Origin of the sequence: Acidovorax sp. SUPP1855 (assembly GCF_030158955.1) — a bacterium.
GTDB lineage: Bacteria > Pseudomonadota > Gammaproteobacteria > Burkholderiales > Burkholderiaceae_C > Paracidovorax.
In genome coordinates this window covers 1-56,067 of sequence record NZ_BQXI01000016.1, presented here as the reverse complement: position 1 = coordinate 56,067, position 56,067 = coordinate 1, and the positions used below count along the sequence as shown (strand labels likewise).

The following is a 56,067-nucleotide window of genomic DNA, read 5'->3' as shown; positions in this document are numbered from 1 at the left end:
GGTGCCTGAAAGCGCACGGCGTCGGAGGCCACGCGCTCCAGCGTGGGCCACTGGCAAAACAGATCGGCCAGGGCAGGCGTCTGGGCCTGCACGTCCACCAGAATCTCGCCCTCGATGCGAAAAGGCGGCACGGCAGCGCAATCCTGCACGGCTGCCGCCACGCCCGCCCGGATGGCCGCGCAGGACTGCGCCGGCGACAGGCTGATGCCGCTCGTCTGGCCCGTCGCCCGCTTGGTCTGCACGAAACGGGCACGGGGAAACAGCGGCTGGGTTTCCGCGATGAACACGTCGTCACCCGATCCCATGATCACCGGTGCCCCATAGGCGCCTGCCAGAGCGCCATAGATCCCCGCCTCGCCCAGTTCCTGGCCGTTGAAGGCGATGCGCGCGAAGGCGAAGCTGTTGATGGTGTGGGCCAGAATGCCGCGCCCCTGGGCTCGGGAGTGATAGCCGATGAGGCACACGCCGTCCATGCCCAGTTCCACGCCCGCCACCATGCTCAAGTAGCGGGGCTTGCCCTGGATGGCCTGCGCCCGCTCGTCCAGCAGATCCGGCGGCATGTTCCGGAAACCGCCGTGCGAATCGTTCACGTAGACCTCGGAGGCTCCGGCATCGAAGGCGCCTGCGATCGCCGCGTTGGCCTCAGCCGCCATCAGGCGCCGTGCGCGCTCGTATTCGGGATTGCCGGGCCACACCTGCTCGGGGTGGTAGACGCCCGCGACGCCTTCGATATCGACGGAAATGAGAATTTTCATGGAGGGGTCTTCAAGAAATCGATGCGGGCAGGCAGGGCAGCAACCCGCGCAATGCGGGGCGATGGTGCCCATTCCGGCCGGTGACGGGCGTGGCATGCCAAAGGGCATGGACGATGGCCTGCTCCACGCTGTCGGCCGCCGCTTGGAACAGGCCGTCCAGCAAGGTTTCATGCAGCATCGGAGTGGTGGGCATGGGCTGGTCCGCCAGATGCGGCACGGTGTAGGCCGTGGAGAACGCCAGGGCGATGTCGCCGCTGCCATGGCCGTAGACCGAGCCGGTGCGGGCCAGTCCTGCGCCCGCGCGCAGTGCCAGGCGGTTCAGTTGGCGGGCATCCAGCGGCGCATCGGTGGCGAGCACCATGATGATGGAGCCGCGTTCGGTCTCCGCAGACTGCGCGCGCGCTCTGTCGTCCAGCAGGGTGGCCACTTCGGCACCGATGGCTTTGCCGCCCCACACCAGGTTCGGAAGCAGCCCGTAGTTGGCCAGCACCAGTGCGCCGACCGTGCAGATGCCCCCCTGGCGCAGCGGCACCCGGCGCGACGCCGTACCGATGCCGCCTTTCAGTTGGAAACTCGACATGCCCCGCCCCGCACCCACCGAACCCTGTGCCACGCGCGCACCGGCGGTGCCGCACGCCGCCAGGTAGTCGCCCCCGTCCAGGGCCATGCGCTGGATGTCGTTCAAAAAACCGTCATTGCACTCCAGCACCAGCGGATTGACCGTGGGCAGCGCCCTGCCCGTCTCCGGATTGGCCTCGATGCATTGGCGGATCTGCGCCTGGGCCATGGCACTGACGGAGAAAGTGTTGGTCAACGCGATCGGCGTCTCCAGCTGCCCCAATTCCGCAAGTTGCACCAAGCCCACGCTCTTGCCGAAGCCATTGATCACCGCCGCACCGGCCGGCACCTTGTGGCGATAGGGATCCAGCCCATGCGGATGGATCACGGTGACGCCGGTCTGCACCGGACCGTTGTCGCGCGTCGCATGCCCAACAGTCACGCCCGCCACGTCGGTGATGGCATCGAGCGGTCCGGCCAGCAGGCTGCCGATGCGTGGCGGCACCAGCGCCGCCGTGGCGCCTGTCGAAGGCGATCTCATGACTGCCGGTCGATCTTCGGGTCGAGGGCATCGCGCAGGCCGTCCCCCAGCAGATTAAAGGCGAGCACGGTCAGGAAAATGGCCAGGCTGGGGAACAGCGCCACGTGCGGTGCGTTCACCATGTCCGCACGGGCCTCGTTGAGCATGGCGCCCCACTCCGGCGTGGGCGGCTGCGCGCCCATGCCCAGGAACGACAGGCTGGCCGCCGTGATGATCGAGGTGCCCACGCGCATCGTGAAGTACACGACGATCGAAGAGATCGTGCCCGGCAGGATGTGCCGCACGATGATGGTCCAGTCCGACGCACCGATGCTGCGCGCCGATTCGATGTAGGTCATCTGCTTGAGCACCAGCGTGTTGCCGCGCACCAGCCGCGCGAAGGCCGGCACGCTGAACACCGCCACGGCCACGATGACGTTCGTCATGTTGCTGCCCAGGATGGCTACCACGCCGAGCGCCAGCAAGATGCCGGGGAAGGCGAACAGCACGTCAGAGATGCGCATCACCACGCGGTCCCACCATCCCTCGTAGTACCCGGCCAGCAGGCCGAGGGTCGTGCCGATCAGGCAGCCGATGAGCACCGACAGGAATCCCGCCGCCAGCGAGATTCGCGCGCCCATCAGGATGCGGCTGAAGATGTCGCGCCCCAGCGGGTCCACGCCGAACCAGTGGACGGCCGACGGCAGTTCGTTCAGCCTTTCGTAATCGAAAAAGCCTTCGGGGTCGTAAGGCACCAGGACCGGTGCCAGCACGGCCACCAGCACCAGCAGCAGCACGAAAGCCAGCGCCACCATGGCCACGCGCTGCTTCTTGAACTTGCGCCAGAACTCTCGCCAGGGCGTGCGGACCGCGCCGGAACTGGCGGCGGCAGGCGCCACCGAGGCGGCCGCCAGTTGCGCGGCATCGGGGGGCGTGGGGATGGAAGGCGTGGTCATACCGTCTCTTCGTGTTCGTGGAATGGGATGCAGGCCGCCGTGGTCACTTGTAGCGGATGGTGGGATTGATGAAGCCGTAGAGCATGTCCACCACGAGATTGATGAGGATGAACTCCAGCGAGAACAGCAGCACCAGCGTCTGGATCACGGGGTAGTCCCGCATGGTCACGGCATCCACCAGCAGGCGACCCAGGCCCGGCCAGTTGAAGACGGCCTCCACCACGATGGAGCCGCCCAGCAGGAAGCCGAACTGCAGCCCCATCATGGTGATGACGGGAATGAGCGCATTGCGCAGGCAATGCTTCAGGATCACGAGGCGCTCGTTGAGCCCCTTGGCGCGCGCCGTGCGCACGAAGTCTTCCTGCACCACCTCGACGAACGACGCACGGGTGAAGCGCGCCATCACCGCGGCGACGGCCGCCCCCAGCGTGATGGACGGCAGGATGTAGTGCTGCCAGCTTGTCGCACCCACCGTGGGCAACCAGCCCAGGTTGACCGAGAACACCTGCATCAGCACCATGCCCAGCGCGAACGCGGGAAACGAGATGCCCGACACCGCCAGCGTCATGCCCAGCCGGTCGGGCCATTGATTGCAATACACGGCCGAGATGATGCCGATGCCCATGCCGAAGATCACCGCCCAGACCATGCTGGTGACCGTGAGCGCCAGCGTGGGCATGAAGCGCTCGCCGATCTCGTCCGCCACCGTGCGGCCGGTGCGGATGGACTTGCCGAAGTCGCCCTGAACCATGCGCGTGAAGAAGTGCACGAACTGCTCGGGCAGCGGCCTGTCCAGGCCCAGGTCGTGGCGCACCACCGCGACGGCGGCCTCGTCGGCGTCCTGGCCCGCCGCCAGGCGCGCGGGGTCGCCGGGCAGCATGTGGACGAACAGGAACACCAGCACAGCCACGATCAGCAGCGTGGGCAAGAGTCCCAGCAGTCGTGTGAGAAAGTAGTTCAGCATGGGTGCGGCGCTGCGGTCGCAGCGATGTGTTTTTTGATGAAAACAGGAGCAGCCCGCGCGCGCCAGATCAGCGCGCGGAGCGGTCTTGTCCTGTTATTTCAGATCGATCTCGTCGCTGTTGATGTTGCCGTCGGGCATCACATGCACACCGGACAGGCGCTTGGCGTGGGCGTACAGCACGTCCTCCGTCACCAGCGGGATGCGCGGCAGGTCCTTGGCGAGCTGCTCCTGCGCGGTCTTGTAGAGCGCTTCGCGCTCGGCGCCGTTGGTGGTCAGCAGCGCCTTGGCGATGGACTCGTCCACCACGGGGTTGCTATAGAAGGCGTAGTTCGCCAGCTTCGGCGCCCACGACTCCGTGGAGAACAGGGGGCGCAACGCCCAGTCGGCCTCGCCAGTGGAGGAAGACCAGCCGATGTAGTACAGGCGCACCTTGGCGGTCTTGGGGTCGGGCCATGAATCCACCTGCTCGGCGCGCTGGCCGGGCTCCAGCGCCTGCACCGACACCTTGATGCCGACCTGCTGCAACTGCTGCTGGATGAACTGGATCACCTTCTGACTGGTGGTGTTGTTGTAGCCGCTCCACAGCACGGATTCGAAACCGTTGGGGTAGCCCGCTTCCTTCAGCAGTTCCTTGGCCTTGGCCACGTTGTAGGGAATGGGCTGCATCTTCACCGCGTATTCCACACCCTGCGGCACGAAGCCCTGGGCCGGGAAGGCATGGCCGTTGAAGGCCACCTTGGCCAGCGCTTCCTTGTTGATGGCGTAGCCGATGGCTTCGCGCACCTTGGGGTTGTCATACGGCTTTTGCAGCATGTTGAAGGTGAGGAAGCGCTGGATGATCGACGGCGCGGACACGACCGTGACCTTGTCGCTCTTCTTGAGCGTGGCGATCTGCTCATAGGGCAGCGTGAAGGCGAAGTCGGCCTCGCCCGTCTGCAGCATGGCGGCGCGGGTGTTGTTCTCGATCACAGGCTTCCAGGTGACCTGATCGACCTTGGGATAGCCCTTCTTCCAGTAGCCCGCGAACTTCTTGCCCACGATGGCCTCGGTCTGCTTCCATTCGACGAACTCGAACGGGCCGGTGCCCACGGGGTGGAAGGCGATGTCCTTGCTGCCCCACTTGGCCAGCGCGGCGGGCGAGATCATCGCGGCCGAGGCGTGGGCCAGCGCATTGATGAAGGGGCCGAAGGGCTCCTTGAGCGTGATGCGCAGCGTGGTCGGGTTCACGGCCTCGACCTTGGCGACGCGGTTGAACTGGTTGGCGCGCAGCAGGCGGTTCTCGGGGTTCATCACGCGGTCGAGGGTGGCCTTGGCCGCGGCGGCGTTGAAATCGGTGCCGTCGTGGAACTTGACGCCCGAGCGCAGCTTGAAGGTATAGACGAGGCCGTCGTTCGACACTTCGTAGCTCTCGGCCAGCACGTTCTTGACCTTCATGTCCTTGTCGAACGCGAACAGGCCCTCGTAGAAACTCTTGGTCACGGCCGTGGTGATGGTCGTGTTGGTGTTGTAGGGGTCGAGCGTCTCGGGCTGCTGGTAGATGGCCAGCACGGCGTTGCCGGCGGCCAGTGCGGAGCCGGACATGGCCAGGGCCAGCAGGCTGAAGGCGATGCGGCGGGTGGAAGCTTTCTTCATGGGTGAACTCCGGTGTGGAAAAGATCAGGGGTTTTCAAAATGGGTAGCTGCTTTCGCTTGTCAGGCAAGCGCTGAAGGTCGATCTGAGTTGGAAACATCACTCCCCTTGCGGCGCCACGAAATGGCCGGGTCCCACCTGCACCATCGGCAGCACCACGGGCTCGTCGCCCACCGCGCGGATGGGGCTGGGAATGTCCCCCTCCAGCAGCGTGCGCCTGAGGTGCCGGCGCGCCGGGTCGGCGACGGGCACGGCGGACATGAGCTTTTTGGTATAGGCGTGCTGCGGGTTCTCGAAGATCGCGCGGCGCGGTCCGATCTCCACGATCTGGCCGAGGAACATCACCGCCACGCGGTGGCTGATGCGCTCGACGACGGCCATGTCGTGCGAGATGAAAAGAAACGCCACCCCCAGTTCGCGCTGCAGGTCCAGCATCAGGTTGACGATCTGCGCCTGGATGGACACATCCAATGCCGACACGGATTCGTCCGCCACCACCACCTTGGGGTTGAGGGCCAGCGCCCGTGCGATAGCGATGCGCTGGCGCTGGCCGCCCGAGAACTCGTGCGGGTAGCGCTGCGCGTAGTCGCGCGGCAGCCCCACCTTTTCCAGCAGCCAGTCCACGCGCTCCTGCGCCTGCCGGCCGCTGGCCACCTTGTGCACCAGCAGCGGCTCCATGATCGAAAAGCCCACGGTCAGGCGCGGGTCGAGGGAGGCGAATGGGTCCTGGAAAATGAACTGGATGTCGCGGCGCAGCGCCTGGACCTCGCTCGTGGGCAGGTCCAGGATGTTGCGTCCGCCGAACTCGATGGCACCGCTCTGGCTGTCCACCAGCCGCAGCAGCGAGCGGCCCGTGGTGGACTTGCCGCAGCCGGACTCGCCCACCAGCGCCAGCGTCTCGCCCGGATAGAGGTCGAAGCTCACCTTCTCCACCGCGTGCACGCGACGCTTGACGCGGTTGAACAGCCCGGAGCGCAGGTCAAAACGCGTCACCAGGTCTTTCACGCGCAGGATGGGCTGGGCCCCTGCGGGGCGCGTATCCACCGGGGTGGATTGCAGGACCGGCGCCGTGGCAGCATCGCCGGAAGGTCGCAGCAGTTCGAAATGCCGCGGCAGGTCGGTGCCCTGCATGGCGCCCAGCTTGGGCACGGCCGACAGCAGCGCCTGCGTGTAGGCATGCTGCGGGGCGGCGAAGATCTGGGCGGAAGGGCCCTCTTCCACCTTGTCGCCGCGGTACATGACCAGCACGCGGTCGGCCACCTCGGCCACCACGCCCATGTCGTGGGTGATGAAGATCACGCCCATGCGCATTTCGTCCTGCAGTTGGCGGATCAGCTGCAGGATCTGCGCCTGGATGGTCACGTCCAGCGCGGTGGTGGGCTCGTCGGCGATCAGCAGCTGCGGCTTGCACGACAGCGCCATGGCGATCATCACGCGCTGGCGCATGCCGCCGGACAGCTGGTGCGGAAACCGGTCGAGCACGTTGCGCGCCTCGGGGATGCGCACCAGCTCCAGCATGCGCAGCGCCTCGGCGCGCGCCGCCGCCCGGTCCTTGCCCTGGTGGTAGCGAATGGACTCCGCGATCTGCTCGCCCGCCGTGAAGACGGGGTTCAGCGAGGTCATGGGCTCCTGGAAGATCATGGCCACGTCGGCGCCGCGCACTGACTGCAGCGTGGCGTTGCTGGCGCGGCGCATGTCCAGCACCTGGCCGCTGCTGCGGCGCAGCGCGATGGAGCCGCCCACGATCTTTCCGCCGCCATGCTCGACCAGCCGCATCAGCGCCAGCGAAGTGACGGACTTGCCCGAGCCCGACTCGCCCACGATGGCCAGCGTTTCGCCCCGGTCCACGTGGAAGGACAGGTTGCGCACGGCGTCCACCGTGCGCTCGGAATTGGCAAAGCGGACCGTCATATCGTCCACGGCCAGCACGCGCTGCTCTGCAAGGGCCAGGGAGGTCGTCGCGCTCGAAGGGGTTGGGGTCATGGCAAGACAGGGATAGGAAATTCGGTCAGGCGATCAGGCAGCCAGTCGGTCGGTCGGTCGATGCATTGGCCCGTGGGCTTCATGCATCCGGCGTGCGGAAGATGAAGGACTCGGCCGCGTGGCCGACGCGGGCCAGCCCGCGGTACATGCCCTCGGTGTTGAACGGCAGGCACACGTTGCCGTGGCGGTCCACCGCAATCAGGCCCCCGGTGCCGCCCACGGCAGGCAGCGCGCCATGCACCACGGCATCGACAGCCGCCTCCAGCGAGGCGCCGCCGTAGGCCATGCGCGCACAGATGTCGTGCGCCGCGCTCACGCGGATGAAGGCTTCGCCATGGCCCGTGCACGACACGGCGGCCGTGCGGTCGTCCGCATAGGTGCCCGCGCCGATGAGCGGGCTGTCGCCCACGCGGCCGGGGCGCTTGTTGGTCATGCCGCCCGTGGAGGTGGCCGCTGCGAGGTGGCCCTGGGCATCCAGCGCCACCGCGCCCACGGTGCCCATCTTGCGGTCTTCGTCCAGCGCGCGGCCCGACAGGCAGGCCAGTGCGGCGGCCCCGTCGTGGTCCAGCACCGCGCCCGACTGGCGGGCCTGCGCGGCCAGCAACTGGGCGCGCCGGGCTTCGGTCGAAAAGTAGTGGGGCTCGACCATGGCCAGCCCCGCATCGCGCGCCAGGCGCTCGGCGCCCTCACCCGCCATGAGGACATGCTGGCCCTGGCGCAGCACCGCGCGGGCCGCCAGGATGGGGTTGCGCACGTGGCGCACGCCGGCCACCGCGCCGGCCACCAGCGTGGCGCCCTCCATCAGCGCGGCATCCAGTTCATGGGTCGCGTCGGCGGTGAACACCGCGCCATGCCCGGCGTTGAAAAGTGGGCAATCTTCCAGCAATTGCACGGCCGTGCACACCGCCTCGGCGGCGGACCCGCCCTGCTCCAGCACCGCCTGTCCGGCGCGCAGCACGTCCTGCAGCACACCGTGGTAAGCCCGCTCCTGCCGGGCGTCGATCTGCGCGCGGCTCAGCGTGCCGGCACCGCCGTGGATGGCGATCACCGGAACGGGACGGCCGGAAGGAGACGAAAAAACGGTCATGGAAGAAGCGGCGAAACCGGTCAGCGAAGTGGATGGGAACGAATCAATCGGCCAGGCGAAAGGCGATCGGGGAGCGATGGATGCGGCGGCCGTTCAGGCGCGGCCACTGCCCTTGGCAGCGGGCTTCCTGGCGGTGGTGTCGGCCGAGCGTGGCGCCAGCCGCGTGCGCGAGCTGTCGTGCAGCCAGGGCAGCACCGCCTCGGTCATGCGTGCCGCGGTCTTCACCGACTCCTTCGCCTGGTGCGCCACGGCGCTGGTGAGCGCCTCGATCATGGCCAGCGCCGACGATTCGGAATTGGCCGCGTATTGGTTTTCGGTCTGCGCGAACAGGCAGCCGTGGGCGAAGGGCACCAGGGGCGACTGCAGCCCGTCGGTCAATGCCAGCACGCGCACGCCGCGCTCGAAGGCGCCCTGCGCCAGCACGACGGTGTCGGTCAGGTAGCGGGGGTAGCTGATGGCGATGAAAAGGTCTTCCTCGCCCATGCGAGGCAGCAGCCGCGCGCCGTAGGACGCACCCGCCACCCCGGCCAGCAGGTGCACGCCGTCGCAATGCGCATCCAGCCCGCGCTGCAGCAGCCCGGCGAGCCAGCCACTGGCGCCGAAGCCGGCGAGATAGATGCGCCGCGCTCCCACGATGGCCTGCACCGCAGCCTCGCACGCTGCCGGGTCCAGGGCCTCACGCGTGGCGGCGATGTTGCGCTGGCTTTCCTCCAGCGCGGCGGCGAACACGTCGCCAATGCTGCTGGGCTTTTCCAGCTTGATGCGCATCTTCTCGATGGGCGCCAGCATGGCTTCGAAACCGCGCACCAGCTCGGCCCGCAGCATGGGGTAGCCGTCCAGGCCGATGGCCCGGGCGAAGCGGTTGGCCGTTGCGATGGAAACGCCCACTGCCGCCGCGAGTTCGTCGATGGGCATGGTGGCCGCCTGCAGCGGGTGGGCCAGCACGTAGTCCGCCATCTGCTGGTGCGACCGGGTGAGCGTGGGGCGCACCCGGCCGATGCGGATGGCGATCGTCGGGGCTTCGGTGCTCGGGTCGGGAACAGCGGACATGGGACAGGTGTCGGGTGGAAAAGCGTTCAACCGCTTTTGATAAAAAATTTACAACACCGTCATATTAAAGAAAAAATTCAATCATTCAAAGAATTTTTACAAGCGCATGACGGGCCCGTGCACGGCGACCCTCCCGTTGTCTCGGCGCACAGCGCTGCGCACAAAGCAAAAAGCCCTGCGCGCTGCGCAGGGCTTCGATGGCTGAAGGGCCCTCAGCGGGCGGCCCGAGGGGCGAGGAACGATCAGTCCGCCTCGATCCTGGAGGCCTTCACCACTTGTGCCCAGTTGGCCAGATCGGCCTTCACCCGCTCGGCGAGCGGTTGCGGTCCCTGGTAGTCGGCGGTGGCACCCTGCTCCAGGGCCTTTTGCTGGAATGCGGGGTTTTGCACCACGGTGCGCACATCGGCCACCAGCTTGTCCACCACCGCCTTGGGCACATGGGCCGGGGCGAACAGCGCGAACCACGACGTGGCATCCACCTTGGGGTAGCCCGCCTCGGCGGTGGTGGGCACGTCCGGCAGGCTGGCCAGGCGCTGCTTTCCGGTGACCGCCAGCACGCGCAGCTTGCCGGCCTGGATGTGGGGCATGAACGGTGGCGCGGTGCCGAACGTCAGGTCCACCTGACCGCCCAGCAGGTCCTGCAGCGCCGGGCCGGTGCCTTTGTACGGCACGTGCACCATCTTCACGCCGCCCTGCTGCTCCAGCATGGCACCGGTGACGTGCTGCAGCGAGCCGTTGCCGGACGAGGCGTAGTTGAGCTTGCCGGGATGCGCCTTGGCGTAGGCGATCAGATCGGCCAGCGTCTTCACGGGCAGGCCGTCGCGCACGACGATGATCTGCGGCGCCGACAGCACGTTCGCGATGGGTTGGAAATCGCCCGGCTCCCATTGCTTTTGCCGGGTGAGCAGCGGTGAGATCACGTGATAGCCCGAGTACTGCATGAGCAGCGTGTACCCATCGGGCTCGGCCCGTTTGACGGCGCCGGCGGCGATGTTGCCGTTGCCGCCGCCCTTGTTGTCCACCACCACCGACTGGCCCAGCACCGGGCCCAGGGCCTGCGCGAGCATGCGCGCGGACAGGTCCGTGGTGCCGCCCGCGGCGGTGGGCACCACCAGGGTCACCGGCTTGTTCGGATAGCCGCCCTGCGCCCAGGCGGTGCCGGCGAAGGCTGCAGCCAGTGCGACGGCCACCGTTGCCAGGCGGCGGGATGCGCAGGGGGTGGTCGAGGTGACCGTTGTCGCTGTCGCTGTCGTTTTCGCTCTCGTTCTCATGTCATGTCTCCTTGGTTTTTTGAAATTCAAAAGAAAGACGGCCCTGCGGCGGCGGGTCGCGCCCCGCCCTCGGTCCGCACGGGCCGGTCGGCCTGCCGTCAATCCAGCTTGGCCCCGGTGTCCTTCACCGCCCGGCCCCAGCGCGCGAGGTCGTCCCGCACCAACGCCGCCAGCTGGGCCGAGTTGCCCTTGTAGGGCTCGCAACCCACGGCTGCGAGCCGCTCGGCCACGTCTTTCTGCTCCAGCGCCTTGGCCACCTCGGCCTGCAGCCGCGCGACCACGGCGGGCGGGGTGCCGGCCGGCGCGAAAAGCCCGTACCACGGTGTCTGGCCGAAACCCGCCAGCGTCTCGCCGATGGTGGGCACGTCCGGCAAGGCCGCCACGCGCCGCGTGTTCACCACGCCCAGCACCTTGAGCTTGCCGGCCTTGATGAAGGCAATGGAGGACGGCAGGCTCTGCACCGACAGCGGCACCTGCCCACCCACCACGTCCGTGGCCGCTGCGGCGGAGCCCTTGTAGGGAACGTGCTGCAGCGTGATGCCCGCAGTCTTTTGCAGCATCTCGCCGATCAGGTGGTTGAGCGTGCCGTTGCCCGCCGAGGCGATGGCGTACTGGCCCGGGTGCGCCTTGGCCAGCGCCACCAGCTCGGCCACGTTGGACGCTGGAAACGCCGGGTTCGCCACCAGCACGTAGCCCGCCGTGGCCAGCGGCGCCACCGGCTCGAAATCCTTCACCGGATCGAACCCGGTGTGCTGGTAGAGCCAGGGGTTGATGACCTGCGCGCTGTCCGCAGTCAGCAGCAGGGTGTAGCCGTCCGGCCGGGCCTTGGCCGCCGCGGCCGTGCCCACGTTGCCGCCCGCACCGGGGCGGTTGTCCACTACCACCGGCTGGCCCAGCTGTTCCGACAGCTTTTGCGCCACCACGCGGGCGATCGCGTCGTTGGCGCCACCGGCCTGCTGCGGCACCACGAGGGTGATCGCGCGCTGGGGGTAGCCCGCCTGCGCCAGGGCCGTGCCCGCCATGCCGCACAGCAGCGTGCCCAGCGCCGCGCGGCGCGAGAGTGAATGCGTGTCCATCCTTGTTGTCTCCTTGGGTTTTTGTCGATGCATCGCGCCGCGCCGGCCCGCGGGCCTTCCCGCAGGAAAGCCGCTGCCGCCCGGCGTTCAGGCGGCTTCGCGCGCCCGTGCCCGTTCGCGGATCGCCTCGAAGCCGTCCGGCACCGGGTGCAGGTCCAGCCGGTGCCCCGCCTTCACGATCTGGCTGGGAATGTCGTGGCCGATCAGCCCGGGCAACCGGGCCGCCGCAGCGATCAGCTGCGAAAGATCCACGCCCGAGTCGTAGCCCATCCATTGCAGCGCGTGCGCGATCTCCTCGCTGCACACGTTGCCCGACGCACCCGGCGCATAGGGGCAGCCACCCAGGCCGCCGAGCGACGCGTCGAAACGGTCCGCCCCCGCATCGATGGCGGCGAGCACGTTCGCCAACCCCATGCCGCGCGTGTTGTGAAAGTGCAGCGTGAAATCCACCCCCGGCCAGCGCGCCCGGGCGGCAGCGGTGAGATGCGCCACCTGGGTCGGATACGCCATGCCGGTCGTGTCGCACAGGGTGATGCCGCGCACGCCCAGGTCGGCGAAGCGCTGCACCCAGCCGAACACCTGCGCCTGCGCCACATCGCCTTCCATGGGGCAGCCGAACACGCACGACAGCGACACGTTCACCGCCACGCCAGCGGCCTGGGCGGTGGCCACCACCTGCGACAGCGCCGCGAACGATTGCGCGCGCGCCATGCGCAGGTTGGCCAGGTTGTGCGTCTCGCTGGCCGACATGACCAGGTTCAGCTCGTCGGTGTGCGCCTCGATGGCGCGCTCGGCGCCGCGCACGTTGGGCACCAGCGCGCTGTACACCGTGCCGGGGCGCCGCACGATCTCGCGCATCACGATCTCGGCATCGCGCAGCGCCGGTATCGCCGTGGGCGAGACGAACGCCGTCACCTCGATCTTCGACAGGCCCGCCGCCGACAGCGCATCGACCAGAGCGATCTTGTCTGCCGTGGGCACGAAGGCCTGCTCCATCTGCAGGCCGTCGCGCGTTCCCACTTCATGCAGGTGGATGCGGCGGCCGTTGCCGCTCCACACGCCGGCCCGGGCTTCGCGCGTGTCATCCGCCCCGTTCGACGGGTTCCGAGTCTCGGTCATTGGATCACCCCCTTGCTGCGCAGCAGCGCGATCTGTTCGGCGGTCAGGCCCGCCTCGGCCAGCACCGCATCGGTGTCGTCGCCCAGGTGCGGCGCACTGGAGCGGATCGTTCCCGGCGTGCCCGACAGCTTGGGCACGATGCCCGGCACCTCGACCACATAGCCGTCGCGCGTGGTCTGCGGCAGCAGCATGTCGCGGGCGCGGTAGTGCGGGTCTTCGGCGATGTCCTGCGCCGTGTAAACCTTGCCGGCGGGCACGCGGGCAGCGCCCAGGCCCTCCAGCACCGCCTGCACGGTGCGCCCGGCCGTCCATTCGCCGATGGCCGCGTCGATCTCCGCCACCCGGGCCACCCGCCCGGCATTGCTGCCCAGGTCGGGCGCCGCCGCCAGATCGGGCCGGCCGATGGCCTCCATCAGCCGCTTGAAGATGCTGTCGCCATTGCCCGCCACCAGCACCCAGCCATCGGTGCACGGATACGCGTTGGACGGCGCGATGCCCGGCAGCGCGCTGCCCGCTGCGTCGCGCACGGCACCGAAGGCGCTGTACTCGGGAATGAGGCTCTCCATCACGTTGAATACGGCTTCGTGCAGCGCCACGTCGATCACCTGGCCTTTCCCGCCGTTCACCTTGCGGTGGTAGAGCGCCGTCAGCACACCCACGGCGCCGTGCAGCGCCGCCAGCGTGTCGCCGATGGAGACGCCCACGCGCACCGGCACGCGGCCGGGCTCGCCCGTCAGGTGGCGCAGGCCACCCATCGCCTCGCCGATCATTCCGAAGCCCGGCAGGTCGCGGTAGGGGCCGGTCTGCCCATAGCCCGAGATGCGCAGGATCACCAGCCCGGGGTTGAGCGCATGCAGCGCCTCGGGCGACATGCCCCAGTCCTCCAGCGTGCCGGGGCGAAAGTTCTCGATCAGCACATCGGCCTCGGCGATGAGCCGGCGCGCGATGTCCTGTCCTTCCGGCTGGCGCAGGTCCAGCGCCAGCGAACGCTTGTTGCGCGACTGCACCTGCCACCACACCGAGGTGCCTTCCTTGATCAGCCGCCAGTTGCGCAGCGGATCGCCCGCGCCGGGCGCCTCGATCTTCACCACATCGGCCCCGAACTCGCCCAGCGTCTTGCCGCAAAACGGCCCGGCGATCAACTGGCCCATCTCGATCACCCGCACCCCGGCCAGGGCGGCGGGGGCTGCTGTCGTATCCATCGTCGTAGTCATTCCTGTCGCGTCCCTTCGTTCGAATGGCGCGGATCATGCCGCGCCCCCCGCCCGCCGCAAAACCCCGATGCGCGACGCCGCCATCGCAAACCGGCATGGCCGGCTGCCCGGCGGCAGTACCATCGGCGCCCATGAAGCTCGACCCGGTTTCCCTGCGCCTGTTCGTGGCGGTAATGGAAGAAAACGCCATCGCCCGCGCCGCGGCGCGCGAGCACATCGCCCCGTCGGCCGCCAGTCGGCGCCTGGCCGAGCTGGAGGGCACCCTGCAGGTGGAGCTTTTCAGCCGCAGCAACCGGGGTACCGAGCCCACCGACGCGGCCTATGCACTGCTGAACATGGCGCGCGGCGTGCTCAACGAACTCGATGGCATCGCCCTGCAGATGCGCGACTTTCGCGCCGGGGTGCGGGGCCACGTGCGCGTGGTGGCCAACATCTCGGCCATCACCCAGTTCCTGCCAGCCGAGCTGCCGGCCTTCATGGCCGCGCACCCGCAGGTCCAGGTGCGGCTGCAGGAGCAGATCAGCAGCGCCATCGCCCATTCGGTGGCCGAGAACGCCGCGGACGTGGGCATCCTCAACCACGGCAGCTACGGAGAGCGCGTCGCCCTGCTGCCCTACCGCACCGACGAACTGGTGCTGATCGCCCCCGCCGGCCATCCGCTGGCCCGGCGGCGCTCGGTGCGGCTGGCCGATGCGCTGCCGTTCGACTTCGTGGGCGTGCACCCGGGCAGCGCCATCAACAACCAGCTCACCCGCGCGGCGGCCGAAGCCGGCCTGCCGCTCAAGCTGCGCATCCAGGTGACCAGCTACGACGCGCTGTGCCTCATGGTGTCCGCGGGCCTGGGCGTGGGCGTGCTGCCCCGCGGCAGCGCCCAGTTGTACCGCGCCACCCTGGCCCTGCGGCCCATCACCCTGGCCGAGCCGTGGGCGCACCGGCAGCTGTCGCTGTGCGTTCGGTCCGGGGAGCCGCTGTCGCGCGTGGCGCAGTTGCTGGTGGAGCATCTGCGGGCGCCGGCCGGGGGCGGCGCATGAGCCCTGCGCACCCCGTGGCCTCCCCCCTGCGCTGGGACCTGTTTTGCCAGGTCATCGACAACTACGGCGACATCGGCGTGTGCTGGCGCCTCGCCGCCGACCTGGCCGCACGCGGCCACGCCGTGCGCCTGTGGACGGACGACGCCACCGCACTGGGCTGGATGGCCCCTGCCGGCGCACCGGGCGTGCAGGTCTTGCCCTGGCCTGCGCAGGCCCCGCCCGACGGCGCGGGCGACGTGGTCATCGAGGCGTTCGGCTGCGAGATTGCTCCTGATTTCATAGCATCCATGGCATATTCCACTAGGGCATCAGGCCAAAAACGCCTTTGGATCAACTTGGAGTACCTCAGCGCCGAAAGCTATGTGGAGCGCAGCCACCGCCTGCCCTCCCTGCTGATGTCCGGCCCCGGCGCGGGCTGCACGCGCTGGTTCTTCTACCCCGGGTTCACCCGCCGCACGGGCGGGCTGTTGCGCGAACCGGGGTTGATGGACCGCCAGGCCGCCTTCGACCGCGCTGGCTGGCGTGCCCGCCACGGCGTGGCGGCCGGGGCCTTCGCCGTTTCGCTGTTTTGCTACGAGCCACCCGCCTTGCCTCCGCTGCTCGACCGGTTGCGGCAGCATGCCGGCGCCCATTTGCTCGTCACCCCCGGCCGCGCAACGGCAGCCGTCCAGGCGCTGGAAAATCAGGACCCAAATGGCTTACAGCGCAATCAAGACGCCGGCAGTCTGCTATCGATTTCATACCTCGCTCCCTGCCCCCAGCCGGCGTTCGACGAGATGCTGTGGGCCTGCGATTTCAACTGCGTGCGCGGCGAGGACTCGCTGGTGCGCGCCCTGTGGGCCGGCCAGCCCTTCGTGTGGCACATCTATCCCCAGGACGACCAGGCCCACCATGCCAAGCTGCACGCGTTCCTCGACTGGCTCCAGGCGCCGCCGTCGCTGCGGCGTTTCCACGCGCTGTGGAACGGACTCGAACAGGACAGCCCCCTACCCGCCCTGGACGCCGCCACGCTGCAGGAATGGCGCGCGACCGTGCAGGCGGCGCGCGCACGGCTGCTCGCGCAGGACGATCTGTTGACCCAACTGCTGGGGTTCGTGGCCGAAAAAAGCTAAAATCCACGGTTTTGCGCCAACCCAAGGCGGCACTTTCTGACGAAGTGGCCGGCCGGCGCATCCCGCCGCGGAACATGCGCTGGCGCTCGGACCTTGCGCTGCACCTCTCAGGCAGCGCCCGCAGCGCCCCGGCGCGTAGAGCGGCTTCAACCCCAGCCCAGCAATCTGCTATGAAAATCGCTCAAGAAATCCGCGCCGGCAATGTGATCATGCACGGCAAGGACCCGATGGTCGTCCTGAAGACCGAATACGCACGCGGCGGCCGCGGCGCCGCCACGGTCCGCATGAAGCTCAAGAGCCTGATCGGCAACTTCGGCACCGAAAACGTGTTCAAGGCCGACGACAAGATCGACAACGTCATCCTGGACAAGAAGGAGTGCACCTACTCCTACTTCGCCGACCCGATGTACGTCTGCATGGACACCGAGTTCAACCAGTACGAAGTCGAAGCCGAGAACATGGGCGACGCACTGAACTACCTGGAAGACGGCATGACCGTCGAAGTGGTGTTCTACGACGGCAAGGCCATCTCGGTCGAACTGCCCACCAGCGTGGAACGCGAAGTCACCTGGACGGAACCCGCCGTCAAGGGCGACACGTCCGGCAAGGTGCTCAAGCCCGCCAAGATCGCCACCGGCTTCGAAGTGCCCGTGCCCCTGTTCGTGAGCCAGGGCGACAAGATCGAAATCGACACCCGCACGGGCGAGTACCGCAAGCGCGTCTGATCGATCCGGATCGACTTTCGATCCCCAAAGGGCACCCGCTTCGGCCGGTGCCCTTTTTCATTTCCGGTGGGCCAGTCCATGTCATGTGTGCTCGATCAGCATGACCACCGTCGTCTGGGGTTCCAGCGCTTCGAACACATGCGTTTCATCCGCCGAGTAGCTGGCATAGTCCCCCGGGCCGAGTTCCACCAGATGGCCGACCGGCCCCAGCCGGGCGCGTCCGCTGCACAGGACGACGTGCTCCACCGTGCCCGGCAAGTGGCGCTCGGAAGTCCTGGGTGCGCCGGGCTGGACCACTAGGCGATAGAGATCGCGCTGCACGCCGGCAGGGCACACCGCCAGCAGGGTCGCCGCGTAATTTGCCTGCTCCGAAGCCAGCGCCACCCCCTCATGGGCCCGAATGACCTGTACATGGGTTCTGGGCTGGGCGATCAATTGCGTCACTTGCACATTCAGCGCCGTGGCGAGCGCCCAGAGCGTTTCCAGGCTCGGATTGCCGACGCCCGCCTCCAGTTGGGAGAGCGTCGATTTGGCGATGGCCGCCCGTTTGGCGAGTTCGGACACGGACAGGCCGAGGCGCTCGCGCTCGCGGCGCACGGCCGCGGCCAACAGGCGGATGGGTGAAGGACTGGTGGTCAAGAGATGGTCATCCTATCTCGTCAAAAAGAACAATCGTTCGACTTGACGAACGAATGAAGCAAGTTCATCATACCGCTCGTTCGTTCTTTTTAAAGAACGACCCGCATCATTCCGACCCCTTGTCCAGGCGACTGGGCAATCCACACAGGCAACGATTCATGCATCCGAAAACGGCAGGGACGCTGGAGATGACCACCGCCATGGTCATCGCCGGCACGGTGGGCTGGCTGGTGCTGCAGACCGGAATGCTTGCCGGCGCAGTGGTCTTCTGGCGCTGCGCGTTCGGTGCCGTGGCGCTGCTGATGCTCTGTCTCCTTCCGGGCCAGCCGGAGCGATGGAACATCGGCCGCAGGCAAGCCGGCATGGCCGCACTCGGCGGCATCGCCCTGGCGGCCAGCTGGGACCTGCTCTTTGCCGCCTACTCGCACGCATCCATCGCGATTGCCACCGTGACCTACCACACCCAGCCCTTCATGCTCGTGGCGCTGGGCGCGCTGTTCTTCGGAGAAAAGCTGACCGCGTCGCAGGCAGGATGGCTGGGCATCGCGTTCGGCGGCCTCGTGCTCATCGTCGTCGGCGGTGGACAGTGGGGCGCGCCGCCCTCCGGCTATCTGGAAGGCGTCGGACTGGCACTGGCCGCCGCGTTCTTCTACGCCATGGCGGCCGCGATCACCAAAAAGCTGAGCGGCGTGCCGCCCCGCCTGATCGTCCTGATCCAGCTCATCGTCGGCACCCTGCTTTTGCTGCCGTTCGCCCAGGCCCCGACGGGCGGATCGACGCTACCCACCTGGGGTTTGCTGCTGGCGATCGGATTCATTCACACGGGCCTGATGTCCACGCTCCTGTACAGCGCCATACAGAAGTTATCGACGTCGATGGTGGGCGTTCTGTCGTTCATCTATCCCATCGTGGCCATCGGGGTGGACGCGTGGGCCTTCGGCCATCGGCTGAGCCCCACGCAGGTCGGTGGGGCCGTCGCCATCCTCATGGCCGTGGCAGGGATGAACTTTGGATGGCGCATGGCTGGACGCCCCCCAGCGCCGCGATAGCCACGCGCACAAAACGTGCGCTGCCGCGCTTCAGCCCATTTCAGGAGGATTCACGCAATCTTCAGAGCGCTGCAAGGGGAGTCTTTCCAGAATGGAGTCACCGGAAGGCCGACAGGCCCGCACCCCTTGCCAGCATTCAGGCCCGCCATGGCACAGGGGCTTGGGGTGGGCAACTGCAAGGCCTTCCGGCAATGATTTCCTTACATAACATCCAGGGAGCCCGCATGCATTCGATCCGCTTTTTTTCGTCCACCGCCCCCTTCGCGCTGTCCGCCATGGCCGCGCTGCTCATGGCACCGGGCCTCAGCCGAACTGCCCACGCCGTGGAATGCCGCGCCATCGCGACCGTGCAGCACAGCGCCGTCTCGGCCAACAACAACGCCGATGGCGGCCACCTCAACCAGCACGTCTTCGGCGCGACGCCGCCCAAGGGCTCCAGCCAGAAGGACAAGACGCTGTTCTCCAGCGTGGGGGAATACAGCGGCTTCTGGAACAACTACCAGGACCCGAAAAAATACAAGGGCACGGCCGTCGACTGCTCCGGCACGCATGCACGGCAGAAGGTGACGGTCTACAGCGTGCTGAAAAAAGACCTGATCGGCGGCTTCAACTGCACCGCTGCCAACGCCAACGGCGAATGCACCACCAAGACGAAATCGCAGTTCTCCAACATCCAGCTCGACTTCGAAGTGGTCGGCGGCAAATGGATCCTGCTGACGGCCTATCCCACCAACTGAGCCGACCAATCAAGCAGGGGGCCGCAGCGGCAGCTTCTGGCGGAAGCGGCCTCTCTCAGCCGAACACCGCCGTCACCAGCCAGAGGTTCGCCAGCGAGATCACGGCGAACAGCCCCCAGGCCGCCAGCCGGAGGGTCCGTCCGGTGGCAAAGCGGCCCATCACCTCGGGGCTGCTGCTGAACCGGATCAGCGGCCACATCGCGAAGGGCAGCTGAAAGCTCAGCACCACCTGGCTGAGCACCAGCATCTTGCCCACACCCGCATCGCCCAGCCACCACACGCCCACGAAAGCCGGCACCAGCGCCAGGCCCCGCGTGATGAGGCGCCGCTGCCAGCAGGGAATCTTGAGATCCAGGAATCCTTCCATCACGATCTGCCCGGCGATGGTGCCCGTGAAGGTCGAACTCTGGCCCGAGGCCAGCAGCGCGATGCCGAAGAGCGCGGCCGCGAGGGCGCTGCCCACCAGGGGTTCGATGAGGTGGTAGGCGTCGGCGATGTCGGCCACGTCGCGGTGGCCGCTATGGTGGAAGGCACTGGCGGCCAGCACCATGATGGCCGCGTTCACCAGCAGCGCAAGCGACAGCGACACCACGGCATCCCAGGTGCAGAAACGAATGGCCTCGCGCCGCGCCGCATCGGTGTCGGCCACCAGCCGGGTCTGCACGATGGACGAGTGCAGGTACAGGTTGTGCGGCATGACCGTGGCGCCCACGATGCCGATGGCCAGGTACAGCGCCCCGGGCTGCTGCAGGCGTTCCAGGCTGGGCACGAAGCCCATCGCCACCTGCGACCAGATCGGCTGCGAGAACGCCAGCTCCACCGCAAAGCACGCGGCGATGGTGGCCACCAGCGCCAGCACGATGGCCTCCACCCGCCGAAAACCCGCGCCCTGCAAGCCCAGCACCAGCAAGGTGTCAAAGGCCGTGATGGCGATGCCCACCGGAATCGACACACCGAACAGCAGGTGCAGCGCCAGCGCGCTGCCCAGCACCTCGGCCAAGTCGCAGGCCACGATCGCCAGTTCCGCCCCCAGCCAGAGACACCGGTTCACGGCGGGGGAATAGCGCTCGCGGCACAACTGGGCCAGGTCCCGGCGCGCCACCAGCCCCAGGCGCACGCACAGGGTCTGCAGCAGCATGGCGGCGAGGCTTGCCAGCAGCACGACGAAGAGCAGCCCGTAGCCGAAGCGCGAGCCGGCCTCGATGTCCGTCGCCCAATTGCCGGGGTCCATGTAGCCCACCGAGACCAGCAGGCCCGGCCCTGCATAGCGCAGCAGCTTTTTGGAAAACGGGAGGCCGGGGTCCACCTGGACGCTGCCCTTGACTTCGGACGGGCAGAAAGGCGCGGTGGCGGTGCGCGGCAAGGGGAACATGGGCATGGGAGGTCGATGATACGTAGCCCGGCCCCGCAGCAGGCACGCGCGGCATGGCGCCGCGCCTACTGCGCAGATAGACGGCGTGGGGTTGCCATGGCGGCGCGCTCGGGCTATGCGGCGAGCGATCAATCGCCGCCATGGCACGGCGCGATGGGCGGTATCTGCCGTCAGGCCTGCGCCCGCCGCGGCGACCCGCCCGCGCGGGCTCCGCGCCGCCTCCGGTCAGATCGGCAGTGCGACCAGATCGTGTCCCTGCGTGCCGACGATGCGGGCCCGGGTGAACTCGCCCACCTTCATCGTCTTGCTGATCTTCTCGGGCGGCAGCAGGTGCACCACGCCGTCGATCTCGGGCGCATCGGCATAGGTGCGGCCGGTGCCGCCCTTTCTGCCCAGCGCGGGGGCGGAGTCGACCAGCACCTGCATGGTGGCGCCCACGCGGCTGCGCAGCTTGGCGGCGGACACTTCCTCGGCCACGGCCATGAAGCGCGCGCGGCGCTCTTCGCGCAGCTCGATGGGCAGCATGCCGGGCAGTTCATTGGCCACCGCGCCGTTCACGTCGCTGTAGGCAAAGCAGCCTGCACGATCGATCTGCGCCTCGCGCACGAAGTCCAGGAGGTGCTGGAACTCTTCTTCGGTCTCGCCCGGAAAGCCGGCGATGAAGGTGCTGCGGATGACGATTTCGGGGCAGGCCTCACGCCAACGCAGGATGCGCTCCAGATTGCGCTCGCCGCTGGCGGGGCGCTTCATGCGCTTGAGCACGTCCGGGTGGCTGTGCTGGAACGGCACGTCCAGGTACGGCAGCACCTTGCCCGTGGCCATGAGGGGGATGACCTCATCGACGCTCGGGTAGGGGTACACGTAGTGCAGGCGCACCCAGGCGCCGTAGGGCTCGGCGATCTCGCCCAGGGTCTGCACCAGCTCCAGCATGCGGGTCTTGACGGGCTTGCCGTCCCAGAAACCCGTGCGGTACTTCACGTCGACGCCGAACGCCGAGGTGTCCTGGCTGATGACCAGCAGTTCCTTGACGCCGCCTTCGAACAAAGCCTTGGCCTCGCTCAGCACATCGCCGATGGGACGCGAGACGAGGTCGCCGCGCATGGAGGGGATGATGCAGAAGGTGCAGCGGTGGTTGCAGCCCTCGCTGATCTTGAGGTATGCGTAGTGCTTGGGCGTGAGCTTGATGCCCGCCACGCCGAAGCTGCCCGGCACCAGGTCAATGAACGGGTCGTGCGGCTTGGGCAGGTTGAGGTGGACGGCATCCATCACCTCCTGCGTGGCATGGGGGCCGGTGACGGCCAGCACGCTGGGGTGCATTTGCCGCACCAGGTTCCCGCCACCGTCGCCGGACCGTGCACCCAGGCAGCCGGTGACGATGACCTTGCCGTTCTCGGCCAGCGCCTCGCCGATGGTGTCCAGGCTTTCTTTGACGGCATCGTCGATGAAGCCACAGGTGTTGACGATGACGAGATCGGCACCTTCGAAAGTCTTGGAGGTCTGGTAGCCCTCGGCACTGAGCTGCGTGAGGATCAGTTCGGAGTCGGTCAGGGCTTTGGGGCAGCCAAGACTGACGAAGCCTACCTTGGGGACCTTCATCGTCTCTGGCGTCGCGATTTCATCGTAAGTATCTGATTTCATTTGGGTTTCGCAGGACGGCCCGGCGGGCAAGATAACCGGACATTGTAAATGAGGCCAGGAATTGACCTCAGCTGCGCTGCATCTCCACCCTTGAAATCATGGGTTCCGAGGCTCTGTCTGGCATCGACTCGGCCATCAAGGCACCGGGCATGCTGTGTTCCAAAGCCCCCGCTTCTCACCACGGGCGCCGTGATCACGCGCTGGCGCCACTCTTCACGGCAGGCGCAGGGAGTGTGTCGAGTGGCATGCCGGTGTGACCGGGGCTCAAAGTGCCTGGGGCAGGTAGACTGGGCGCGGCGCTGTCAGGCCCTGCCTCACCTGCTGGGTGAGCGCATCGGCCAATACCTCATCGGCGCCGGCCTCCAGTCCGTCGAGCGCACGCTGCACGATCTCCTCGGCGCTGCTTTTCGGGACCTCGAAACCCTTGGTGAGGTCGGTGTCCACATACGCCATGTGCAGGCCCAGCACCTGGGTCTTCTGCCCGGCCAGCTCATGGCGCAGTGCGTTGGTCAACGACCACGCCGCCGACTTGCTGGCCGAGTAAGCGGCCAGCTCGCCACCATTGACCCAAGACGCCACCGACAGAACGTTGAGCAGTGCGCCACCGCCATTCGCCTGGAGCACGGGCGCAAATGCCTTGCTCATGTTCAGCACACCAAAGAAGTTCGTCTCGAACAAGCGGCGCGCCACCGCGTCGCTGTCCTGATCCAGAAAACCACCCGGCTGGGCAATGCCCGCGTTGTTGATCACCAGGTTCACGTCGGCGGCCTGCTGTGCCGCAGCAGCGACCTCCTCGGGCTTGGTGACGTCGAGCCGCAGGGCCTGCACGCCGGGCAAGGTGACGGTAGCAGCATCACGCGCGGCGGCGTAAACCTTGCGAGCACCTCGCGCAAGCAGTTCGCGCGCGAAGGCAAGGCCGATGCCGCGGTTGGCGCCCGTGACGAGGACGACGGAGTTTTCAATGTGCATGGGGAGCTCCAAAGGGTTGGATTGAGATTTCAAATGACGATCGTCATATTCACGGACGTGCGATGTGGTTCGATGGAACGGTTCATCGAACCTTGATGACCATCTTGCCTTTGGCTCGGCCGCTTTCGACGTATGCCAGGGCATCGTTGGTGGATTCGAAGGGGAAGACCTGGTCGATCACCGGACTGATGGCGCCCGACTCGATCAGCGGCGTGATCTGCCGCAACTGGCTTCCGCTGGCCTTCATGAACAGGAATGCGTAGGCGACATCGAGGCGCCGGGCTTGCCTGCGGGCGCCAGAGCTGAGGACGCCCATCACCTGCTTCACCCACCATGGGGCTTGGATGCCTTCGGCGAAACGCGGGTCCGGTGGCCCCGAGATGGAAACGAGGGTTCCACCCGGCTTGAGCACGCCCAGGGACTTCGCCAAGGCCTTGCCATCCTGGCTGTTCAGCACCACGTCGTAACCACTCAGGTGGTCTTCAAAGGCTTCGTTCTTGTAGTCGATGACGACATCCGCGCCCAGGCGCTTCACCAGAGCGACGTTGCCGGTGCTGGTGGTGGTGGCAACCGTCGCGCCCAGGTACTTGGCCAATTGGATGGCAAACGTGCCCACGCCCCCGGAGCCTGCCTGGATGAAAACCTTCTGCCCCTTCTTGAGCTTTGCCTTTTCGACCAGCGCCTGCCAAGCCGTCAAGCCCACCAGGGGGATGGACGCAGCCTCCTCCATGGTGAGGTTCCTGGGCTTCATCGCCACCGAGTCTTCCTTCACGGCCACGAATTCGGCGAACGTGCCGATGCGCAAGTCATCGGGCCTGGCGTACACCTCGTCGCCCACCTTGAACTGGTGGACACGCGGTCCGACACGCGCCACCACGCCGGCCACATCGTGGCCCAGGACGAAGGGGGTGCGATACGGCAGGATGAGCTTGAACTCGCCATTGCGGATCTTGGCATCCAGCAGGTTCACGGCGGTCGCATGAACCTGGATCAGCACCTCGTCGTCACGCAAGTCCGGCTCAGGCACATCGGCCGCACGCAAGCGCTCTTTTTTTCCGTAGCGGTCCAGGACGAAAGCTTTCATGGGGTTTCCTTTTTCCAGGCAGTGCAAATGACGAACCCGGCAGCATTGGCTGACAGGCCTTTTGAAATGATGACCATCATATTTATGAGCAAAAAAAGTCCGGTGGGCTCACGCACCGGACGGGGCCAGGCTCTTCAACGCGGCGCTGCACAGCGAGTCCGACAACGCCGCATCATCGACGGCACGGGCCAGCACCAACGTGCCCACCATGGTGGCCACGGTCACCAACGCGCGCTCGTGGGCCCCAGGCTGTCCCCAATCGGGCGACTGACGGGCCACCAGATCGATCATCTCCTTAATGCGGAGCGTGGCCGCGCGACGCACTTCGGGCGATTGGCGCGGCATCTCGGAGCCCAGGGCGGAAACCGGGCAGCCTGTCTCGATAGCCACCAGATGCTCTTTGGACAGATAGATCTGCATCAGCGCTTGCAAGGACTGCTCTGGCGGCACGGCTGCGACGATGCGCGCAGCGGCGGCGTTGGCTTCGGCTCCGGCACGGTCTGCCGCTTCGGCCAGCATGGCTTCGCGGGACTCGAAATGGGCATAGAACGCACCGTGCGTCAAACCCGCCTCTTTCATGATGTCGGCCACGCCGGTGCCGTCATAGCCGCTGCGCCGGATGGCGCGCGCAGCGGCCTGCACGATGCGCTCGTGCGAGGCCTCTTTGGCAGCGGTCCGGGCATTGGTCTTTTCTTTTCGCATGACGACCATCATACTTTGATTTGCCGGTTGTGCACTGGCAGGTGAAAAGCGGCCGGATGCACGCGCTCAGCAGGCCGTGCCGACAGGAGCGGAAGTTTCTCGCTGTGCATAGAACTGAAGCAGGACTTCCACGGGATGCCGCAAACGCCGGTCGTCCATCCGCCTGGCCTGGCTGCGGCAGGAATAGCCGGTGGCCAGGAACTCCGTCTCTCGCGCCGGCTCGGCGTTCAATATCGGACCCCACGATTGGGAGTAGATGAGGCGCGAGGTCTGCACGTTCCGGCTTTCGTGTCCGTAGGTTCCCGACATGCCGCAGCAGCCACTGGCCCGCGGACTGAGCTTCAAACCGGCACGGGCGAAGACCTGGGGCCACAGCGCTGCGGCGGCAGGGGCAGTCGTTTTTTCGGTGCAGTGGTTCAGTAGCTGAAAGTCCCCCGAAGGAGATCCGGACGCCCGCACGGGCAGGGCTTGCAGCAGCCATTCCTGCGCAAGCAGCACGCCCGGCGGCTTTTGCAAAGACGGCAGCTTCGCGTATTCCTGGCGGTACACAAGCGTCATGGCAGGATCGAGGCCGACCAGCGGCACGCCATGCGATGCCAGAGCGCCAAGCATCTCCGCATTTTTGGACGCCGTTCGATCGAAGGCCTGCAGAAAGCCCAGCACATGAAGCGGCTTGCCGTTGGGCATGAAAGGGGCCAGCCAGACCGTGTACCCCAGCCGGGACGCCAGCTCGATGAACGCGGAAAACACGGGCGTCTCGAAGTAGCGCGTGAAAGCGTCCTGCACCAGGATCACGGACTGGGCGCGTTGCGCGTCCGTCAGCGCGGCCAGCAACGATGGCGTGGCCCGGCGCACGCCCCAGCGGTTCAACGTGGCCTGGAAGTCGAAGCGGCTCAACAACGGGCTGTCCACCATGCCTGCATGGCGCTCCAGCATCCGGCGCACCAGCGCATTGGACATGGCACCGTTGTAGAGCCGTGGAATGCGTGCCAGATAGGGAACGCTGAATTCGAGCGAGCCGATGAGGTAGTCCTTCAACGGCCTTCCATACCGCGTGTGATACAGCGCCAGAAAGCGCGCACGGAAGTCCGGAACGTTGACCTTGACAGGGCATTGCCCCGCGCACGACTTGCACGCCAGGCAACCTGACATCGCCTCGTACACCTCGTGGGAAAAGTCGTTGGAACGGTCCATTCCATTAGCAGCGCACTCGCGGCTATTGCGCCAGCGCCTGGCCAATCCGGAAAGGAATGAGGGTTGCCGCGCAGCCACCGCCAGAACATCCACCCCCGCCTGGCCCTGCAAGCGAAGCCACTCGCGCAGCAGCGAGGCACGCCCTTTCGGGGAGTGCCTGCGTTCGCGCGTGGCCTTCCATGACGGGCACATCGCGTCGTCCGGATCGAAGTTGTAGCAAGCGCCATTGCCGTTGCAATGGACGGCGCTGGCATAGCTCTGCCACACCCGCTCGTCGATCTGACGATCGGCGTCGGCACGCAACGGCACCTCATCGATGCGCAGCAGCCGGGCACTCTGGCCTGCGGGCGTGGCGATCTTTCCCGGATTGAGCTGATTGTGCGGATCGAATGCCACCTTGAGCGACTGCAGTGCGGCATACAGGGGGCCGAAATACTTCGGCGCGTATTCGGACCGGACTCCCTTGCCGTGCTCGCCCCAGAGCACGCCACCGTATTTCAGGGTCAGCCCGGCGACCTCGTCGGAAATGCTACGGATCAACGCCGCATGGGCGGGGTCCTTCAGATCCAGGGCGGGCCGGACGTGCAGCACACCCGCATCCACGTGGCCGAACATGCCGTAGCTCAGCCCATGCCGGTCCAGCAATGCCCTGAACTCTTCGATGTAGTCGGCGAGCTTCTCTGGCGGCACGGCCGTGTCTTCGACGAAGGGCTGGGGCCGGGCCTCGCCCTGCACGTTGCCCAGCAGGCCGACGGCACGCTTGCGCATCGCATACACCTTCTCGACGGCCGCGCGGCCCGATGCGATGGTGTGGCCGATGCGGCTCACGGTGGGGTTGCAGGCAAGGTGCCCGGTGAAGGCCGCCACGCGGGTGCGCACCTCGTCCTCCGAGTCCCCGCAGAATTCGACCAGGTTGATGCCACGCGTCGGCGCCGGGTCGGCCTGGGCAGGGAAGTATTCCGCCACGTCCTGCCAGACGATGTCCTCCATCGCCAGCATCAAGACCCGCGAATCGACCGTCTCGATCGACAACGGGCGGTGCTCCATCAACACCCTTGCATCGCGCAGCGCGTCCATGAAGCTAGCGTAACGCACATTGACCAGCATGGAATGGCGGGGGATGGGCAGCAGGCCGATTTCCGCCTCGACGACGAAGCCCAGCGAGCCCTCCGCCCCACACAAAACGCTGTTGAGGTTGAAGCGACCGCCGGGCTCTTTCAGGTGCGCCAGGTCATAGCCGGTCAGGCAGCGATTGAGCTTGGGAAAGCGCGCCTCGATCAGCTCGGCATGCTCCGTGGCGATCCGGTGCGCGCAGCGCCAGACATCGCCCACCAGGCCGCTTTCCTTCAATTGCAAAGGCAGCTCCTCGGCATCGACCGACCGGCTGGCAAACCGCACGCCCCCCAGCAGGACCATGTCCAGCAGTTGCACGTGGTCGCGGGTCTTGCCGTAAGTGCAACTGCCCTGGCCGCTGGCGTCGGTGTTGATCATGCCGCCGATCGTGGCGCGGTTGGACGTGGACAGCTCGGGGGCAAAGAACAATCCATGCGCTTTCAGCGCCGCATTCAACTGGTCCTTGACGACGCCGGCCTGCACCCGGGCCACCCTGCGCACGGGATCGATCCACAGGATCTGGTTGAGATGCCGGGAAAGATCCACGGCGATGCCATCGGTCAGGGATTGCCCGTTGGTGCCCGTGCCGCCGCCCCGCGGAGAAACCACCACCCGCCGGTGCTCCGGCCTGGCGAGCAGCTTCGAGAGTGTTTCGACGTCCGCGGCATCCCGCGGGAAGACCACGGCCTGGGGCAGCCGCTGATAGATCGAGTTGTCTGTCGCCAGAACGGTGCGGTCCGCGTATTGCGATGTGATTTCGCCCCGGAAACCCTCGGCGGCCAATGCATGAAGAAAACGCGGGTAGTCGCCGTCCAGCGGCGCCGGGGCTGGAATGATTGCAATCAATTTCAGGGTCCTGCGATGACGAAAAGAGCGCCCTGCGCCGCGTGGCCCCGTCAAGGGTCGAACGCGGTGCATCGAAAGGGCGGGGGGCGATGGCCTCGGCAGGCTGGGCGCGGCCGGGCCTCACGCCAACCACCTTACGGCTCAGTCGGCTTTGAGCCGTCCCTGCTTGACCATTCGCGTGGCCAGGGCGACCTCGGCACTCACCAGCCGTTGCAGCGCGGCACCGCCCTCCCCCACCGGCTCGCTGCCCAGATCCCGGATCACGTTGGTGAACTCCGGCTGGGCCACCGATTTGGTCATCCATTCATGCAGGCTGGCAACGTTGGCGGCAGGCGTCGCCTTGGGCGCGAAGACCCCGACGAAGGTGGTCGCATCGAACACCGGCAAGCCCAGTTGGGCCTGCGTCGGCACGCTCGCGAGCAGCCCGCCCGCCTGCGGACCCAGCACCATCAGTGCGCGGAGCGCGCCACCCTTGATGTGCGGGGTGGAGCTGGTGATCTGATCGATCACCGCGTCGATCTGGCCCCCCATCAGGTCCACCAACGCCGGCCCCGATCCTTTGTAGGGCACTGCATTGACCTGGGCCTGGGCGGAATCCTCGAACTGGAGCAACGCCAGGTGGTTGGGAGAGCCCGGCCCCGCGTGGCCGACCGTCACGCCCTGGCTCGTGGACTTCACGGCCTTGATGAAATCGGCCGCGGTCTTGAACCGCGGGTCGTTGGCACGCACGACCACGACGACCGGTGTGCGGCTGAGCACCGCCACCGGCACCAGACTGTCGGCCTTGTACGGCGTTTTGATGATTTCCGGAAGGGTGCCCAACTGCCCGGGCGTTGCCACCAGCAAGGTGTGCCCGTCGGCCTCGGCCCGCGCCACCGTGCTCGTTCCGACGGCGCCCCCGCCGCCCGCACGGTTGTCCACGATCACGGACTGCCCTACCCACTTGGTCAGCGGCACGCCCAGCGAGCGCGCGACGATGTCCACATTCCCTCCGGGCGCGAAGGGCACCACCAGCGTGATCGGCTTCCAGGGAAAGCGGTTCTGGGCCCCGGCCGGGAAGGCCATGGAACATGCCGCGAGCGATGCGGCGCCTTGCAAAAAGCCTCTGCGGCTGGATGGTGCATTGAACATGCCATGTCTCCTTTTTAGAAAAATCAGTCTTCCCAATAAAGCCGGGTCGGGTTGTCGACCAGCGCCTTGCGCCTGATTTCCTCGGGAAACCAGTGGGTGATGAGGCTCGCCAGTTCCGCGCTGGCGATGGACGTGGCGTCGATGCCGGGGTGGGGCCAGTCCGATCCCCAGACGATGCGGTGGGGATTGGCCTGCACCAGGCTGTGCGCCAGCGGCAGCACGGCAGGGTCCACGCCGGACGCTGCCGCAGAGATCCGGTAGGCGCCCGAGAACTTGACCCAGGCGCACCCTTCCCGCATCAGGCTCCGCAGGCTCCGGATGCCCCGGCTGTCGATGTCGCTGCAGTCCGAGGGGTGGCCGAAGTGGTCCACCACCACGGTCGTGCCACTCTCGGCGAGGCCCTGGACGAGGCGGATGTCTTCATCGATGTCGACGAGCAGCTGGATGTGCCAACCCAGCCCTTTCACCCGATCGGCAATCGACTGCACGCTGGCGATCGAAACGCCCCCGCTGAACAGCGCATTGCATCGAGCCCCCCGCACGCCCAGCCGGTGAAGTTCCTCCATCTCGGTGTCTGGCGTGTCCTCGAAGATCACGGCCACGCCGCGCATGCTGCCCGCGGCCGCGTCGCCCAATGTCCGCTTCAAGAGCGAGTGGTCGCGCCCATACACGCTGGGCTGCACCAGAACGCACCGGTCCATTCCCAAAGGGCGGTAGGCAGACCAGTACTGCTCGATCGTGGCAGGTGGCGGGGTGTAGGCGCGCTCGGCGATGAACGGAAATTCGCCGGGGGATCCGAAGACGTGAAGGTGCGTGTCGCACGCCCCTTGCGGAAAGACTCTTTCTGTTTCACCAGGCGGCGCCTGATGGGTCGCGCCGTGGCGGTCTGTGATGGGCATGGATTCCAAACGGTCGGGTTGAACTGCTGACCGGATTGTTTTTGCCGCAGGGGTGGTTAGTCAAATTCATTACCATCATCATCAAGATGAACGATATTCAACCCCTTACCCATCAGGACCGCGCGGTCGTCAACCTGCGCAAAATCGATCTCAACCTGCTAGTGATGTTCGAGGCGCTGGTGGAGGAGCGCAGCGTGGCCAAGGCGGCGGCCCGGCTCAACCTGACCTCTTCCGCCGTCAGCCACGCACTGCGGCGCCTGCGCGAGCAGTTCAATGACCCGCTGATGCTGCGCACGGCAGAGGGCATGGTTCCCACCCCGGAAGCCGTTCGCCTGGCGACGCGTTTCCGCAAGGCTTTCAGCGAAATCGAGAACGCCATCGGCGTGGCCGGCGCGTTCGATCCCGGCACGGCGCGCAGAACGTTTCTTCTGCGCGTGTCCGACTACGTGGGGGTCCTCTTGCTACCGCGCCTGTGCACCGAGCTGTGTTCCGTGGCTCCCGGCATCAGCCTGTCGGTGCAGTCATTCGAGATGCGCCAGCCGTCGGACCGCGTCGAGTACGAAGGGGTGGAAATCAGGCTCTCGGTGTCGCGGGGGCACTCCGTTCTTTCGGCCTCGCGGCGCATCCTGGATGACCGCTGGATGGTGCTGATGCGAAAGGGCCACCCTGCCGCCTCCACCCCGCTCACGCTGGAAAAGTACCTCGAACTGGGGCACCTCAAGGTGTCAGGGGTGGGCAGCAACATCCTGGACGAACTGCTGGCCGAACGCGGTCTGGCACGCAGGGTCATGGTGCAGGTGCCCACGTGGCAGGGCATGGTGCCGGTGATCGAATCCACCGACCTGATCGCAGCGATGCCGGCGCACTGGATGGACAGCGTGCTTTCCGGATCGAATTGCGTTGCCTTCCCCATGCCGTTGCCGGAGCTGGCGCTGTCCATCGACGCCGTCTGGCATCCGCGCAACGACCACGATCCGGGGCACAAGTGGTTCCGGGAACTGATCCATCGGATCTTTCAGGACGCCCACCGGAAATCCCACGTGCAGGACTGACGGCGCGCCACTGCGCTGGGCGAAGTCCGTCCATGGCCGACGCGGCCACACGGGCCCAGGGCTACGGCTCCCAGGCCCTCCCCCGGGCTCTGGGGCCCGCCTTCAGCGCTTGATGCCGAAGGCGCCGAGCATCTGCTCGGTCTGCTTTTGCATCTGCTCCTGCATCTGCGTGAAGATGGCCTGCGACTGGTCCACGTAGCTGCCCATGATGCCCTTGAACATGGGCGACTGCAGGTTCATGAACTGCGACCACATCTCGGGCGTGATGCCCTTGGACTGTTCGGCCATCTTGGCCTGGATGTCGGTGAACACCTGTACGTTCTTTTCCAGGTAGGCACCCATGAAGCCCTGCATGGCGTGGCCGTAGAAACGGATGATGTTGGCCAGCACGGCCTCGGTGAACATGGGCGCGCCGCCGGCTTCCTCTTCCAGAATGATCTGCAGCAGGATGCTGCGCGTGAGGTCTTCGCTGGTCTTGGCATCGCGCACCACCACCTGCTCGCCCGCCATCACGAGCTGCTTGACCTCGGCCAGGGTGATGTAGGTGGAGGTGGAGGTGTCGTACAGCCGGCGGTTGGGGTACTTCTTGATGATCCTCTGCTGTGCGGTCGAGGGGGTTGGGGGGGACGTGGTTTCTGGCACAGCGGGCTCCTGGGGTGCGAGGCACCCATGATTTTGATGGTTTGCAGCGCAACCGATTTTAGGGAGCGCAGCAGCGCGCCCCTTCGCAGGATTACCCTGATGCGGCTTTGCCCCCTTGATCCACGTCAATGCGGGGCGGCGCAGATCGCATAAGATTCGCCGCTGCATCGTTTGCACCCCATCCTTGGAGGCCCCGTGTCCCCCCTTCGCCCTGCCCTGTTAGCGGTCCTGCTCCTGGCGGCCCAGGCACACGCGCAAACCGACGAAGAATGGCTCACGATCCAGGGCTTTCCGGAAGACAAGACCGGCGACCTGGTGCAGATCAACCCCACGCAGATTCCCTGGCAGAACCAGTTCACCATGGAAGTGCGCGTGTCGCGCAGCACCCAGCGCTCCAGCTACCGCAAGCACCCCTACCGCTCGTTCAAGGGCGTGGCCGTGATCGACTGCGGCACGCAAAAGGGGTGGTACCTGGCCCTGAACTACTACGCCGAGCCCGTGTGGCAAGGCCCCGTGACCGCGCGCGAGGAGTTCAAGGAAGACGAGGCGCCGGTGTCCTTCGCCGGCATCCCCGGCGAGCCGGCGCGCAAGCTGATCACCGCCTCCTGCAAGAAGCGCTGAGCCGGCACGGCCGCCCCCGCTCAGGCCAGCCCGAACGCCGTGCGCAGCGCCTGCGCCGCATCCGCATGCGCCTGGCGGGCTTCCGGGATCGCGCGGCCCATCTTGATGAACTCGTGCGTCACGCCGCGGTAGATCTCCAGATCGACCGCCACGCCGGCGGCACGCAGCTTGTCGGCGTACGCCACGCCCTCGTCCACCAGCGGATCGCATTCGGCCAGCCCGATCCAGGCCGGCGCCACGCCGTCGACGTCGGGCGCGTTCAGCGGAGCGAAGCGCCAGTCGTCGCGGTCCGCCGGCCCGCGCACGTAGTGGCCGAAGAACCAGGTGATGGCGGGCTCCTCCAGCACCAGGCCGTGGGCGAACGCGGCGTGCGAGGGCGTGTCCTGGTGGGCGGTGCAGCCGGGATAGAACAGCAACTGCAGCGCGAGCGGCAGGCCGGCATCGCGCGCCAGGATGGCATTGACGGCGGACAGCGTGCCGCCCGCGCTGTCGCCCCCGACGGCGATGCGCGCCGGGTCGGCACCCAGCGCTTGGGCCTGGGCCGCGAGCCAGGCCAGCGCATCCCACGCATCGTTGGAGGCCGTGGGAAACCGGTGCTCCGGTGCCAGCCGGTAGTCCAGCGACACCACCATGCAGCCCGCCAGGCGCGAAAGCTCCCGGCACAGCACGTCGTGCGTGGTCACGCTGCCGATGGTGAAACCGCCACCGTGCAGGTACAGCAGCACCGGCAGCGGCGCACCGCGCGTGGGGGCGTACAGGCGGGCCGGCAAGGCATGGCCGTCGCGCGCGGGAATGTTCAGGTCTTCCACGCGTTCGAGGGCGGCCTTGGGCACTTCGAGCACGCCGGCGCCGGCCTCGTAGGCGGCGCGGGCCTCGGCCGGGGGCAGCGTGTGCAGGGGCGGCCGGCCGGCGCGCTCCATGCGGTCGATGACGCTGCGCATCTGCGGGGTGAGCCGGGCGGTAGATGGGGCGGAAGGTGTCACGGTCGCGGGCCACCCCGTGGGATGGCGGAAAAAGGGCCAAAAGGACAAGGGCCCGATCATCCCGCAACTTGGCCGTGAGCAGGCGGGGCCGGGTTATTCGCCCCCGGCCGGCGTTCCCGGCCCTCGCTCAACGGCAGCGCATCAACGGAACGTCACGCGCACCGGCGCTGCGCCCGGCAGCCCGTCGAACGTGGCCGTGACCTCCAGCCCCGGCCGCGGCGGCAGCAGCGCGGAGAACGACCCCAGGCTCACGAGATCGCCCGGCTGCAGGGTGATGTCCTCCTTGGCCAGCGCCTCGGCCAGCCAGACGACGGCGTTGAGCGGGTGGCCCAGGATGTCGCTGCCCCTGCCGCCGCCCAGCCGAGCGCCCTGGCCATCGGTGAGCGTCACCGCCATGTTCTGGAGCGCGTCCACCATCGCATAGCGCTCCGCGCGCAGGCGCGGCACGGCGATGGGGGCGCCAGCCACGCCCAGCCGCGCCCCGACGTTGATGGCTGCCACGCCGGCCCCGTTGAGTTGGGGCGGCGCCTGCACCAGCAGGTCGGGCAGCTCGATGAAGGGGATGACCTGATCGATGTGCTCCAGCACCTCCATCGGCGTGCGCGCATGGTTGATGGCGGCGCTCTTCACGCGCACCAGCATGTCGGCCTCGAACAGCGGGCGGGCGCCGAACGCCGCATCCACCACGGCGCCGTCGCGCAGCACCATGCCTTCGTACAGCTTGCCCCACACCGGCTTGTCGGTGCCGAAGCGCTTTTGCACCGCAGGGTTGGTCAGCCCCGCCTTGTAGCCCACCACCCGGCCCAGGCGGTGCGCCAGCAAGGCATTGAACTTGGCGCGCGTGCAGGCGGCATCGGCATCGCTCAGGGGCGGCAGGTTGGCGGCGGGCGTCCTGCCCGAGTAATGGGCGGCCAGTTCGGCCACCTGGACGTCGCTCAGGCATTCGGCCTGGGCGGTTGTCGCACAGGCGACCGCCAGCACGGCGGCGATGAGGGTTTGCTGCATGGCCATGGAAGGCTCCCGGTTGTAGATTGGCTGGCCGGCATGCTAACCACAACCGCGCCCTGGGCGCATCCTCGCAATCCACCATGGCCTTCATCTACTACGTCACCCAGATCCAGTTCGAATTCGGCGCCATCCAGCTCCTGAAACAGGAGTGCGACCGCGTGGGCATCACGCGCCCGCTCGTGGTGACCGACCCCGGCGTGAAAGCCGCCGGCGTGCTGCAGCACGCGCTGGATGCACTGGCCGGCGTGCCCGTGGCCGTGTTCGACCAGACGCCCTCCAACCCCACCGAAGCGGCCGTGCGCGCCGCCGTGCAGGTGTACCGCGACCACGGTTGCGACGGCCTCATCGCAGTGGGCGGCGGCTCGGCCATCGACTGCGCCAAGGGCATCGCCATCGCGGCCACGCACGAAGGGCCGCTCACGCACTACGCCACCATCGAGGGCGGCTCGCCGCGCATCACCGAGCGCGCCGTGCCGCTGATTGCCGTGCCCACCACCGCCGGCACCGGCAGCGAGGTGGCGCGCGGCGCGATCATCATCGTGGACGACCACCGCAAGCTGGGCTTTCATTCGTGGCACCTGGTGCCCAAGACGGCCATCTGCGACCCGGCCCTGACCCTGGGCCTGCCGCCCGCGCTGACGGCCGCCACCGGCATGGACGCGATCGCGCACTGCATGGAGACCTTCATGTCCTCGGCCTTCAACCCACCGGCCGACGGCATCGCGCTGGAAGGCCTCACGCGCGGCTGGGCGCACATCGAACGCGCCACGCGCGACGGCAGCGACCGCGAGGCCCGCCTGAACATGATGAGCGCGAGCATGCAGGGCGCGATGGCGTTCCAGAAAGGGCTGGGCTGCGTGCATTCGCTGAGCCACAGCCTGGGCGGCGTGAACCCGCGGCTGCACCACGGCACGCTGAACGCGGTGTTCCTGCCCGCCGTGGTGCGCTTCAACGCGCAGGACCCCGCCGTGCAGAAAGACCGGCGCCTGGAACGCATGGCCCACGCCATGGGGCTGGCGTCCGCGGGCGACATCCCCGAGGCCATCCGCGACATGAGCGCGCGGCTGGGGCTGCCCACGGGCCTGGCCGCGATGGGCGTGACCGAGGCGCTGTTCGGCGACGTGATCGAAGGCGCCATGGCCGACCACTGCCACAAGACCAACCCGCGCGAGGCGAGCGTGGACGACTACCGGGCGATGCTCACCGAATCGATGTGAACTTTGCGGCAGCGGCGGCCTGCCCTCAAAGCGGCAGGACCGCCGCCGGGTCCGGCCGGCGCAGCCATTCGGCGAACTCGTCGGCCAATTGGCGGCTGGCCGACGTGGCCGCGCTCCAGGCGCGCACGCGGGCCGCCAGGTCGCTGCCGTAGTGCAGAAAATCGTTGCGGTCGGGCAGCTTGGCGTTCGGCAGCGTGCGCACCCAGTCGGGGTGCGGCGACAGCACCACCATGCGGTCCAGCGCGGGCGTGGCGCGGTGGCGCCAGCGCAGGCCCTTGTCCAGCCAGCCGGGCACCACGCTCTGCTGGAAGTGCGGGTACAGCACCAGGGCGCCAGGGGGATCTGAACGTTTTTGGCCTCCAGGACAATCAACACTAGGGCATGTCGCTATATTTTTTATAGCATCCATCCGCTCGATGTCCGCCAGCGGCCGGTAGCGCAGATGCAGGTGGTAGTCGGTCAGGCCCCCGTCCCAGTAGGCACCGGCCGGCGCGCCCGGAATGTCGTGCACCGCCTGCAGCACGAAGGGGATGGAGCAGCTGGCCTGCAGCGCCGGCAGGAAATTGGCCCCGTTCAGCGCCACCTGCCGCGTGGGGTAGTCGGTGGTGGCGAACGGCAGCGGCGCCATGGCGACGCCGGGGGCATCGCCGGCCGGGCCGGAGAACACCACCCGCTCCAGCCACCACCCCAGCGCGCGGCGGTGCACCGCGTTGGCGGCGAACGCGCCCAGGTAGCCGAGCGGTGTGGCCAGCCGGCGTTCACGCGAGAGCAGGTGCCGCCCCCGCGACGTCACGATGTGCAGCCGCCAGCGCGGGTGCACGAGCAACGGCCCCACCTGCGCACTGTAGAAGTCGCGCAGCCCCTGCCCGAACTGCGCGCTCACCTGCGCGGCCGTGGGGCGCTGGCGGCCGGGTGGCGGCGCGTAGTGCTGGTGGATGTAGGCGTGCTCCAGCCGCTCCAGCGCGGCCACGGGCGAGTCCAGGCAGGCAGTGGCCATGCGCCAGGCGCCGATCGAGGCGCCGACCAGATGCACCGGCTGGGTGGAGCCTTGCAACCAGTGCCCGAACACGAAGCGGTCCAGCGGCCCGAGGACCAGTCCCTTGGGACCGCCAGCCGCGGCCGGGATCACGCCGATGTCGGCGGGCTGCAGGCCGTGCCGGGCGATGTGCGCCCGCGCCAGCGGCCCTGCGTGGAGGCGCAGCGCCTTCATCGGCTGGGGCACCGGCGCGCCGCGGCGCTCACACGTAGTCGCCCGGGTCGGGGCGCACGGTCCAGTCGATCGGGTCCTGCTGCAGCACCATGTCGATATCGAGCCCCAGCGCCAGTCCAACCTCGCCGGGAAAGGAGACCGCCAGTTCCTTCTCGCCCAGCGCCGCCTCGCGGGCCCGCACGCGCCACGCGGCCAGGTGCAGCACGCCGGCCAGCGGCTCGTACACGCTGTTCTCGAACGGCGCGCTCTGGTACTGCAAGGCATCCACCACCACCTGCGGCAACTGCCAGCGGCGCGCCATGCCGGCACTCACCTGCGAATAGCAGTAGCCCAGCAGCCGCTGCTCCAGCTTGGAGCGGCGCGGATCGAAGGGACTGACCAGCCGGTTGATGGCCTGCACGCGGTCCGGGTTGCCCAGGTGCAGCAGCAACTCGCCCACGCCGTGGAGCAGGCCCGCGGTGTATGCAGCGATCTGGTTGTGGTGCACGCTGCCGGCCAGCGACCGCGCCAGCTTGGCGGTGTGCAGGCTGTAGCGCCAGAACTGCTGCAGGTTGACGCCCGGCACCGACCGCGAGGTCGTGCCCAGCGGCGCGGACGCCACCAGCGTGCGCAACTGCTGCACGCCCAGCAGCGACAGCGCCTCGGGAATGCCGCTGATCTGCTGCTGGGCCTGGAACGTGGGGGAGTTGGCCTCTTCCAGCAGCCGCGCGGCCATGGCCGGGTCGGTGCCGAAGAGCTGGGTGACGCGGCGCAGGTTGGGCTCGGGCGCCGCCAGCTCGTTCATCAGCAGCGCCACCGCGCGCGGCACGCTCGGCAGCGCGACGGGAATCCCCAGCAGGGCGATGAGCTCCATGGAACGGCCGGAAGTAAGGGTCCGGCGATTATCCACGCAACTTTTACCGCTTATTACCTTGCAGCTTGGCGAAGGCCGAGGCCATGGCCGACGGGGGCGCGGGCTCGTTACTGCGGCGCGGTGCCGCATGCTGGCCCCGCCCCGCCCCTTCGAACCGGTTGTCGCGGGGAGCCCCACGGTCGCCGCCGCTGCGCGGGGGCGCTGCATCGAGCTTCATGGACAGGCCGATGCGCTTGCGCTCCACATCCACCTCCATGACCTTCACCTTCACGATGTCGCCGGTCTTGACCACCTCGCGCGCATCGTTGACGAACTTGTGGCTCAACTGGCTCACATGGACCAGGCCGTCCTGGTGCACGCCCAGGTCGATGAAGGCGCCGAACTGCGCCACGTTGCTCACCGTGCCCTCCAGGACCATGCCTTCCTTCAGGTCCTTGATGTCCTCCACGCCGTCGTTGAAGCGCGCCACCTTGAAGTCCGGGCGCGGGTCGCGGCCGGGCTTTTCCAGCTCGCCCAGGATGTCCTTGACCGTGATGACGCCGAACTTCTCGTTGGCGAACAACTCGGGCTTGAGCGTCTTGAGCATGTCGGCGCGGCCCATGATCTCGGCCACGGGCTTGCCGGTCTTTTGCATGATCTGCTCGACCACGGGGTACGTCTCGGGGTGCACGCCCGTCATGTCCAGCGGGTTCTCGCCGCCGCGGATGCGCAGGAAGCCCGCGCTCTGCTCGAAGGTCTTGGCGCCCAGGCCCGACACCTCCATGAGCTGGCGGCGGCTCTTGAACGCACCGTTGGCCTCGCGCCAGCGCACCACGGCCTTGGCCACGCTGCCCGACAGGCCCGACACGCGGCTGAGCAGGGGCACGCTGGCCGTGTTCAGGTCCACACCCACCGAATTCACGCAGTCCTCCACCACCGTGCCCAGGGTGCGGGCCAACTCGCTCTGGTTCACGTCGTGCTGGTACTGGCCCACGCCGATGCTCTTGGGGTCGATCTTGACCAGCTCGGCCAGCGGGTCCTGCAGGCGCCGCGCGATGGAGGCGGCGCCGCGCAGGCTCACGTCCACATCGGGCATCTCCTGCGAGGCGTACTCGCTGGCGGAATAGACGGACGCGCCGGCCTCACTCACCACCACCTTCTCGATGGCGCGCTCGGCCTTGGCGGCCAGCTTGATGAGGTCGGCGGCCAGCTTGTCGGTTTCGCGGCTGGCGGTGCCGTTGCCGATGGCGATCAGGTTCACGCCGTGCTTTTCGACCAGCTTGGCCAGCGTGTGCAGCGAGCCTTCCCAGTCGCGGCGCGGCTCGTGCGGGAACACGGTGGCGGTCTCCACCAGCTTGCCGGTCGCATCCACCACCGCCACCTTCACGCCGGTGCGGATGCCCGGGTCCAGCCCCATCACCACGCGCGGGCCGGCGGGCGCGGCCAGCAGCAGGTCGCGCAGGTTGTCGGCAAAGACCTTGATGGCGACCTTCTCGGCCTCGTCGCGCAGGCGGGCGAACAGGTCGCGCTCGGTGGAAAGGCTCAGCTTCACGCGCCAGGCCCAGCCCACGCATTTGCGCAGCAGGTCGTCGGCCGCGCGGCCGGCATGGCTCCAGCCCAGGTGCAGGGCGATCTTGCCCTCGGCGATGCTGGGCTTGCCGGGCTCTGGTTCGACGGGCAGGACGAGCTTGGCTTCCAGGATTTCGAGCGCCCGGCCGCGGAACACGGCCAGCGCGCGGTGCGAGGGCACGCGGCCGATGGGCTCGTCGTACTCGAAGTAGTCGCGGAACTTGGAGACCTCGGGATCGGCCTCGTTCTTGCCCTCGACCTTCTTGCTGCGCAGCAGGCCCTCGGCCCACAGCCATTCGCGCAGCGACTGCACCAGCACGGCGTCCTCGGCCCAGCGCTCGGAGAGGATGTCGCGCACACCGTCGAGCACGGCCGGCACGGTGGAAAAGTCAGCACCCGGCTTGCCATCGTCCAGCACCTCAGGGGGCCGGGTGAACGCGGCGGCCTCGGCCGCCGGGTCCAGCGTGGGGTCGGCGAAGAGCTTGTCGGCCAGCGGCTCGATGCCGAACTCGCGGGCGATCTGGCCCTTGGTGCGGCGCTTTTGCTTGAAGGGCAGGTAGAGGTCTTCCAGCTCCTGCTTGGTCGGTGCGCCCGCGATGGCGGCGCGCAGCGCATCGGTCAGCTTGCCCTGCTCGTCGATGGCCTTGAGCACCGCGGCGCGGCGGTCTTCCAGTTCGCGCAGGTACGACAGGCGGGCCTCCAGCTCGCGCAGCTGGATGTCGTCCAGCCCACCGGTCACTTCCTTGCGGTAGCGCGCGATGAAGGGCACCGTGGCGCCCCCATCCAGCAACTCGACGGCGGAGGCCACCTGCTGCTCGGTGACCCGGATTTCTGCGGCAATCTGCCGGATGATCTTCTGCATGCTGAAAACGCGCCCGAGGGCTCGGCTTTGGAAAAGCGGGCGAGTGTGCCACAGGCCTTCCCGGCCCTTGTTTCAGTCCGCACCGCCCCCTGCCCCGCGCCTTGCGTGGCGGCCCGGCCGGCACCGGGCGACATTCCATCCCAGGGAAGACCTGTAGGCGCGGCAGCCCGGTGCGCTTGTACGATCCCAGGCACTCCCATCGCCCGCCCAGGACCGGGCGGCGATGGCGACCACCGCTGCATGGAATGCCCCTTGCATCAGGACAGCCCGGGCATCCGCTTTCCGTGCCTGCAAGGCGCCTTCGCACCCAGCGATGCGCACGTTCCCGGTGCATGGCACGGCAACGCGGGCCGAAGTGGGGCTGCAGGGCCCCGCGACGGCCAGGCGATGCACGGCACGGCCTGCAGCGGCCCCGGCTGGTTTTCCCCTTGGTTGATCGACGATTGAAGGACTGACGATGGCACGAATTTCCCGCACTTCCCTTCGCACCCGGCTCGGCGCCACCGCCCTGGCGGTCCTGGGCGCCTGCGCCGGCCTGCCGGCAGCGGCCCAGCAGCCGGCCACCCCCATCAAGGTGGGCATCGCACTGGACATCTCCGGCCCGTTCGCCGCCCTGGGGGCCGAGGCGCGGGACGGCTTCGCGCTGGGCATCAAGCAGCTGGGCGGCAAGTTGGGCGGCCAGCCCGTGCAGTTCGTGCAGACCGACATGGCCGGCAGCCCCGACCAGGCCAAGCAGCTGGTGGACCGCTTCGTGCAACGCGAGAAGATCGACCTGTTCACCGGCCCCATCGCCTCCAACGTGGCGCTGGCCGTGGCGCCCACGCTGTTCGCCGCCAAGGTGCCCTACCTGTCGAACAACGCGGGCCCCAGCCAACTGGCAGGCGCGCAGTGCAACCCCTACTTCTTCGGCACCGCCTACCAGAACGACCAGTACCACGAGGCCGCCGGCCAGTTCGCGGCCGACCGGGGCTTCAAGCGCATGGTGCTGATCGCGCCCAACTACCCCGCCGGCAAGGACGGGATCAACGGCTTCAAGCGCAATTTCAAGGGCACGGTGGTGGACGAGATGTACACCAAGCTCGGCCAGATCGACTACGCGACCGAACTGGCGCAATTGCGCGCCGCCAAGCCCGAGGCCGTGTACTTCTTCCTGCCCGGCGCCATGGGCATCAACTTCATCAAGCAGTTCGTGGGCGCGGGCCTGTCCAAGGACATTACGCTGGTGACCAGCGGCTTCTCGGCCGACGAAGACGTCATCAGCGCCGTGGGCGAACCCATGCTGGGGCTGTTCAACACCTCGCACTGGGCGCACGACCTGGACAACCCGGCCAACAAGGCCTTCGTGGCCGCGTTCCGCAAGGAGTACGGCGGGCGCTACCCGTCCATCTACGCCGCGCAGGCCTTCGACGTGATCACCGCCATGGACTCGGCCGTCAAGGCCGTGGGCGGCAAGGTGTCCGACCGCGATGCATTGATCAAGGCGCTGGCCAAGGCGCAGTTTCCTTCGGTGCGCGGCAACTTCCGCTACGCCAACAACCACTACCCGGTACAGAACTTCTACCTGCGCACCATCGGCAAGGACGCCGAAGGCCGCGTGACCAACAAGACCATCAAGACGGTGCTGGAAAACTATGGGGATGCGTTCTCTGCCCAGTGCGGTATGAAGTAGCCCCCCTGAGTCGCTTCGCGCCTTCCCTCCGAAGGGGGGACGCCGCCAGCGCGGCGGGGCGGCCCTTGCGCGGCGGCTGCTGGCCTGGGGCCGCGCCCGTTTTGAAAGGCAGCGCGCGTCGCTTGCGGACATGGAACCCTGAAATGACATCGAACCCCTCCTCATCCACTGGCGCCACGCCATGAATCCGATCCTCGTCTTCGAACAACTGCTCAATGGCGCGGGCTACGGGCTCATGCTTTTCCTGATCGCGGCGGGGCTCACCCTGGTCTTCGGGATCATGGACGTGATGAACCTCTCGCACGGCTCGCTGTTCATGGTGGGCGCCTACGTGGCCGCCACGGTGCATGTGCAGAGCGGCTCGTTCGCCGTGGCGGTGCTGGTGGCCGTGGCCGTGACGGTGGCGGTGGCGGCCCTGCTGGAGGTGACGCTGATGCGCCGCCTCTACGGGCGTGACCACCTGGCCCAGGTGCTGGCCACCTTCGGCGTGATCCTCGTGGCGGACGATGCCGTGAAGATGGTGTGGGGCCCCTCCCCCGTCATGGCGCCCACGCCGGCCTGGCTCTCGGGGCCGGTGGAACTGTTCGCCGGCCTGCCCTACCCGTCGTACCGCCTGGTGGTGCTGGGCGCGGGCGTGCTGGTGGCGGGTCTGCTGTACCTGCTGGTCAACCACAGCCGCGTGGGCATGCTGGTGCGCGCGGGCGCGTCGGACCGCTGGATGGCCGAGCTGATGGGCGTGCGCGTGCGGCGCGTGTTCTGCGGCATCTTCGTGCTGGGTGCCGCCCTGGCGGCCCTCGCGGGCGCCCTCATGGGGCCGCTGATGGCGGTGCAGGTCGGCATGGGCGAATCCATCCTGATCCCCGCGCTGGTGGTGATCGTCATCGGCGGCATCGGCTCGTTGCGCGGCGCCTTCGTGGCTGCCCTGCTGGTGGGACTGGTGGACACCATCGGCCGCGCGTTCCTGCCGCTGCTGCTGCGCGCCACCCTGCCGCCCGCCGTGGCCGCCGACTTAGGGCCGCTGTGCGCCGAGGTGGCCATGTACGCCCTGATGGCGGCGGTTCTGAGCTTTCGCCCCGCGGGGCTGTTTTCTGCCAAGGCCTGAGCGACATGTCTGCTGCATCCCTGACTTCCTCTTCCCCGCCGCAGCGCCCTGCCGCCCCGCGCTGGCGCGGCGCGCTGCTGCCGCTGGCCCTGCTGGCGGCGCTGGCGGTGTTTCCGCTGGTGGCATCGGCCCTGGGGCTGGATTTTTACATCGGCTTCGTGCGCCGGGTGCTGGTCGTGGCCCTGGCCGCCGCCAGCCTGAACTTCATCATGGGCTTTGGCGGCATGGTAGCGCTGGGGCATGCGGGCTTCATGGGCGTGGGCGCCTACACGGTGGTGGTGCTCAGCGACGCGGGCGCCACCTCGGCCTGGGTGGTGTGGGGCGCCGCCATGGTGCTGGCCGCGCTGGCGGCTGCGCTGGTGGGCGCCATCTCGCTGCGCACCCAGGGCGTGTACTTCATCATGATCACGCTGGCCTTCGCGCAGATGCTGTACTTCGTGTTCGTCTCGCTGCGCAGCTACGGCGGGGACGACGGCTACACCCTGCCCATGCGGCCCGTGCTCGGCCTGGGCCTGAACGCCATGCACGAGCCCACCCTGTACTGGGTGGTGCTGGCGCTGGTGGCGCTGGTGCTGTGGTGGCTGGACCGGGCCACGGCCTCGCGCTTCGGCGCGGCGCTGGCGGGCATCCGCGACAACGCGACGCGCATGCGCGCGCTGGGCTATCCGGTGTACCTGCTGCAGCTGGCCGCCTTCACCCTGGCCGGCGCGGTGGCGGGCCTGGCGGGCGCGCTGCTGGCCACGGGCAACAGCTTCGTGAGCCCGGCGATGATGCACTGGACGCAGTCGGCCACGCTCATCGTGATGGTCGTCATCGGCGGCCTGGGCCGGCGCTGGGGCGGGCCGCTGGGCGCGGCCGTGTGGCTGGCGCTGGAAGAGGCGCTCAAGCTCCACACCGACCACTGGCACATGCCGCTGGGCCTGCTACTGATCGCCACCGCGCTGTACGCGCCCAGGGGCCTGGCCGCGCTGGCGGACCTGCGCGCAAGGAGCGCGCAATGAGCCTGTTCCAAGTGCAGGGCCTGGTCAAACGCTTCGGTGGCCTGCTGGCCACCGACCACGTGGACCTGACCGTGGCGCACGGCGAGGTCCACGCCCTCATCGGCCCCAACGGCGCGGGCAAGACCACGCTGGTCCACCAGATCTCGGGGCTGCTCGCACCCGACGCGGGCCGCGTTCTGCTCGATGGCGCCGACATTACCGCCCTGCCCATGCACCGCCGGGTGGCCAAGGGCCTGTCGCGCTGTTTTCAGGTGACGCGCATCTTTCCCCGGCAGACCGTGCGCGACAACCTGCTGCTGGCCGTGCAGGCGCACAGCGGGTCGAGCTTTCGCTTTCTGCAGCCGCGCTCGCAGGCGCGCGGGCTGTACGAGGCCGCCGACCGGCTGGCCGAGCGCGTGGGCCTGCAACACAGCATGGACGGCATCGCCGGCGCCCTGCCCCATGGCGCCCAGCGCACGCTCGACGTGGCCCTCGCGCTGGCCTGCGCGCCCAAGCTGCTGCTGCTCGACGAACCCATGGCCGGCATGGGGCCGGAGGAATCGCAGCAGATGGTGCAGCTGATCGACAGCCTGCGCCGGGACATGGCCGTGCTGCTGATCGAGCACGACATGGAGGCCGTCTTCCGCCTGGCCGACCGCATCTCGGTGCTGGTGTACGGCCGGGTGCTCACGGCCGGCACGCCCCATGAGATCCGCAGCAACGCCGAAGTGCAGGCCGTGTACCTGGGCACCGAAACCCTGGAGGCCACCCCATGAGCGCGCCCACGCCTTCGATGCACCATGGGTCCGCGCCCGTGGCCGAGCCCCTGCTGAGCTGCCAGGGCCTGGAGGCCGGCTACGGCGTGAGCCAGGTGCTGTTCGGCATCCACCTCGACATCGCCGCGGGCGAAGTGGTGTCCCTGCTGGGACGCAACGGCATGGGCAAGAGCACCACCATCAAGACCCTGGTGGGCGCGCTGCGCCCCACGGCCGGCGCCATCCGCTTCGCGGGCCAGGCCATCGGGGCGATGAAGAGCGACGCCATCGCCCGCCTGGGCCTGGCCATCGTGCCCGAGGGCCGCCACGTGTTCCCCAACCTCAGCGTGCGCGAACACCTGCTGGCCTTCGCCAGCAACCGCAGCAGCCTGGGCGAGCCCTGGGACCTGAAGCGCATCTACGGCGTGTTCCCGCGCCTGCAGGAACGCGAGCACCACCTGGGCCACCAGCTGTCGGGCGGCGAGCAGCAGATGCTGGCCATCGGCCGCGCGCTGTCCACCAACCCGCGCCTGCTGATCCTGGACGAAGCCACCGAGGGCCTGGCCCCGGTGATCCGCGAGGAAATCTGGCGGTGCCTGGCCACGCTCAAGTCTGCGGGACAGACCATCCTGGTGGTAGACAAGTACGTGCACCGCCTCATGGGCCTGGCCGATCGGCACGTGATCCTGGAGCGCGGGCGCGTGGTGTGGCAAGGGGATTCCGAGGCGCTCAATGCGGATCGGGGGCTGTGGGCGCAGTACCTCTCGGTGTAGCGAGAAGAGGTTTTTTGCTTTGAGGAGCGGAACAACAATTCATCACGATTTTCATCACGGAGCAGCACCAGCGAGGGAGCCCAAGACGGGAGAATCTGCGGCTTTATAAAAACTAGGCCAGACCATGCCTCTTGTACTGACCTGCCGACCCGCAGGCCCGCGCTTCTTCATCTCTGCAGATGCAACGATGCCAAAGATCGTGATGACGGCCACGCTGTCTGGCGTACCGCTGAATCCGGCTGGGCCTGTACCCACCTATGAATGGTCGGCAACCCTTGTATTCGATGGAGGTGTCCCGCCTACCAACACTGCCTATGGAGGAAACCGCAGAACCCAGCATGCACCGATTCGTTCGCAGGCAGGGCATGGCAACACTTGGCGCATTCCATTCACGGAAGTGCGCGGAGGCTTGCTGACCGTCAATGTGATCGCCCGCGTTGGTGGCACCGTGCTGAAGGCAAGCAGCACGAACCTTACCATTGCAGGCACCAATCCGCTGCCCACAGCCATCCGAGCCTTCGCCAACAGCATTGGGGCCACCAAGGTGCGGTTTAGAAAACAGTTGCGCCAAGAGAGCTCGCTTCAGCAGTTCCGGCCACCTGGAAACTGGCCAAAGTACAGCAGCGATGGGCTTGGGGGCGTGGGGCTGGCGCAGATCACCCGACCTGCTCCCACAGCAGACCAAACCTGGAACTGGAAGGAAAACATTCGCGCTGGATGGGCGCTTTATCAGGAAAAGGAGCGCATCGCTCGTGCCTATCCTGCTAACGCCCAACGCAGTGAGTCCTTTAGAAATCTCGTCGGTGCATGGAATCGCGCGCGGTCTGCCCAAAATTTGCCGCAAGCACAAGTCACACTGCCGGCCTTCACGGATGAACAGCTCGAACTCGATACGATTCGCGGATTCAACGGCTACGCCAACGGCTTGCATGAGTTTCGGCCACGAACGCAGAGCGGTCAACTGGTTGTCACCCTGGATTCGAGCGGCCAGCGCGGAAGTGCGGAATGGGAAAGAGTGCCCGTGGATGAACGGGGCAGCGCTGGAGACCCTCGCTATGTTGAACATGTTGATGCGGCTGCGGATTTCTGATTGTCATGACTCAGCAAAAAAACCCCTTACCAACCTTTAACTACAACGCACGGACAGTACGCCGCTCCACCTTGATGTGCGCTGCCATGCTGCTTGCCGCCTGTTCACCCAACAAGGACGGCGGTCAGGCCGATGCCCCGTCACAGACACCGTCAAACAACCCAGCGTCTTTAAGCGCCCCGGATGCCAGCCACCGGTTTCTCTACGTCATCTACTGCACCGGCACCGTGGACCGACTCGATCTGGCGCGGCCCGCCAAAGTCTCGTCGTTCGCGCTCAGCGAGCGCAGCGGCACGCCGCCGGCCGTCGCTGTGGCGCCGTCTCCGGGCGTCAAGCCCGACAGTTGCCTGGCCCGCCCCGCTGCCACGGATGGCACGGGTGGCACAGCAGAGCGCCAAGTGCAGTTGGTCGCGACGCCCCAGTTCTACCGCAGCGATGCCGATGGGCAGAAAGCCTATCGACTGCTGACGTTCTCGCTGCCCGACTGGACGCTGCGCCAGCAGGCGGACCTGGGAATGTTCGACGTGCTCAACGGCACGCCGCCGCGCATGGTGCGTGGTCCGCAGGCCGGCCAGTGGGTGCCCCGCCCATCCGAGGGGGCGCCTGATGCCACGGCCGATTTGGCCGGGTATGCGGGCGGCCAGGGCCTGGCCTTTGCACGCTTCACCCAATGGTCGGGCGATGTGTCCTTGGTGGAGTTCGCGGGTCCCGGCCCGTCCCAAGGCACGCCGCAGGCCCAGGCGGGCTTTGCCGATCGCGCCGCGCATCGCTTCGTGCGGCTGGCCGGCCCCCCCGATGCGGACAGCGGCCCCTTGCGGCTGGCGCCGGGAGGGCGGTTTGCCGTGCGCGAGGTCCAGCGGCCGCAGCCCCCCGCCCCCTCCGCCCAAGGCGCTGCCGACACCGCCCCTTTGCGAAACACCGGCGAACTGCGCGTGTACCGCACCGCCGATGGGCAGCAGGTGGCCAGCGTGGCGGACGCGCGCATCGCCGGCCCCTGGCATGGGATTGCCATCACGCCCGGCGGCTGGGCCGTTTACACCGACCGCCAGGGCGCGTACCGCTTCGTGGCATTGGGGCGCACCTTCGGCACGGAGCCGGTGCAGGACGGCGAGACCGACGACCTTGATGGAACGCGCCCCGGGCTGGTGTACAGCGCGCAGTGAGCGCGGGGGGCGTCCCTAAAATGCGCAGACCACCGCCACGCCACCACAACCAACGCCTGCGCCTTTAAGACCATGACGCCCTTCCCCTATCCGGTCCGCACTGAATGCCCGCCAGGCGCGTGCGTGTGCGACCGCGATGCGCTGTTGCAGGCGCCGAGCGGCGACTTGCGCGTGCTGCGCCTCACGCGGGAGGAGGAAAAACGGCTCATCGACCGGCTGGAGAACCTGGGCAGCCTGGGCGAACTGCGCCGCATGCAGGACCGGCTGGAAGCGCAACTGGGCATCCGCCTGAGCATCACCACCAGCCCCAACGAGGTCCGCAGCCTGCGCGGCATCGCCATCCTGGTGCTGGAGCAGCGGGGTCTGTGCCGCAAGACCCGGCAGGCCATTCCCGCCGCGATCAAGAAGAGCATGGACCGTCACCCCGACATCGCCTATGAACTGCTGAACGAAGGGGGGCTGTTTTCGGGCGAATGACTGGTCGCGGCGTCCGGGGTGCCGCCGTTGCGGCGCCGAAACCAAAGGAAACAGCACGGGTCTGGAAGAACACGCCATCGCGCCCCACCTCGATACCGTGCAGGGCCCGCACTTCCTGCCTTTCATCCGCTTTCTGCGCGCCCGCTCATCGACTCCCTCCATGCAAGACGATCTTTTCGGCGACCTGCCCGTTCCCCCCAAGCCGCCCGCTGCGGCGCCCGCCAGACGCCCTGCCCCATCGGCCGAGCCCACCGAGGCCAAGGCCCCTGCCGTGCGCCGCAGCGGCACGGTGCAACCGGCGGCCTGGGACGACGACCTGCGCGCACTGGCCGACCGGCTGCCGTCGCGCTTGCGCATGGGCACGTCGTCGTGGACCTACCCCGGCTGGAAGGGCTTGCTGTGGGAGGGCGAGCATTCGGAGCAGACGCTTTCCAAGAACGGCCTGCCGGTGTATGCCCAGCACCCGCTGATGCGCACGGTGAGCATCGACCGCAGCTTCTACCGGCCGCTCACGGTGAGCCAGTACGAGCGCTACGCCTCGCAGGTGCCGCATGACTTTCGCTTCGTGGTGAAGGCGCCCAGTCTGGTGACCGATGCGCTGGTGCGCGGCGAGGACGGGCGCGGGCGCCAGGCCAACCCGGCGTTCCTGGATGCCGCGCTGGCCACGCAGGAATTCGTGACGCCCGCGCTCGAAGGCCTGGGCGCCAAGGTGGGTGCGCTGGTGTTCCAGTTGAGCCCCCTGCCGCTGGCGCAGCTCGACCGGCTGCCGCAGGTGCTGGAGCGCCTGCGCACGATGCTGCTCGCGCAGCCGCCACTGGCGCCCACCGCGCCGGACGGCGTGCTGGCCGTGGAAGTGCGCGACCCCGAGTGGCTGTCGCCCGAGTTCATGCCGCACTTTGCCGCCGTGCTGCGCGAAGCCGGCGCCACCTACTGCGTGGGGCTGCACGCCAAGATGCCGCCGCTGGCGGAGCAACTGCACCTGCTGCGCCGGCTGTGGCCCGGACCGCTGGTGTGCCGCTGGAACCTGAACCCGGTGCACGGCGCCTATGGGTACGAAGACGCCGAAAAGCTCTACGCCCCCTACGACCGCATCCTGCACCCGGCCCCCGAGGTGCACGACGTGCTGGCGCGCACGATCGCGGGGGTGACCGGCGCAGGCCAGAATGCCTTCGTCACGGTCAGCAACCATGCTGAAGGGTGCGCGCCCCTCACCCTGCGCACGCTGGCGGAGCAGGTGGCGCCCCTGGGTTAGCGCGACGGGCCTCAAGCGACCGACCATGCCCCAAAGGGAATGCTATTAATTTAATAGCAAAATGCCCTAGTATCAATTGCGCTGGCGGCCTAAAAGGCCAAAACCCGATTCAGGCATGCACCGTGGCGCCGTGCCGCAGCCGCATCACACTGCACACGCCCGCCAACGCTGCGCAGCCGGCCGCCGCCATCAGCGCCACCGATTCACCCTGCCCGTCGTGCTGGCCCCAGACCGCGAAGATGCCCGCCAGCAGCACGGCGCCCAGGGTCTGCCCGGTCAGGCGCGCGGTGCCCAGCATGCCGCTGGCCGCGCCCGAACGGTGCAACGGTGCCGAGGCGACGATGGTGTGGTTGTTGGGCGACTGGAACAGCCCGAAGCCCGCCCCGCACAGCAGCATGCGCCACGCCACGTCGAACACGCCCGGTTGCGGCGGCAGCACGGCCAGCGCCACCAGCCCGCAGGCGAACACCGCCATGCCGACGCCGCCCAGCAGGCCGTCCGCGAAGCGGCCGATGAGCCGTCCCGCGAACGGCGCCACCACCACGATGGCCAGCGGCCAGGCGGTGATGAGCAGGCCCGCCTCGAAATGCGACCGGCCCTGCGCCTCCAGCAGCAGGAACGGAAGCGACAGAAAGGCCAGCATCTGCGCGCAGAAGGCCCCGACCGACGCGCCCATCGACAGCGCGAACACGGGGATGCGCAGCAGGTCCACCGGAAACAGCGGCACAGCCACGCGCCGCTGCCGCCGCAGGTACACCCAGCCCACCGCGACGCCGGCCAGCAGCAGCGCCCAGCCCAGCGGGGCCGCCGCGCGCGAGGCCTCGCCCCGCACGCCGAGCTGCTCGCCACCGATGAAGATCAGCGCGAACATGAGGACGTTGAGCGTGACGTCCAGCACCGTCAGCCGCGCGCCGGTGTGCGTACTGGGCGGATTGAACGGCAGCGCGCGCCGCCCCAGCCACAACGTGAACAGGCCCAGCGGCAGGTTCAGCGCGAACAGCCAGGGCCACGATGCGAACGACAAGATGGCCGCCGCCACCGATGGCCCGGCCATCGACGAGGTGGCCACGACCAGCGAGTTGATGGCCATGCCCCGGCCCAAATGCGCGCGCGGATAGGTCAGGCGCACCAGCGCGGCATTCACGCTCATGATGCCCGCCGCACCCAGCCCCTGCACCGCGCGCGCCACCACCAGCGCGGGGAGTGATGTGGCCAGCATGGCCCCGAGCGACGACACGGCAAACAGCGCCATGCCCAGCAGGTACACGCGCCGGTAGCCGATGCGCTCGCCCAGCGAGGCGAGCGGCAGCAACATGACCAGCGTGGCGATCTGGTAGGCATTGACGACCCAGATGGCCCGCGCCGCGCCCGCGTTCAGTTCGCGAGCGATGCCGGGCAGCGCGAGGTTGACGATGCTGCCGTCCAGCACCGCCACGGTCAGCCCGAGGATGATGACCAGCATGGCCCGCGCGCGGTCGCGCGGAGGCAGCCCGTCGGAGGCGGCGGGCGCGCCCTGCCCCACGGCGGCGGCGCCCGGACCGGGGCTCAAACCCGCGCCTCCACCGGCCCGGCGGCATGCGGGCCCGCCAGCGTGATCCAGGTCAGCGCCACGCCCACCAGCGCGCCTGCGGCCATGCCGATCACCATGGGCAAGGGCTGTCCGTTGGCGAACACGCCCACAATGCCCATGGCCGCCGCGCCCGTCAGCATCTGCAGCGTGCCCAGCAGGGCCGAGGCCGTGCCGGCGATGGCGCCGTGCTGCTCCAGCGCCAGCACCGAGGTGGTGGGAATCACCAGCCCCATGAAGGCGCTGGACACGAAATACAGCGCGATCAACACCGCCAGCTGGTCGCCGCCCAGCAGGTAGTAGGCCAGCAACAGCACCATGACCACGCCGGCCGCGCTGGCCGCCACCTTGACGAGCGGCACCAGGCCGAACCTTTGGCCGAGCAGGCCGGTGAACTGGGACGAGCCGATGAAGGCCGCCGCGTTCAGCGAGAACGCCAGGCTGTACTGCGTGGGCGTGAGCCCGTAGTGGTTGATGAGCACGAACGGCGATCCCGCCAGGTACACGAAGAAGCCCGACATGGCACAGCCGCCGATGAAGACCAGGCCCAGGTAATGGCGATCGCGCAGCAGCAGCCCGTAGGCCCGCAGGGCGCCGCCCAGGCTGCTTTCCACCCGGTCGGCGGCAGGACGCGTCTCGCGCAGCGCGCCATAGACGAGCGCCAGCCCCGCGATGGCGGCCACCGCCACCACCCAGAACACGCCGCGCCAGCCGGTGAGGGCGATGACCCCGCTGCCCGCGAGCGGCGCGAGGATGGGCGACACGCTGAACACCAGCATCAGCAGCGCCATCAGGCGCGCGGCATCGGTGCCGGTGTGCAGATCGCGCACCACGGCGCGCGGAATGGCCATCCCCGCGGCGGCGCCCAGGCCCTGCAGGAAGCGCAGCGCCACCAGCGTCTCGATCTCGGTCGCCAGGGCGCAGCCCACGCTCGCCGCGGTGAACAGCAGCAGCCCGAAATACAGCGGCGGCTTGCGCCCCACCATGTCGGACACCGGGCCGTAGAACAGCTGCCCCGCTCCCAGCGCCAGGAAGAACGCCGTCAGGCTCCACTGCACGGCGCCGACCTGCGCGCCCAGGCTGCGCCCGATGTCGGGAAGCGCCGGCAGGTACATGTCGATGGCAAAGGGGCCGATGGCCGAAAGAAGGCCCAGAACGAGGGCGGCGCGAAGGAAGGGCGAAGGAAACATGGGCCCGATTGTCGCCAACGGCGGCATCCGCCGCTGGGGCGCCCGATTGGCCGGCGGCCGAGCGCGGTCTTGCCCCGGAGCACCCGGCCTATTTGAGGTAGGAGCGCAGCGCCGAGGCCACCGCCGCCACGTCCTGCGCGCGCTGCTGCGCGGGAGCTGCGGGGTCACCCAGGTGCTGAACGATGTGGCCTTCCAGCACCTGCGCCATCAGGCCGTTCACCGCGCCGCGGATGGCCGCGATTTGTTGCAGCACCGCCATGCAGTCTGCCTCTTGTTCGAGCGCCCGCTCCAGGGCCGCGGCCTGGCCCTGGATGCGCCGCACGCGGGCCAGGAGCTTCTTTTTTCCGTGGATGGTATGGGCCATGACCGGATTGTACGAAGGGCTGAAAATATACTGGGGTACAGTATCTTTCACCATGACTTTCATGACCCAAAACCCTTCCGCCAACGCCCCCCTCGCAGCCGGCTGGCAGCACCCCCATGTCTTCAGCCACGGCAATCCCTTGGCCGAGCGCAACACCCGCTGGGCGGTGGCACTGACGGTCGCCATGATGGTGGCGGAAATCGTCGGCGGCTGGGCCTTCGGCTCAATGGCATTGCTGGCGGACGGCTGGCACATGGGCTCGCATGCCCTGGCGCTCGGGCTATCCGCTGTGGCGTATGCCGCGGCCCGGCGCCACGCGAGCGACGGCCGCTTCGCCTTCGGCACCTGGAAGATCGAGGTGCTGGGCGGCTACACCAGCGCCATCCTGCTGCTGCTCGTGGCCGGGCTCATGGTCTACCAGTCGGTGCAGCGGCTCCTCGCCCCGGCGCCCATCCAGTATGAGCAGGCCGTCTTCACGGCCACGCTGGGACTGGCGGTCAACCTGGCGTGCGCCTGGCTGCTGCGGGGCGGGCATGTGCATCAGGCACACCACTCGCACCACGAACACCCTGCGCATGAAGGCCACGGCCACAGCCATGGGATGACGCCAGCCGATCTGAACCTGCGGTCGGCCTACCTGCACGTGGTGGCCGACGCTGCCACGTCGGTGCTGGCCATCGCCGCACTGTGCGGGGGGCTGCTGTGGGGCGCCGACTGGCTCGACCCGGCCGTGGGCCTGCTGGGCGCGGCCCTGGTCGCGGGCTGGGCCTGGGGGTTGTTGCGCGATACCGGGCGGGTGCTGCTGGACGCGGAAATGGACGCGCCCGTGGTGCAGGAAATCCGCGATACGATCGCCGCCAGCCCCATTCCCGCCAGCGTGTGCGACCTTCACGTGTGGCGTGTGGGCACGGACCTGTACGCCTGCATCCTGTCGCTGTCCACGGCCCATCCGTCCGTGGCGCCCGACTTCTTCAAGCGCCTGCTGAGCGTGCACGAGGAACTGATGCACGTCTCCGTCGAGGTAAACCGGGCAGACACCTCCGGCCGGCCCCACTGACCAGGCTGCGCACCAACGCGGGCATTCGCGACGGCACCGCCCACGCTCAAAGGTACTTGAGCCAGGCGATGTCGCGCCGCCGCGCCTTGAAGGCCCCAAAGGCCTTCACCGCTGGGTACAGCGCCACGGCCAAGACGGCCGTGCACAGCCAGACGGCCCACATGGCGTCGAACCCGAAATACGTGCCCTGGGTCTTGCCCCACACGACCACTGCCGCGAGGTAAAGCAGCTTGAGCACGTACAGGTGCAGCAGGTAAAAGAACATGGGCGCGGCACCGAACCCCGCCAGCACCCGCAGCCCGGCTCCGGGCCGCGCCCGCTCGAACGCCCGCATCACCAGCAGGCCGATGCCCAGCGTGAGCGCGATGAACAGCAGTGAAGGCGGGTATTTGGTCACGTTGAAAAACGACATCGCGGTGGCCAGGGCCGTGTCGCCCGCCACCCAGGGCTTGTCGCCGTACACGTTCCACCAGCGCAACACGGCAAACCCGGCCAGCAGCCCCGTGCCCCAGGCCAGCAGGCGGCGCTGCCGCGCGCTCACATCTGCGGACGCCAGGAACCAGGGTCCAGCCGCATAGCCCAGCGCGATCACGCCGATCCAGGGCAACAGCGGATAGGAAGTGCGCAGGCGCAGCGATTCGCCCACTTCGATCCAGCCGCGGTCGTGCAGCACCGCCCAGGGAATGTGCAGCGCATGTCCGACCGGAAAATGCAGCCCGTCGAGCAGGTTGTGCCCGGCCACGATCGCCACGCCCAGAGCGATCAACACGGTGCGCGGCAACCACAGCAGCGCCGCCAGGGCCAGCATGCTCAGGCCGATCACCCAGATCACCTGCAGGTACACCACCTGGGGCGGCCACTGGAAGGTCCAGGCAAAGTTCACCAGCGTGAGTTCCAGCGCGACCAGGAAGAACCCACGCTGGAGCAGGAACACCGAGGCCGCCCCTCGGCCTCCGCCCTGCCGCGAACCATACAGGCAGGCGGACAGCCCCGTGAGGAACACGAACACCGGCGCGCACACGTGGGCCAGCAGCCGGCTTGCGAACAGGTCGGGCGAGGTGGCCGCGACGACCATGGGGTCGCTGACCTGGTGGTGCAGGAAAAAGGTTTCGCGCACGTGGTCCAGCAGCATGAACAGGATGACGAGCCCGCGCAGCGCGTCGATGGACTGCAGCCGGGCGGACGCGGGGCCAGTGTGGGGGAGAGGCAGGGAGCGGTCGATGGGCATGGAAGGGGTGGTGCGATGCCGGCATGGCCCTGGACTGCCGAGCGGTGGCGCTGTGGCGGCAGGAGCGATCCTTTGACGGCAAGTGGGCGAAAAGGCGCGATTGTGCCCGTTCGGGACAGGCCCGCTGCAATGCGCCTTCCCTCGGGTCCAAAACAAAGGTGCGTTCTGTGGGCTCATCTAAGGGGTCCATCCGGCGGCAGTGCGATGCGCACCCGGATCGACAACATGTAAAGCCCTTTTTCAGACCAGGCCATCCGCTGGCATTGCAGCATTCTTATGAGGAGCCACTATTGATTGATCCGGAACGGATGGACAGATCCCACGCAGCGAAGCCGCCTCTCGCCACCAAAAACCAAAGAAAAAGCCCTCGCAAGCATTGCTTGCGAGGGCTTCCATTTGGCGGAGTGGACGGGACTCGAACCCGCGACCCCCGGCGTGACAGGCCGGTATTCTAACCAACTGAACTACCACTCCTGGTAGGCAGCGTTTGCTTGTGAAAAGACACAAGCCAAGTGCTACAAACTTGGCGACCCTACGGGGATTCGAACCCCGGTACTCACCGTGAAAGGGTGATGTCCTAGGCCTCTAGACGATAGGGTCAAAACCTGGGAACTAACCGTTCTCTAAATCTCAGTGGTGGAGGTAAACGGGATCGAACCGATGACCTCTTGCATGCCATGCAAGCGCTCTCCCAGCTGAGCTATACCCCCACTTTCTTCGGCATTCACCAAAGAAAAACCCTTGCACATCCAAGACCTGCAAGGGCTTTGACTGGCGGAGTGGACGGGACTCGAACCCGCGACCCCCGGCGTGACAGGCCGGTATTCTAACCAACTGAACTACCACTCCTGGCAGGCAGCGTTTGCTTGTGAAAAGACACAAGCCAAGTGCTACAAACTTGGCGACCCTACGGGGATTCGAACCCCGGTACTCACCGTGAAAGGGTGATGTCCTAGGCCTCTAGACGATAGGGTCAAAAC

General features: G+C 67.8%; 49 protein-coding genes and 5 tRNA genes (1 of these 54 only partly in view). 18 read left to right on the top strand and 36 right to left on the bottom strand.

The window, feature by feature from the left end; genetic code table 11:
* The 12 genes from AVMA1855_RS15140 to AVMA1855_RS15085 all read right to left on the bottom strand — a co-directional run.
* A protein-coding gene (locus AVMA1855_RS15140) for a M55 family metallopeptidase (RefSeq protein WP_284426336.1) crosses the window boundary here: on the bottom strand, positions 1–755 show its 5' portion. Its footprint begins 64 nt before the window's first position; 755 of the gene's 819 nt are visible here — the first part of the coding sequence; the start codon lies at positions 753–755; its stop codon lies beyond the left edge, outside the window.
* Positions 756–765: 10 nt separating this feature from the next.
* On the bottom strand, positions 766–1,854 hold the full coding sequence (locus AVMA1855_RS15135; protein ID WP_284426335.1) for a P1 family peptidase: 1,089 nt from the start codon (positions 1,852–1,854) through the stop codon (positions 766–768).
* Positions 1,851–2,789, bottom strand: coding sequence for a glutathione ABC transporter permease GsiD (gene gsiD, locus AVMA1855_RS15130; protein WP_272568665.1), 939 nt, complete (start codon positions 2,787–2,789; stop codon positions 1,851–1,853). Before gsiD ends, AVMA1855_RS15135 begins: the two co-directional genes overlap by 4 nt.
* 43 nt (positions 2,790–2,832) lie before the next feature.
* The gene (gsiC, locus tag AVMA1855_RS15125; RefSeq protein WP_284426334.1) at positions 2,833–3,753 is read right to left on the bottom strand and encodes a glutathione ABC transporter permease GsiC; all 921 of its coding nucleotides are present in this window, start codon (positions 3,751–3,753) and stop codon (positions 2,833–2,835) included.
* A gap of 93 nt (positions 3,754–3,846) precedes the next feature.
* Positions 3,847–5,385 (bottom strand): glutathione ABC transporter substrate-binding protein GsiB, encoded by a 1,539-nt coding sequence (gene gsiB, locus AVMA1855_RS15120; RefSeq protein WP_284398538.1) that lies wholly within the window; start codon positions 5,383–5,385, stop codon positions 3,847–3,849.
* A 97-nt stretch (positions 5,386–5,482) separates the two neighbouring features.
* Positions 5,483–7,366 (bottom strand): dipeptide ABC transporter ATP-binding protein, encoded by a 1,884-nt coding sequence (locus AVMA1855_RS15115; protein ID WP_284426333.1) that lies wholly within the window; start codon positions 7,364–7,366, stop codon positions 5,483–5,485.
* A 79-nt stretch (positions 7,367–7,445) separates the two neighbouring features.
* Positions 7,446–8,453, bottom strand: coding sequence for an isoaspartyl peptidase/L-asparaginase family protein (locus AVMA1855_RS15110; RefSeq protein WP_284426332.1), 1,008 nt, complete (start codon positions 8,451–8,453; stop codon positions 7,446–7,448).
* A 93-nt stretch (positions 8,454–8,546) separates the two neighbouring features.
* Positions 8,547–9,503 (bottom strand): MurR/RpiR family transcriptional regulator, encoded by a 957-nt coding sequence (locus AVMA1855_RS15105; RefSeq protein ID WP_272568655.1) that lies wholly within the window; start codon positions 9,501–9,503, stop codon positions 8,547–8,549.
* A 242-nt stretch (positions 9,504–9,745) separates the two neighbouring features.
* Positions 9,746–10,774 carry a Bug family tripartite tricarboxylate transporter substrate binding protein gene (locus AVMA1855_RS15100; protein WP_284426331.1) on the bottom strand — a complete coding sequence of 343 codons (1,029 nt, stop codon included), beginning with the start codon at positions 10,772–10,774 and terminating at the stop codon, positions 9,746–9,748.
* Between the two features lie 98 nt (positions 10,775–10,872).
* Complete coding sequence (locus AVMA1855_RS15095) at positions 10,873–11,850, bottom strand: Bug family tripartite tricarboxylate transporter substrate binding protein (protein WP_502868932.1); 978 nt, start codon at positions 11,848–11,850, stop codon at positions 10,873–10,875.
* Positions 11,851–11,937: 87 nt separating this feature from the next.
* On the bottom strand, positions 11,938–12,969 hold the full coding sequence (locus AVMA1855_RS15090; protein WP_284426330.1) for a hydroxymethylglutaryl-CoA lyase: 1,032 nt from the start codon (positions 12,967–12,969) through the stop codon (positions 11,938–11,940).
* Positions 12,966–14,171, bottom strand: coding sequence for a CaiB/BaiF CoA transferase family protein (locus AVMA1855_RS15085; protein ID WP_284426329.1), 1,206 nt, complete (start codon positions 14,169–14,171; stop codon positions 12,966–12,968). The genes AVMA1855_RS15090 and AVMA1855_RS15085 overlap by 4 nt, the downstream gene beginning before the upstream one ends.
* Positions 14,172–14,314: 143 nt before the next feature.
* Here AVMA1855_RS15085 and AVMA1855_RS15080 point away from each other — a divergent pair, with 143 nt between their 5' ends.
* The 3 genes from AVMA1855_RS15080 to efp all read left to right on the top strand — a co-directional run bounded on the left by AVMA1855_RS15080 (position 14,315) and on the right by efp (position 17,051).
* The gene (locus tag AVMA1855_RS15080; protein ID WP_272568647.1) at positions 14,315–15,214 is read left to right on the top strand and encodes a LysR family transcriptional regulator; all 900 of its coding nucleotides are present in this window, start codon (positions 14,315–14,317) and stop codon (positions 15,212–15,214) included.
* On the top strand, positions 15,211–16,326 hold the full coding sequence (earP, locus tag AVMA1855_RS15075; protein ID WP_284426328.1) for an elongation factor P maturation arginine rhamnosyltransferase EarP: 1,116 nt from the start codon (positions 15,211–15,213) through the stop codon (positions 16,324–16,326). Before AVMA1855_RS15080 ends, earP begins: the two co-directional genes overlap by 4 nt.
* 170 nt (positions 16,327–16,496) lie before the next feature.
* The gene (efp, locus tag AVMA1855_RS15070; RefSeq protein WP_272552191.1) at positions 16,497–17,051 is read left to right on the top strand and encodes an elongation factor P; all 555 of its coding nucleotides are present in this window, start codon (positions 16,497–16,499) and stop codon (positions 17,049–17,051) included.
* An 81-nt stretch (positions 17,052–17,132) separates the two neighbouring features.
* Here the strand turns inward: efp and AVMA1855_RS15065 are convergent, their stop codons facing one another.
* Positions 17,133–17,690: a helix-turn-helix domain-containing protein gene (locus tag AVMA1855_RS15065; RefSeq protein ID WP_284426327.1), complete on the bottom strand. Its 558-nt coding sequence runs from the start codon at positions 17,688–17,690 to the stop codon at positions 17,133–17,135.
* Between the two features lie 158 nt (positions 17,691–17,848).
* Between AVMA1855_RS15065 and AVMA1855_RS15060 the strand changes: the two genes are divergently transcribed.
* Together AVMA1855_RS15060 and AVMA1855_RS15055 are read left to right on the top strand one after the other, a co-directional pair.
* Positions 17,849–18,739 carry a DMT family transporter gene (locus tag AVMA1855_RS15060; RefSeq protein ID WP_284426326.1) on the top strand — a complete coding sequence of 297 codons (891 nt, stop codon included), beginning with the start codon at positions 17,849–17,851 and terminating at the stop codon, positions 18,737–18,739.
* Positions 18,740–18,963: 224 nt separating this feature from the next.
* On the top strand, positions 18,964–19,476 hold the full coding sequence (locus AVMA1855_RS15055) for a hypothetical protein (RefSeq protein ID WP_284406242.1): 513 nt from the start codon (positions 18,964–18,966) through the stop codon (positions 19,474–19,476).
* Between the two features lie 55 nt (positions 19,477–19,531).
* Here the strand turns inward: AVMA1855_RS15055 and AVMA1855_RS15050 are convergent, their stop codons facing one another.
* From AVMA1855_RS15050 to AVMA1855_RS15015, 8 genes are all read right to left on the bottom strand, one after another.
* Complete coding sequence (locus tag AVMA1855_RS15050; protein WP_284426325.1) at positions 19,532–20,848, bottom strand: Nramp family divalent metal transporter; 1,317 nt, start codon at positions 20,846–20,848, stop codon at positions 19,532–19,534.
* A 225-nt stretch (positions 20,849–21,073) separates the two neighbouring features.
* A complete protein-coding gene (rimO, locus tag AVMA1855_RS15045; protein WP_284426324.1) occupies positions 21,074–22,444 on the bottom strand; it encodes a 30S ribosomal protein S12 methylthiotransferase RimO in 1,371 nt (456 codons plus the stop codon).
* 306 nt (positions 22,445–22,750) lie between these two features.
* Entirely contained in the window at positions 22,751–23,455 is a 705-nt protein-coding gene (locus AVMA1855_RS15040) for an SDR family oxidoreductase (protein ID WP_284426323.1), read from the bottom strand.
* Positions 23,456–23,537: 82 nt separating this feature from the next.
* Positions 23,538–24,539 carry an NADP-dependent oxidoreductase gene (locus AVMA1855_RS15035; protein ID WP_284426322.1) on the bottom strand — a complete coding sequence of 334 codons (1,002 nt, stop codon included), beginning with the start codon at positions 24,537–24,539 and terminating at the stop codon, positions 23,538–23,540.
* Positions 24,540–24,647: 108 nt separating this feature from the next.
* Positions 24,648–25,253: a TetR/AcrR family transcriptional regulator gene (locus AVMA1855_RS15030; protein ID WP_284426321.1), complete on the bottom strand. Its 606-nt coding sequence runs from the start codon at positions 25,251–25,253 to the stop codon at positions 24,648–24,650.
* A gap of 54 nt (positions 25,254–25,307) precedes the next feature.
* Positions 25,308–28,391, bottom strand: a complete 3,084-nt coding sequence (ydiJ, locus tag AVMA1855_RS15025; protein ID WP_284426381.1) for a D-2-hydroxyglutarate dehydrogenase YdiJ — start codon at positions 28,389–28,391, stop codon at positions 25,308–25,310.
* 144 nt (positions 28,392–28,535) lie between these two features.
* Entirely contained in the window at positions 28,536–29,525 is a 990-nt protein-coding gene (locus tag AVMA1855_RS15020) for a Bug family tripartite tricarboxylate transporter substrate binding protein (RefSeq protein WP_284426320.1), read from the bottom strand.
* Between the two features lie 23 nt (positions 29,526–29,548).
* Positions 29,549–30,424, bottom strand: coding sequence for an amidohydrolase family protein (locus AVMA1855_RS15015; protein WP_284426319.1), 876 nt, complete (start codon positions 30,422–30,424; stop codon positions 29,549–29,551).
* An 86-nt stretch (positions 30,425–30,510) separates the two neighbouring features.
* On the opposite strand from AVMA1855_RS15015, the gene AVMA1855_RS15010 reads away from it, so the two are divergent.
* A complete protein-coding gene (locus tag AVMA1855_RS15010; protein ID WP_284426318.1) occupies positions 30,511–31,476 on the top strand; it encodes a LysR family transcriptional regulator in 966 nt (321 codons plus the stop codon).
* 102 nt (positions 31,477–31,578) lie between these two features.
* On the opposite strand, the gene phaR is transcribed toward AVMA1855_RS15010, so the two are convergent.
* Positions 31,579–32,118 carry a polyhydroxyalkanoate synthesis repressor PhaR gene (phaR, locus tag AVMA1855_RS15005; RefSeq protein WP_272568591.1) on the bottom strand — a complete coding sequence of 180 codons (540 nt, stop codon included), beginning with the start codon at positions 32,116–32,118 and terminating at the stop codon, positions 31,579–31,581.
* A gap of 195 nt (positions 32,119–32,313) precedes the next feature.
* Here phaR and AVMA1855_RS15000 point away from each other — a divergent pair, with 195 nt between their 5' ends.
* Positions 32,314–32,739, top strand: a complete 426-nt coding sequence (locus AVMA1855_RS15000) for a surface-adhesin E family protein (RefSeq protein WP_284412060.1) — start codon at positions 32,314–32,316, stop codon at positions 32,737–32,739.
* Between the two features lie 20 nt (positions 32,740–32,759).
* On the opposite strand, the gene AVMA1855_RS14995 is transcribed toward AVMA1855_RS15000, so the two are convergent.
* Both AVMA1855_RS14995 and AVMA1855_RS14990 read right to left on the bottom strand, forming a co-directional pair.
* Positions 32,760–33,680 carry an alpha/beta hydrolase gene (locus AVMA1855_RS14995; protein WP_284426380.1) on the bottom strand — a complete coding sequence of 307 codons (921 nt, stop codon included), beginning with the start codon at positions 33,678–33,680 and terminating at the stop codon, positions 32,760–32,762.
* 183 nt (positions 33,681–33,863) lie between these two features.
* Positions 33,864–34,733 (bottom strand): 2-keto-4-pentenoate hydratase, encoded by an 870-nt coding sequence (locus AVMA1855_RS14990; RefSeq protein ID WP_284426317.1) that lies wholly within the window; start codon positions 34,731–34,733, stop codon positions 33,864–33,866.
* A 77-nt stretch (positions 34,734–34,810) separates the two neighbouring features.
* On the opposite strand from AVMA1855_RS14990, the gene gbd reads away from it, so the two are divergent.
* Positions 34,811–35,947 carry a 4-hydroxybutyrate dehydrogenase gene (gene gbd / locus AVMA1855_RS14985; protein WP_284426316.1) on the top strand — a complete coding sequence of 379 codons (1,137 nt, stop codon included), beginning with the start codon at positions 34,811–34,813 and terminating at the stop codon, positions 35,945–35,947.
* Between the two features lie 25 nt (positions 35,948–35,972).
* Here the strand turns inward: gbd and AVMA1855_RS14980 are convergent, their stop codons facing one another.
* The 3 genes from AVMA1855_RS14980 to AVMA1855_RS14970 are packed head-to-tail and all read right to left on the bottom strand — an operon-like array spanning position 35,973 to position 40,420.
* Positions 35,973–37,157: a phospholipase gene (locus tag AVMA1855_RS14980; protein ID WP_284426315.1), complete on the bottom strand. Its 1,185-nt coding sequence runs from the start codon at positions 37,155–37,157 to the stop codon at positions 35,973–35,975.
* A gap of 28 nt (positions 37,158–37,185) precedes the next feature.
* Positions 37,186–38,010 carry an HDOD domain-containing protein gene (locus tag AVMA1855_RS14975; protein WP_284426314.1) on the bottom strand — a complete coding sequence of 275 codons (825 nt, stop codon included), beginning with the start codon at positions 38,008–38,010 and terminating at the stop codon, positions 37,186–37,188.
* Between the two features lie 43 nt (positions 38,011–38,053).
* Positions 38,054–40,420, bottom strand: a complete 2,367-nt coding sequence (locus AVMA1855_RS14970) for a Tex family protein (RefSeq protein ID WP_284426313.1) — start codon at positions 40,418–40,420, stop codon at positions 38,054–38,056.
* A 457-nt stretch (positions 40,421–40,877) separates the two neighbouring features.
* Between AVMA1855_RS14970 and AVMA1855_RS14965 the strand changes: the two genes are divergently transcribed.
* The 9 genes from AVMA1855_RS14965 (at position 40,878) to AVMA1855_RS14925 (ending at position 49,681) form a co-directional block, all read left to right on the top strand.
* Entirely contained in the window at positions 40,878–42,089 is a 1,212-nt protein-coding gene (locus AVMA1855_RS14965) for an ABC transporter substrate-binding protein (protein WP_284426312.1), read from the top strand.
* Between the two features lie 181 nt (positions 42,090–42,270).
* On the top strand, positions 42,271–43,191 hold the full coding sequence (locus AVMA1855_RS14960) for a branched-chain amino acid ABC transporter permease (protein WP_284426311.1): 921 nt from the start codon (positions 42,271–42,273) through the stop codon (positions 43,189–43,191).
* Positions 43,192–43,196: 5 nt separating this feature from the next.
* On the top strand, positions 43,197–44,192 hold the full coding sequence (locus AVMA1855_RS14955; protein WP_284426310.1) for a branched-chain amino acid ABC transporter permease: 996 nt from the start codon (positions 43,197–43,199) through the stop codon (positions 44,190–44,192).
* The gene (locus AVMA1855_RS14950; RefSeq protein ID WP_284426309.1) at positions 44,189–44,947 is read left to right on the top strand and encodes an ABC transporter ATP-binding protein; all 759 of its coding nucleotides are present in this window, start codon (positions 44,189–44,191) and stop codon (positions 44,945–44,947) included. The genes AVMA1855_RS14955 and AVMA1855_RS14950 overlap by 4 nt, the downstream gene beginning before the upstream one ends.
* On the top strand, positions 44,944–45,699 hold the full coding sequence (locus AVMA1855_RS14945) for an ABC transporter ATP-binding protein (protein WP_284426308.1): 756 nt from the start codon (positions 44,944–44,946) through the stop codon (positions 45,697–45,699). The genes AVMA1855_RS14950 and AVMA1855_RS14945 overlap by 4 nt, the downstream gene beginning before the upstream one ends.
* A gap of 124 nt (positions 45,700–45,823) precedes the next feature.
* Entirely contained in the window at positions 45,824–46,789 is a 966-nt protein-coding gene (locus AVMA1855_RS14940; RefSeq protein ID WP_284426307.1) for a hypothetical protein, read from the top strand.
* An 86-nt stretch (positions 46,790–46,875) separates the two neighbouring features.
* Complete coding sequence (locus tag AVMA1855_RS14935; RefSeq protein ID WP_284426306.1) at positions 46,876–47,952, top strand: hypothetical protein; 1,077 nt, start codon at positions 46,876–46,878, stop codon at positions 47,950–47,952.
* Between the two features lie 72 nt (positions 47,953–48,024).
* On the top strand, positions 48,025–48,429 hold the full coding sequence (locus tag AVMA1855_RS14930) for a hypothetical protein (protein ID WP_284426305.1): 405 nt from the start codon (positions 48,025–48,027) through the stop codon (positions 48,427–48,429).
* Between the two features lie 160 nt (positions 48,430–48,589).
* The gene (locus AVMA1855_RS14925) at positions 48,590–49,681 is read left to right on the top strand and encodes a DUF72 domain-containing protein (protein WP_284426304.1); all 1,092 of its coding nucleotides are present in this window, start codon (positions 48,590–48,592) and stop codon (positions 49,679–49,681) included.
* A gap of 109 nt (positions 49,682–49,790) precedes the next feature.
* On the opposite strand, the gene AVMA1855_RS14920 is transcribed toward AVMA1855_RS14925, so the two are convergent.
* From AVMA1855_RS14920 to AVMA1855_RS14910, 3 genes are all read right to left on the bottom strand, one after another.
* The gene (locus AVMA1855_RS14920; protein WP_284426379.1) at positions 49,791–51,143 is read right to left on the bottom strand and encodes an MFS transporter; all 1,353 of its coding nucleotides are present in this window, start codon (positions 51,141–51,143) and stop codon (positions 49,791–49,793) included.
* 83 nt (positions 51,144–51,226) lie between these two features.
* Positions 51,227–52,438, bottom strand: coding sequence for a multidrug effflux MFS transporter (locus tag AVMA1855_RS14915; protein WP_284426303.1), 1,212 nt, complete (start codon positions 52,436–52,438; stop codon positions 51,227–51,229).
* Positions 52,439–52,526: 88 nt separating this feature from the next.
* Positions 52,527–52,802, bottom strand: coding sequence for a metal/formaldehyde-sensitive transcriptional repressor (locus AVMA1855_RS14910; protein ID WP_284406194.1), 276 nt, complete (start codon positions 52,800–52,802; stop codon positions 52,527–52,529).
* 61 nt (positions 52,803–52,863) lie between these two features.
* Between AVMA1855_RS14910 and dmeF the strand changes: the two genes are divergently transcribed.
* The gene (gene dmeF, locus AVMA1855_RS14905) at positions 52,864–53,859 is read left to right on the top strand and encodes a CDF family Co(II)/Ni(II) efflux transporter DmeF (protein ID WP_284426302.1); all 996 of its coding nucleotides are present in this window, start codon (positions 52,864–52,866) and stop codon (positions 53,857–53,859) included.
* A 46-nt stretch (positions 53,860–53,905) separates the two neighbouring features.
* Here dmeF and AVMA1855_RS14900 read toward each other — a convergent pair whose 3' ends face one another.
* The 6 genes from AVMA1855_RS14900 to AVMA1855_RS14875 form a co-directional block, all read right to left on the bottom strand.
* A complete protein-coding gene (locus AVMA1855_RS14900) occupies positions 53,906–55,087 on the bottom strand; it encodes an acetyltransferase domain-containing protein (protein WP_284426301.1) in 1,182 nt (393 codons plus the stop codon).
* Between the two features lie 397 nt (positions 55,088–55,484).
* Positions 55,485–55,561, bottom strand: a tRNA-Asp gene (locus tag AVMA1855_RS14895).
* Between the two features lie 50 nt (positions 55,562–55,611).
* Positions 55,612–55,687 (bottom strand) — tRNA-Glu (locus AVMA1855_RS14890).
* A gap of 34 nt (positions 55,688–55,721) precedes the next feature.
* Positions 55,722–55,797 (bottom strand) — tRNA-Ala (locus tag AVMA1855_RS14885).
* Between the two features lie 62 nt (positions 55,798–55,859).
* Positions 55,860–55,936 (bottom strand) — tRNA-Asp (locus AVMA1855_RS14880).
* Between the two features lie 50 nt (positions 55,937–55,986).
* Positions 55,987–56,062: transfer RNA gene (locus AVMA1855_RS14875), tRNA-Glu, on the bottom strand.
* Between the last annotated feature and the right edge of the window lie 5 nt (positions 56,063–56,067).

Excerpts from the sequence above, each read along its gene's own strand:
- AVMA1855_RS14910 (WP_284406194.1), bottom strand. The coding sequence starts at position 52,802 with ATGGCCCATACCATCCACGGAAAAAAGAAGCTCCTGGCCCGCGTGCGG.
- AVMA1855_RS14975 (WP_284426314.1), bottom strand. The coding sequence starts at position 38,010 with ATGGAGCTCATCGCCCTGCTGGGGATTCCCGTCGCGCTGCCGAGCGTG.
- AVMA1855_RS14950 (WP_284426309.1), top strand. The coding sequence starts at position 44,189 with ATGAGCCTGTTCCAAGTGCAGGGCCTGGTCAAACGCTTCGGTGGCCTG.
- AVMA1855_RS14935 (WP_284426306.1), top strand. The coding sequence starts at position 46,876 with ATGCTGCTTGCCGCCTGTTCACCCAACAAGGACGGCGGTCAGGCCGAT.
- AVMA1855_RS14900 (WP_284426301.1), bottom strand. The coding sequence starts at position 55,087 with ATGCCCATCGACCGCTCCCTGCCTCTCCCCCACACTGGCCCCGCGTCC.
- rimO (WP_284426324.1), bottom strand. The coding sequence starts at position 22,444 with ATGAAGGTCCCCAAGGTAGGCTTCGTCAGTCTTGGCTGCCCCAAAGCC.
- AVMA1855_RS14915 (WP_284426303.1), bottom strand. The coding sequence starts at position 52,438 with ATGTTTCCTTCGCCCTTCCTTCGCGCCGCCCTCGTTCTGGGCCTTCTT.
- AVMA1855_RS14920 (WP_284426379.1), bottom strand. The coding sequence starts at position 51,143 with ATGCTGGTCATCATCCTCGGGCTGACCGTGGCGGTGCTGGACGGCAGC.
- gsiC (WP_284426334.1), bottom strand. The coding sequence starts at position 3,753 with ATGCTGAACTACTTTCTCACACGACTGCTGGGACTCTTGCCCACGCTG.
- gbd (WP_284426316.1), top strand. The coding sequence starts at position 34,811 with ATGGCCTTCATCTACTACGTCACCCAGATCCAGTTCGAATTCGGCGCC.
- AVMA1855_RS14990 (WP_284426317.1), bottom strand. The coding sequence starts at position 34,733 with ATGGCCATGCAGCAAACCCTCATCGCCGCCGTGCTGGCGGTCGCCTGT.
- AVMA1855_RS15110 (WP_284426332.1), bottom strand. The coding sequence starts at position 8,453 with ATGACCGTTTTTTCGTCTCCTTCCGGCCGTCCCGTTCCGGTGATCGCC.
- AVMA1855_RS15100 (WP_284426331.1), bottom strand. The coding sequence starts at position 10,774 with ATGAGAACGAGAGCGAAAACGACAGCGACAGCGACAACGGTCACCTCG.
- AVMA1855_RS15115 (WP_284426333.1), bottom strand. The coding sequence starts at position 7,366 with ATGACCCCAACCCCTTCGAGCGCGACGACCTCCCTGGCCCTTGCAGAG.
- AVMA1855_RS15035 (WP_284426322.1), bottom strand. The coding sequence starts at position 24,539 with ATGAAAGCTTTCGTCCTGGACCGCTACGGAAAAAAAGAGCGCTTGCGT.
- AVMA1855_RS15055 (WP_284406242.1), top strand. The coding sequence starts at position 18,964 with ATGCATTCGATCCGCTTTTTTTCGTCCACCGCCCCCTTCGCGCTGTCC.
- AVMA1855_RS14925 (WP_284426304.1), top strand. The coding sequence starts at position 48,590 with ATGCAAGACGATCTTTTCGGCGACCTGCCCGTTCCCCCCAAGCCGCCC.
- AVMA1855_RS15040 (WP_284426323.1), bottom strand. The coding sequence starts at position 23,455 with ATGCACATTGAAAACTCCGTCGTCCTCGTCACGGGCGCCAACCGCGGC.
- earP (WP_284426328.1), top strand. The coding sequence starts at position 15,211 with ATGAGCCCTGCGCACCCCGTGGCCTCCCCCCTGCGCTGGGACCTGTTT.
- AVMA1855_RS14965 (WP_284426312.1), top strand. The coding sequence starts at position 40,878 with ATGGCACGAATTTCCCGCACTTCCCTTCGCACCCGGCTCGGCGCCACC.
- AVMA1855_RS15015 (WP_284426319.1), bottom strand. The coding sequence starts at position 30,424 with ATGCCCATCACAGACCGCCACGGCGCGACCCATCAGGCGCCGCCTGGT.
- AVMA1855_RS15060 (WP_284426326.1), top strand. The coding sequence starts at position 17,849 with ATGCATCCGAAAACGGCAGGGACGCTGGAGATGACCACCGCCATGGTC.
- AVMA1855_RS14945 (WP_284426308.1), top strand. The coding sequence starts at position 44,944 with ATGAGCGCGCCCACGCCTTCGATGCACCATGGGTCCGCGCCCGTGGCC.
- AVMA1855_RS15020 (WP_284426320.1), bottom strand. The coding sequence starts at position 29,525 with ATGTTCAATGCACCATCCAGCCGCAGAGGCTTTTTGCAAGGCGCCGCA.
- AVMA1855_RS15010 (WP_284426318.1), top strand. The coding sequence starts at position 30,511 with ATGAACGATATTCAACCCCTTACCCATCAGGACCGCGCGGTCGTCAAC.
- AVMA1855_RS14995 (WP_284426380.1), bottom strand. The coding sequence starts at position 33,680 with ATGCGCAGCGTCATCGACCGCATGGAGCGCGCCGGCCGGCCGCCCCTG.
- AVMA1855_RS14970 (WP_284426313.1), bottom strand. The coding sequence starts at position 40,420 with ATGCAGAAGATCATCCGGCAGATTGCCGCAGAAATCCGGGTCACCGAG.
- gsiB (WP_284398538.1), bottom strand. The coding sequence starts at position 5,385 with ATGAAGAAAGCTTCCACCCGCCGCATCGCCTTCAGCCTGCTGGCCCTG.
- AVMA1855_RS14960 (WP_284426311.1), top strand. The coding sequence starts at position 42,271 with ATGAATCCGATCCTCGTCTTCGAACAACTGCTCAATGGCGCGGGCTAC.
- AVMA1855_RS15135 (WP_284426335.1), bottom strand. The coding sequence starts at position 1,854 with ATGAGATCGCCTTCGACAGGCGCCACGGCGGCGCTGGTGCCGCCACGC.
- AVMA1855_RS15030 (WP_284426321.1), bottom strand. The coding sequence starts at position 25,253 with ATGATGGTCGTCATGCGAAAAGAAAAGACCAATGCCCGGACCGCTGCC.
- AVMA1855_RS15095 (WP_502868932.1), bottom strand. The coding sequence starts at position 11,850 with ATGGACACGCATTCACTCTCGCGCCGCGCGGCGCTGGGCACGCTGCTG.
- AVMA1855_RS14940 (WP_284426307.1), top strand. The coding sequence starts at position 45,824 with ATGCCTCTTGTACTGACCTGCCGACCCGCAGGCCCGCGCTTCTTCATC.
- AVMA1855_RS14980 (WP_284426315.1), bottom strand. The coding sequence starts at position 37,157 with ATGAAGGCGCTGCGCCTCCACGCAGGGCCGCTGGCGCGGGCGCACATC.
- AVMA1855_RS15105 (WP_272568655.1), bottom strand. The coding sequence starts at position 9,503 with ATGTCCGCTGTTCCCGACCCGAGCACCGAAGCCCCGACGATCGCCATC.
- AVMA1855_RS15050 (WP_284426325.1), bottom strand. The coding sequence starts at position 20,848 with ATGTTCCCCTTGCCGCGCACCGCCACCGCGCCTTTCTGCCCGTCCGAA.
- gsiD (WP_272568665.1), bottom strand. The coding sequence starts at position 2,789 with ATGACCACGCCTTCCATCCCCACGCCCCCCGATGCCGCGCAACTGGCG.
- AVMA1855_RS15090 (WP_284426330.1), bottom strand. The coding sequence starts at position 12,969 with ATGACCGAGACTCGGAACCCGTCGAACGGGGCGGATGACACGCGCGAA.
- AVMA1855_RS14955 (WP_284426310.1), top strand. The coding sequence starts at position 43,197 with ATGTCTGCTGCATCCCTGACTTCCTCTTCCCCGCCGCAGCGCCCTGCC.
- efp (WP_272552191.1), top strand. The coding sequence starts at position 16,497 with ATGAAAATCGCTCAAGAAATCCGCGCCGGCAATGTGATCATGCACGGC.
- AVMA1855_RS15085 (WP_284426329.1), bottom strand. The coding sequence starts at position 14,171 with ATGGATACGACAGCAGCCCCCGCCGCCCTGGCCGGGGTGCGGGTGATC.
- AVMA1855_RS14930 (WP_284426305.1), top strand. The coding sequence starts at position 48,025 with ATGACGCCCTTCCCCTATCCGGTCCGCACTGAATGCCCGCCAGGCGCG.
- AVMA1855_RS15080 (WP_272568647.1), top strand. The coding sequence starts at position 14,315 with ATGAAGCTCGACCCGGTTTCCCTGCGCCTGTTCGTGGCGGTAATGGAA.
- dmeF (WP_284426302.1), top strand. The coding sequence starts at position 52,864 with ATGACCCAAAACCCTTCCGCCAACGCCCCCCTCGCAGCCGGCTGGCAG.